Raw genomic sequence first — 57,671 nt, forward strand, 5'->3', positions numbered from 1 at the left:
TTATTCAGGCTAGCCTTTTCCACCTTCTTCAGGCTCTCCTGGAACTCCTGCAGTTTTAGCTCCTGGGCCAGCTCATTTTGTACCGTGGTCGCCAGCGAGCGTAACGTACGGATCCAGCCAACTACCGTTTTAACCGCTACGGGAAGCCGCTGTGGCCCCAGAACAATGAGGCCAATCACAAACACCAGCAGTAGTTCACTAAAACCAATATCGAACACGAGTTACACCTGCTCTTTGTCGTGGCGTTTTGTCTCGTCTTTTTTTGCATCATCCTGTTTATCGGCGATGGTTTTCGCCGTGAAATCTGCGTCTGGCGCCGACTTTTCGGGTTTATCATCATCACTCATGGCTTTTTTAAAGCCTTTGATAGATGCCCCTAAGTCAGACCCCAGCGAGCTCAGCTTCTTCGTCCCAAAAAGCAGAACTACGATGACGACAACAATTAATAACTGCCAAATACTGATACCACCCATACACGTTCCCCTATGACAGATGATGAATTGTGTGGACGCATTATACACGCCATCCTGCGAGCCGCCTCTTCGTCAGGCCGCCGACATGATTTTGCGCAAATAAGCCTGCGTCATGAAGAGGCGAACCGATCAGTGGGTTTTCCGCCAGCCAATAAGCCAGGTCACCACACCGCCGGCCATCAGCCAACCGGGCATCATTCCCCACTCAGGGCGATGGATAAAGAGCAGCGTACCACTAAGCAATAAAACCGCGCCTATACCAAACAGGTAACGGGATTGGCCCTGGCGCACATGACGCACATGCATATCCCGTACAATAGTATCGACGCTGGTCTGCAGCTGTTTGCTCTGCTGCAGGCTCTGATACACCAGCTCAGGTATTTCCGGCATTCTTTCGATCCAGAACGGCGCTTTGTCTTTAAACGCGCGCACCAGAGCCGGAATGCCGACCTGATCTTTGATCCACGACTCGAGGAAAGGCTTCGCCGTTTTCCACAAGTCTAACTGAGGATAGAGCTGCCGGCCTACCCCTTCTACGTAAAGTAATGTCTTCTGTAGTAAAACGAGCTGCGGCTGGACTTCCATATTGAAACGCCGCGCGGTATTGAACAGATTAAGCAGCACGTGGCCGAAGGAGATCTCCGCCAGCGGCTTCTCAAAGATCGGCTCGCAGACCGTGCGGATCGCGAACTCAAACTCTTCAACGTTGGTATCGGGCGGAACCCAACCGGAATCGACGTGCAGCTCGGCAACTTTACGATAATCGCGGTTGAAAAAGGCGATAAAGTTTTCCGCCAGATAGCGCTTATCTTCTTTGTTCAGTGAGCCGACAATACCGCAGTCGATGCCGATATACTGCGGATCTTCCGGATGCTCGTAGCTGACGAATATGTTGCCAGGATGCATATCGGCATGGAAGAAGCTGTCGCGGAACACCTGGGTGAAGAAGACCTGCACGCCCCGCTCCGCCAGCAGCTGCATATTGGTGCCCTGGGCCTCCAGCGCCTCCACATCGGACACCGGGATACCGTAAATGCGCTCCATTACCATCATGCTTTCGCTGCAGTAGTCGGGGTACACCTCAGGCACGTACAGCATCGGGCTGTCTTCGAAATTACGCCGCAGCTGAATAGCGTTGGCGGATTCCCGCAGCAGGTTCAGCTCATCCAGCAGCGTTTTTTCATATTCACGAACTACCTCCTGCGGGCGCAGACGGCGACCGTCAGGCAGCAGACGCGGTACCCAGCGCGCCAGGCGGTAGATGAGCTTCATGTCCGCTTTAATGATCGGCAAAATATCCGGGCGGATAACCTTGATCACCACCTCTTTGCCATTCTCCTTCAGACGCGCGGTATGCACCTGGGCGATGGACGCCGAGGCTAACGGCTCAACGGAGAAATCATCAAACCAGGTCTCGACCGGCAGCCCCCCCATCGCTTTCTCTATCTGCTGCTGCGCGAGCTTCCCTTCAAAGGGCGCCACGCGGTCCTGCAACAGCGCCAGCTGATCGGCAATATGCGGCGGAAAGAGATCCCGGCGGGTGGAAAGCATCTGGCCGAATTTTATCCACACCGGCCCCAACTCCTGGAGCGCCAGCCGAAGGCGGGCGCCAAGAGGCTGATCCTGATGGCGGTTTGGCATCCAGAACAGCATCCGCCGCCAGATACGCAGCGGCAGCGTGATCCGCATTTTGGGGATGAGCTCATCGAGCCCGTAGCTCAAAAAGGTGTGGATGATGAAATACAGGCGCCGTAATTCTCCTGGCGTCATTTGCCCTCCAGCGTTTCCAGCCGTTTTTCCAGTGCGGCCAGCGCGCGCTCAATAGCCGTTGTCTCTTCAGCAAACCAGGCCAGCTCCAGCGGCCCCGGCGCCAGGCGCCACTCTTCAGTGATCGCTTCCGCGACATAGCGCTGCTGGCGCTCTGCGCCCTTCAGCAGAAACTGAGCGCCGCCTCGCAGGACTTTACCGACGCCTTCGGCCACAATATCGCCGGTATAGGGCGCCAGCAGTTCAGCGGGATCAAACTCTGCCAGGTCGCACAGGGAGACCATATTCTGCACCACCTGCAGATCGCCCTGCACTTCCAGATCACCGCTGCGAATAAGCGCCGTGAGCTGCTGACGATTGCGCAGTTTTGGCAGCACGCTGAGCCGGGTAATCACGGTGCAATCGGCCTCTCCGTCCCAGGCGCTCAGGACGTCAACCTGGCGTTCGCTGAATACCAGCACCACGGGCGTGGCGAAATCCTGCAGCTGGACCCGCAATACCTTGCCCAGCAGGCGCTGACGAGCGGGTTTAAGCGCTTTGTCGCGCCAGAGGAAAGTATTCAGCGCCGTTTCAATGCCAGCGGTAACCAGGGGTGTGAAAGGCATAGCGTCCCTCCTGTCAGAACTTGTAACCGCGATGCAAAGCAACGATACCCGCCGTCAGGTTGTAGTAATCCACGTTTTCGAAGCCCGCATCCTGCATCATCCCTTTCAGGGTTTCCTGGTCCGGATGCATACGAATAGATTCCGCCAGGTAGCGATAGCTGTCGCCATCCTTTGCCACCAGCTCGCCCACCTTCGGCAGGATATGGAAGGAGTAAGCGTCGTAGGCTTTGCTCAGCGGTTCGATAATGGGTTTAGAAAACTCCAGCACCAGCAGACGTCCGCCCGGCTTCAGCACGCGGTACATCGAACGCAGCGCTTTCTCTTTGTCGGTCACGTTACGCAGACCGAAAGAAATGGTAATGCAGTCAAAGGTATTATCAGCAAAAGGCAGGGCTTCCGCGTTGGCCTGAACATACTCAACGTTGCCTACGATGCCGATATTGCGCAGCTTTTCGCGGCCCATTTTGAGCATAGAATCATTGATATCAGCAAGCATGACGCGGCCGGTTTCCCCTACCAGGCGGGAGAACTTGGCCGTCAAATCACCGGTACCACCAGCCAGATCCAGCACGGTCTGCCCGCGACGTACGCCGCTGCAGTCGATGGTGAAACGCTTCCACAAACGATGGATCCCAAACGACATCAGGTCGTTCATCACATCATATTTTGCGGCGACAGAATGGAATACATGCGCCACCATATCTGCTTTCTGCTCTTTAGCGACCGTCTGAAAGCCAAAATGCGTCGTTTCTTGTGAATCCTCAACCATCTCTATGCCTGCTTGCTTTTCAAGAAAATGTTCACTGAGTGTATCAGACTCAGCGCATTTCCCATACGTTTCAGCATGGCGGAGCCGCCTCCCGGCTACGCACCGTCTCGGCAGAGTCGGGTGAAAATGCGTCATTTTCCGGCAGGTTATCCTCATCTTCGAGACGATATTGCTCGTCCTGAGCCGTAGCTTGTTCGACTAAATCAGGATTAATCCCGCGCTTGACCTCCACGCCCAGGCCGCGAAAGGCCTCCGCCTGGGCCAGCAGATTACCACGCCCGGAAGCGAGCTTTTTCATCGCCTGGCGATAGCTCTCTTGCGCCTTATCCAGGCTCTGGCCAATGGCGGACATATCATCCACAAACAGGCGCATTTTGTCGTAAAGGCGCCCCGCCCGCTCGGCAATCTTTTGCGCGTTACGACTCTGGTGCTCATAGCGCCACAGATTGGCGATAGTGCGCAGGGCTACCAGCAGCGTCGTCGGGCTGACCAGCATAATATTATTTTGCAACGCCTCGCTGATGAGCTCAGGCTGGCGATCGATGGCCAGCAGGAACGCCGGCTCAACGGGAATAAACATCAGCACATAGTCGAGCGAGCGCAGGCCAGGCAGCTGTTGATAATCCTTGCGTCCCAGCAGGCGAATATGGTTACGCACCGAGGCAAGGTGTTCCTGCAGCGCGACTTCGCGGGTGTAGTCGTCTTCGGCGTTGAAATAGCGCTCATAGGCGACCAGGGTCATTTTGGCGTCGATCACCACGTCCTTACCCTGCGGCAGGCGCACGATAACGTCCGGCTGCATCCGCGAGCGGTTGTCGGTCTCAATACTGACCTGAGTCTGGTACTCATAGCCTTCGCGCAGGCCGGAGGCCTCCAGCACGCGGGTTAAGACCACTTCCCCCCAGTTGCCCTGAGTTTTGTTATCCCCCTTCAGCGCTTTGGTCAGGTTCAGCGCCTCCTGTGCCATCTGCGCGTTCAACTGCTGCAGATTGCGGATCTCATGCGCCAGGGTATGTCTTTCACGCGCCTCCTGGCCAAAGCTCTCCTGCACCTGGCGGCGGAACCCGTCCAGCTGTTCGCGTAGCGGCGTCAGCAGGCCATGCAGGCTCTGGCGGTTTTGCTCATCGACCCGCCGGTTGCTGTGTTCGAAAATACGGTTGGCGAGGTTTTCAAACTGCTCGCTAAGGCGCTGCTCGCTGTTCATCATCTGGCGGATCTTATCTTCCGCATGCAGCTGGGTGGATTCGAGCCGGGTGGTGACCTCACGGAGATCGGCCTCGAGCGAGGTATTGATATCCCGTAGGCTGCGCAGCTCGTTGTTCAGCAGCTCACACTCCTCACGCCAGTGGGCCTCCTGCGCCAGTTGCTGGCGGGCGGCGCTCAGCTCAATATCCAACTCTCGCCGTTCCTCGATGAGATCGGCCCGAATTTGATCGGCACGCGCTTTGGTCGCCAGCCAGCCGACCATTAACCCGGCTGCCAGTGCGATAACCGCGCTGATAATAATGGAGAGATCCACGACGCCCCCTGCGATAACCTGATGACACAAAATAGAATTGTGCTGTACAAACGTCCAGTTTAAAAGGAATTTCCTGCGAGAGGCGACGCAAAAAAGAAAGGCCGGAGGATCCGGCCTGACAGGGAAAGAGTTGAATTACAGCAGACGACGCGCCGCTTCCACGACGATTTTCACCGCGTGGCTTTCGGTTTGCTTCATGGTTTCGGCGTTAGGGATCTCTTGCTGGGTACGGTTCACGATAACCCCAGCCACCATCCCGGCGCGCAGGCCCTGGCTGGCGCACATGGTCAGCAGCGTGGCGGATTCCATTTCATAGTTCATCACGCCCATTGCCTGCCACTCTTCCATTGAGCCCTTGAAGCGGCTCACCACGCGGCCGGAGAAGGTGTCGTAACGCTCCTGGCCCGGGTAGAAGGTATCCGAGGAGGCAGTCACGCCGATATGGGTGGTGGCGCCGATTGATTTCGCCGCTTCCACCAGCGCGGTGGTACAGGCGAAGTCTGCGACGGCCGGGAACTCCATCGGCGCGAAGTGCAGGCTGGCACCGTCCAGACGGACAGAACCGGTCGTCACCAGTACATCGCCAACATTGATATGTGGCTGAATCGCGCCGGTGGTGCCGATACGCAGGAAGGTACGCACCCCCAGCTGCGCCAGCTCTTCCACGGCGATGGAAGTCGACGGGCCGCCGATGCCAGTAGAGCAGACGATCACTGGTTTGCCGTCCAGCTCCGCGCGCCAGGAGGTAAATTCGCGATGAGATGCCAGTTTAACCGGCTTATCCATCAGCGCGGCGATCTTTTCCACACGCTCCGGATCGCCAGGGACGATAGCCAGCGTAGCCCCTTGTAAATCGTTCTTGGTGAGGCCGAGATGAAAAACATCAGACTTGGACATAAAAAACTCCTCTGTGGGTCGAATTATCAGCAGAAGCAAAACGGTACTGTACAGAAGCCCCTGGCAACATTTTGTGATGATAGTCACCAAGACCAATAATGATTGCAGTTGTTTTTCAGTAAATAGTGATACACATCACATTAACAAGTTATATTCATCATCACAGAACAAAAGATAGCCGCTTTCAGGCACTGTGCTTTATTACCGCCCGAACTAAAGGTAAAGGGTCTATAGTTACTGATGCGCTAATAAATAAGGGTACGGAGAATACCATGACCACCACCAAGCAACCTGGATTCGCACCTGCAGCTTCACCACACGCCGCAACCGCCGTTCATACGCCGGAAGAGCATATTATCGCCGGAGAGACGTCGATTCCCTCTCAGGGTGAAAACATGCCGGCCTACCACGCCCGCCCGAAAAATGCCGACGGTCCGCTGCCGATCGTTATCGTGGTACAGGAAATTTTCGGCGTGCATGAACATATTCGCGATCTTTGTCGCCGCCTGGCACAGGAAGGCTATCTGGCTATCGCGCCTGAATTGTACTTCCGTCAGGGCGATCCGAATGAGTACCACGATATCCCGACCCTGTTCAAAGAGCTGGTCAGCAAGGTGCCGGACGCGCAGGTGCTGGCGGATCTCGACCACGTCGCCAGCTGGGCGGCGCGCCACGGCGGCGATGCCCATCGTCTGCTGATCACCGGCTTCTGCTGGGGCGGACGCATTACCTGGCTGTATGCCGCGCACAACCCGCAGCTTAAAGCGGCGGTGGCCTGGTACGGTAAGCTGGTGGGAGAAAAATCACTGAATTCGCCGAAGCACCCGGTAGATATCGCCGTCGATCTCAACGCCCCGGTGCTTGGTCTGTACGGCGCTAAAGACGCCAGCATTCCGCAGGACACCGTCGAGACTATGCGTCAGGCGCTGCGGGCAGCCAACGCCACGGCGGAAATCGTGGTCTATCCCGAAGCCGATCATGCCTTTAATGCCGACTATCGCGCCAGCTATCATGAAGAGTCAGCCAAAGATGGCTGGCAGCGGATGCTCGCCTGGTTTGCTCAGTATGGCGGTAAAAAAGGCTAATCGCCCTAAGCATGAAAAAAGGAGGCAAATGCCTCCTTTTTGATTTTTCGCGTAACGATTAGGCGGACTGGCGCAGATTTCGCGCCGCTTGCACCATATTCGCCAGCGCGGCGCGGGTTTCCGGCCAGCCGCGAGTTTTCAGGCCGCAGTCCGGGTTAACCCACAGTCGCTCCACCGGGATACGCTGCGCAGCTTTCTTCAGCAGCGCTTCGATCCACTCCACGCTCGGCACGTTTGGCGAGTGAATATCATATACTCCCGGCCCGATCTCATTGGGGTACTCGAACGCTTCGAACGACTCCAGCAGCTCCATATCGGACCGCGAGGTTTCAATGGTGATCACGTCAGCGTCCAGCGCGGCAATGGAGTCCATGATGTCATTGAACTCGCAATAGCACATGTGAGTATGGATCTGCGTGTCGTCTTTGGCGACCGCAGCATTAAGGCGGAAGGCTTCCACACCCCACTGCAGATAGGCATCCCAGTCGCTGCGCTTCAGCGGTAACCCTTCGCGCAGCGCCGGCTCATCAATCTGGATGATGCCGATCCCCGCCGCCTCCAGATCCGCCACTTCATCACGCAGGGCCAGCGCAATCTGTTTCGCGATGGTTTCACGGCTGACATCCTCCCGCGGGAAGGACCAGCACAGAATGGTCACCGGTCCAGTGAGCATCCCTTTCACCGGCTTGTCGGTCAGCGACTGCGCATACTTCGCCCAGTCGACGGTGATCGCCTGCGGACGGCTGACGTCGCCGATCACCACCGGCGGCTTCACGCAGCGGGAACCATAGCTCTGCACCCAGCCGTTTTGCGTGAAGATAAAACCGTCCAGATGTTCGCCGAAGTATTCCACCATGTCGTTCCGCTCGGCCTCCCCGTGCACCAGTACGTCTAAACCTAACCGCTCCTGCTCGACGATCGCCTGCTTAATATGTTCCGCAATCCCCGTCCGATAATGACTGGCGTCAAGGTTACCCTTTTTGAAGTCCAGGCGCAGGCCGCGGATCTCGGTCGTTTGCGGGAATGACCCGATGGTGGTGGTCGGCCATTTCGGCAGGTTAAAGCGCTGGCGCTGTGCCTGCGCGCGAACCTCATAGGGGCTGGCGCGCTGGCTGTCCTGAGCAGTGATCGCCGCCAGCCGTTTTTCCACCTCCGCGTTGTGCACGCGGGTCGAATGGCGACGGGCCTGGATTGGCGCGCTCCACTCGGTAATCGCCGCTGTATCGCCGCTGTTCAGCGCATCGCGCAGCAGCGCCAGCTCACCGCATTTCTGCAGCGCGAAGGCAAACCAGCTCTTCACTTCCGCATCAAGGCGCGTCTCCACGCTTAGATCGATCGGGCTATGCAGCAGAGAGCAGGATGACGCGACCCATAGCTCGCGCTTACCGACGAGGTCTTTAATTTGCGCATACTTTTCGGTGAGATCGGCGCGCCAGACGTTACGCCCATTGATCAAGCCCGCGGACAGCAGCCAGTCGGCCGGCAGGTGGTTGTGCAGTTCGGCAACATCATCTTTGCCGTGCACCAGATCGACGTGCAGCCCCTGGACCGGTAGCGCAGCAATGGTCGCGAGATTGTCGCTAACGCCTTCAAAATAGGTAGTCAGCAGCAGCTTCACCTGGCCCTGCAGGGCGTCATAAGCCGGTTGAAAGGCCTCCAGCCACGCTGGCGGCAGCTCCAGCACCAGCGCCGGTTCATCAATCTGCACCCAATCGATGCCGCGCTTCGCCAGTTCGGCCAGCACCTGCTGGTAAACCGGCAGGATGGTATTCAGCAGGGTCAGGCGGTCAAACGGTTCACCTTTCACTTTACCCAGCCACAGATAGGTTACCGGCCCCAGCAGCACGGGCTTGATCTTGTGGCCCAGCGCCAGCGCTTCGTCTACTTCATCCAGCAGTTGGGTCCAGCTCAGTTTGAACTGCTGGCCCTTCACGAACTCCGGCACCATATAGTGATAGTTGGTGTTGAACCATTTGGTCATTTCCGCAGCGGCGGCCGGTTCGCCAGTCGGCGCGCGGCCGCGGCCAATGCGGAACAGGGTATCGATGTCGATGGATCCGTCTTTGTTCTGATGACGAGCCGGCACGTTGCCAAGCAGCAGGCTGGTAGTCAGAACATGGTCGTACCAGGCGAAATCCCCCACCGGCAGCAGATCAACGCCCGCCTGTTTCTGCTGCTCCCAGTGACGGGCGCGCAGCTCACGGCCTACCGCCAGCAGTTCCTCGCGAGTGGCGTTGCCCGCCCAGTAGCTCTCTTGCGCTTTTTTCAGCTCGCGGCGCAGGCCAACGCGAGGAAAACCGAGGGTGTGGTTAATAATTGTCATTTATGTTCCTCTCTTATTTCATTGAATCTGAAGAAAAAATCTCAATAGTTCGGCTTGCAGGAAGGCGGCAACGATGCGCATCCCCAGGAGCTTACTGAAGGAAGTGACTGGGGTAAGCAAGGCAGCCAACGCATCTGCAAGTCGAAATATGACGAGTTTTAGACGTCCAGATGTTTACACATCCATAATTGACAGTTACTGTATATTCCTCAAGCGCAAATTGCTCATGGCGAAGTGAAGGACTTTCATGATCGAAATTAAACATCTGAAAACGCTGCAAGCGTTGCGGAACAGCGGTTCACTGGCGGGTGCGGCAGCGGCCCTGCACCAGACCCAGTCCGCCTTGTCTCACCAGTTCAGCGATCTGGAACAGCGCCTTGGCTTTCGTCTCTTTGTGCGTAAGAGCCAGCCGCTGCGTTTTACGCCTCAGGGGGAAATCCTCTTACAGCTGGCCAACCAGGTGCTGCCGCAGATCGCTCGCGCCCTGCAGGACTGTAACGAACCACAGCAGACCCGGCTGAGGCTGGCTATCGAATGTCACAGCTGTATTCAGTGGCTGACGCCGGCGCTGGAGAATTTCCGCGCCCGCTGGCCACATGTGGAGGTCGACTTCCATTCCGGCGTCACCTTCGACCCACAGCCTGCGCTGCAGCAGGGTGAACTGGATCTGGTGATGACCTCCGATATTCTGCCGCGCAGCGGCCTGCACTACTCGCCGATGTTTGATTTTGAGGTGCGTCTGGTGCTGGCGCCCGAGCATCCGTTAGCTATGAAGACGCTGGTTACCCCGGAGGATCTGGCCGCGGAAACGCTGTTGATTTATCCCGTGCAGCGCGGGCGCCTCGATATCTGGCGCCACTTCCTGCAGCCGGCCGGCATCAGCCCGCAGCTGAAAAGCGTCGATAACACGCTGTTGTTGATCCAGATGGTGGCTGCCCGGATGGGCATCGCCGCGCTGCCGCACTGGGTGGTGGAAAGCTTTGAACGCCAGGGCCTGGTGGTCACCAAAACCCTGGGTGAGGGATTATGGAGCCGGTTGTACGCGGCCGTTCGCGATGGCGAACAGCGTCAACCGGTCACCGAAGCGTTTATTCGCTCTGCGCGGAACCACGCCTGCGATCATCTGCCGTTTGTCCGGAGTGCGGAGCGACCCAGCGGCGATGGACCCACAGCGAGGCCAGGATCACCAACGCTCCGCTAATAAAGCTCGGCCAGTGCGGCTGCTCCTGCCAGATGGCAAGGTTAACCAGCAGCCCGGCGGGGACATGGACGTTATTCATGATCCCCAGCGTGCCGGCATCCACCTGGGTGGCGCCATAGTTCCACATAAAGTAACCCAGCCCGGAAGCCACCACGCCGAGCCACACCAGCACGCTCCACTGCAGCGTGGTGGTCGGCAGCTTCTGGGCGTTGCCGAGCATAAACCACGCCGCCACCGCCACGATAAAGGCCCCGACATAGAACCAGGCAAAGGCATTGTGCTGCGGCATCGGACGCACCTCCATCAGACGCTTATACCCCACCATACCGATGGCGAAGCAGAGGTTTGACAGCTGTACCAGTAACAGCCCGGTCCAGAAATGATCGCTGACTTTGTCATAGCGGATAATCGCCGCCCCCAGCACCGCCAGCGCGGCACTCAGCAGATAGCCCCAGCGCAGCTTACGTCCGCTGAGCAGGTCGTAGATCAGCGTGATATACAGGGGAGTAAACACGGTAAACAGCAGAAATTCCGAGACCGTCAGATAGAGATAGGCGCGGAAAGCCAGCAGGTACATGATGCCTAGCTGCATCGCGCCCACCAGCATATAGAGCACGATCGTGCGCGGAGACTGGCCGCGCGTGCGCAGGAAAGGCAGGAACACCAGCGCCGCCAGGCCCACGCGCATCAGCACCGAAAAATAGCTGTCGACGCTACCGGCCAGGTATTCGCCAATCAGGCTAAAAGAAAAGGCCCACAGGATAGTGGTGATAATTAACAGCGCCACAATGGTCGTCTCGTTGGATAAAGAACAGGCATTGTAGCGAAGAGTCAGGTTGACGACTGGACACTTATTCGCCAGTCGTCAATCTTTTTCAGTCGAGGTATAGCTTACGCAGGTAGTGCGGGACAGCATCGTCGGCGTTACTGCCGATCACTTCCAGTTCCGGATGCAGATCCTTCAGCCGCTGGTGGGCGTTGGCCATGATGCAGCCTTTGCCAGCCATCGACAGCATCTCAGCGTCGTTCATACCGTCGCCGAAGGCGATGCAATCGGAAAGAGTGTAGCCGAGCATCTTCGCCACCGCCTCCAGCGCATGCCCCTTCGATACCCCACCCGCCATGACTTCCAGGCAGGTTAAGGTGGAGAAGCTGACGTTCACCCGATCGCCCCAGCGGGCGTTCATCGCCTGCTCCAGCGGCAGCAGATGCTCATGATCCTCGCAGGTAAAGAATACTTTGCTGATCCCCTGCGGATCCAGTTCGCCCGGCTCATACAGCTTGTAGTTAAACACCGCCTCCTTGAAGAAGCGCATCTCTTCCGGACGATGGCGGTTCATATACCACTCGTCTTCCCGATAAACGTTAGTGACGATTTTCGGGTCGTTACGCACGATCTCAAACAGGTCGGCGGCAATATCGCGATCGAGGTTATGGGCAAAGATTTGCTGACCATCGCTATCGTGAACGCGGGCGCCGTTAGAGGTGATCATGTACGACCGGATGCCGAGATTATCGCGGATTTGCCCGACGTCGATGTAGTGACGGCCGGTGGCGAAGACGAAATTGATCCCACGGGCGGTAAGCAGCTTCAGCGTCTCTTTGGCATACGGGGTCAGGAAATGATCGGGGGAAAGCAGCGTGCCGTCTAAATCAGACGCAACAACCTGGTACATAAAAAAGTTAACCTCTAAGCAGGGCGACGAGCGTTATCGTCGGATTAAGTATGTCGATTGAAAAACTCGACGATGGCATTGAGCGCGACTGAGCGCATAGCGTCCTTTTCAAAAAGGATCTCATGATATGCCCCTTCAATGACGAGCGGCTTACCGCCCTCACAGGGATGGCCGGCAGCGGCCCGTAATTCGCAATAGCGGTCGTGCATCAGATTATCGACCACCCGCTCCTCCTCCGCCTGTAAAAGCAGCGTCGGGGCGGTATCTTTTTCCACATTCGCCAGCACTTCGTCGCCGGCCAGCATGCCCTCACGCACCCAGTGCCAGGTCGGACCGCCGACCTGCAGCCGCGGCTCATCGGCATAGAAGCGCAGGTTGCGACGATAGCGTTGCCGACTGTGCGTCAGCACGTTAACGGCAAAAGGCAGCGCCCGCCAGCGCCCGGTGCCGATGGCATACTCTTCGCGAATGCGCTGATGGCCCTCAGCCCAGTCGAGAATATGGCGCACCATCCAGTCCGGCAGCCGAATGATAATCCCGAACATCGGCGCGCAGAGCGCTATTGCATCGCAATGCGCCCGGTAACGTTGCAGAAAAAGCGTGGCAATCGCTCCGCCCATAGAATGAGCAAGGATAAACCGTTTTCGCCAGTATCCAGGAACCACCTGCTGCTGCCAGAGCGCGGCCAGGTCATCAACATAGTCGCTGAAGTTAACCACGTGTCCGCGGTGGGTATCTGAGAGCAGGCGGCCCGAGCGTCCCTGCCCGCGATGGTCAATGATCATCACGTCAAAGCCGCAGTGAAAGAGATCGTAGGCCACTTCAGCATACTTCACGTAGCTTTCAATGCGCCCGGGGCAAATCAACACCAGACGATCGTTATGTTGCGCGCAAAAGCGGACAAAGCGTACCGGTACATCGTCGACGCCTTTAAATTCAGCTTCTTCGCGCTGTCGCCAGAAATCCGTCAGCGGCCCCATGCTAAAGGCCGCAAACGCGTTTTCTCGTGTTTCCCAGTCCTTTTTCTGCCCAAACATCGGGTTTACACCCCTGTTAACCGCTGAAAATCGTTTTTTTACCGTGTATCACACAATGCTGACACAATAGCGTATTGTGGCATAAAAACAGACAATCAGGGAGTTTCTCATGACCATTGAGTGGTGGTTCGCCTACCTGCTGACATCAATTATTCTCAGCCTGTCGCCGGGTTCCGGAGCGATTAATACCATGACCACTTCCATTAACCACGGATACCGCGGCGCGGCGGCGTCGATTGCCGGTTTGCAGACTGGGCTGGCCATTCATATCGTGCTGGTTGGCGTTGGTCTCGGCACTCTCTTCTCCCGCTCGGTGCTGGCCTTTGAGGTGCTGAAGTGGGCCGGCGCCGCCTACCTGATCTGGCTGGGTATCCAGCAATGGCGGGCGGCAGGGGCGATCGACCTGAATACGCTGGCGAAGGCGCAGACGCGCGGCAAACTGTTTCAGCGCGCGGTGTTCGTAAATCTCACCAATCCCAAAAGCATTGTTTTTCTGGCCGCCCTGTTTCCGCAGTTTATCCTGCCGCACCAGCCGCAGGTGATGCAATATATCGTTCTGGGCGTCACCACCATCGTCGTCGATATCATTGTGATGATTGGCTATGCGACCCTGGCGCAGCGCATTTCCGCATGGATCAAAGGGCCAAAGCAGATGAAGGCGTTGAACAAAGTCTTTGGTTCACTGTTTATGCTGGTCGGGGCGCTGCTCGCCTCCGCCCGCCATGCCTGAATCATGGAATCTCGCTCGCAAAGAGAGGTTCGCCAGGTGAACGACGCTTTCTCTCTGCGCGAGCCGGCGCGCAAAGTGGGTAATTAATGTTTTTGCCCGCTGTCGGCGCTGAACCCGCCGTGCCAGGATGCCGCCAGATACGTGATTCATGGATGAACGGCAATGGCGGAAACGGCGACCCCTCATGATGCGGTATTTAAAACTTTTCTCTCACGGGTAGAGACGGCGCGCGATTTTATCGAGCTCCACCTGCCTCCGTCATTAACACAGATCTGCAAACTGGACACCCTGCGTCTGGAATCCGGCAGCTTTCTCGAAGACGATCTCAGGCCTTACTACAGCGATATCCTTTATTCGCTGGAAACCACCCGCGGTGCGGGCTATGTCCATGTTCTGATCGAGCACCAGAGCGCACCCGATAAGCTGATGGCCTTTCGCTTAATGCGCTATGCCATCGCCGCCATGCAGCGGCACCTGGAGAGCGGCCATAAAACGCTGCCTCTGGTTATCCCTATTCTCTTCTATCAGGGACGACGCAGCCCCTATCCCTGGTCGATGCGCTGGCTGGATAATTTTGCCGATCCTGAGACCGCCAGCCAGCTCTATAGCGGGGCGTTTCCGCTGGTCGATATCACGGTGATCCCCGACGACGACATCATGCAGCACCGCAGCATGGCAGCCCTGACGCTGGTGCAAAAGCACATCCGCCAGCGCGATATGGCGCAATTGCTGGATAAGTTGACCCACCTCTTAATGCTGGAGCAGATGAGCGGACAACAAATCACCGTATTGGTAAACTATATGGCTCAGGCAGGGGATGCCGAAGATACTCGGACACTCTTGTACGGGCTGGCACAGCGCGTGCCGCAGCATGGAGGATTACTGATGACGCTGGCGGAAACATGGCTTGCAGAAGGTATGGAGAAAGGCATCAGGGAAGGCGTACAGCAAGGCATAAAAGAAGGTAAACACCAGGCTCTGGTGCAGGTTGCCGAAGCGATGCGCAGTCGCGGTATTGATGACCAGGCGATTATGGAAATGACCGGTCTGTCTGAAGACGAGCTGCAGCGGCTTCGCCACTGATACTTTCCCACCCGGAAACAACCGGGTGGGGAAACAGCATGCCGGTTAACGCGAGATAATCAGGTGGATGCCGAAGCCCGCAAACAGCGTACCGGCGATACCGTCGATCCACTTCGCCATCCGCTGATAGCCGCGGCGCATCCCCGGCAGGGCGAACAGGCTGGCAACCACCATAAACCAGGCCAGCGTCTCAACGATAATCAGCAGGAAAATGCCCCAGCGCGCGCCGGCGCCGACGCTGTCACCCACGAACAGCGAAAACACCGAGCCGAAGTAGATAATCGCTTTCGGATTCGCCAGATTGGTCAGCAATCCCTTCACGAAGCTGCGTCCGCTGCGGGCCAGCTCCACCTGCGGCTCCGCCGAGGCCACCTTCTCTTTTTTCAGCGCGCCACGCAGCATCTGGTAGCCCATCCAGCATAGATACAGGCCCCCGCCGACCATTATAATGTTATGCAGCCACGCCATCCGGGCGAGGATCAGGTTCAGGCCGAGCAGCGCCACTCCCGCCCAGACCATGACGCCGCAGGTGATCCCCAGCACACCCATCATCGCCTCTCTGCGCGAGCGGCTGATGGCCGTTTGTGAGACAAAGAAAAAGTCCGGCCCCGGGCTCATCAGCGCAATGATATGCACCAGCGCCACGGTGAGGAAAAGCATCAGCATAGTTAACTCGCAGGAAAATAATGAAGAGAGAAACTATTCTGGCACTTTTTCAGCCAGCTGACTACTCATCGTCGCCATCAACATGCGCCCGAATCAGCGCCATAAACGGCTTTCCGAAACGCTCGAGCTTGCGTGTCCCCACGCCGTTGACGCTGAGCATTTCGCCGGCGGTCAGCGGCGATTGTTCGGCCATCTCGATAAGCGTCGCGTCGTTGAAGACCACATATGGCGGGATGTTCTCTTCGTCGGCGATCGCTTTACGTAATTTGCGCAGCTTGGCGAACAGTTTACGGTCGTAATTGCCGCCAAAGGATTTCTGCATCGCCTTTGGCTTCAGCGCCACGATACGCGGCACGGCGAGCTGCAGCGGCACTTCGCCACGCAGCACCGGTCGCGCGGCTTCGGTCAGCTGCAGCGCGGAGTGCTGGGCGATATTCTGCGTCACCAGCCCAAGGTGGATCAGCTGGCGGATCACGCTCACCCAGTGCTCGTGACTTTGCTCCCGGCCGATACCGTAAACCGGCAGCTTATCGTGGCCCATCTCTCGGATGCGCTGGTTGTTGGCCCCGCGCAGGACCTCCACCACGTAACCCATTCCGAAGCGTTGATTGACCCGGTAAATCGTTGAAAGCGCCTTGCGGGCGTCCATTAAGCCATCGTACTGCTTTGGCGGGTCAAGACAGATATCGCAGTTGCCGCACGGCTCCTGACGCCCTTCGCCAAAATAGTTCAGCAACACCAGACGGCGACAGGTCTGCGCTTCGGCAAACGCCCCCATCGCATTCAGCTTATGCCGTTCGATATCCTGTAGCGGCCCGGCGGGTTTTTCTTCCAGACAGCGGCGCAGCCACGCCATATCCGCCGGATCGTAAAACAGCATCGCTTCCGCTGGCAGGCCATCACGCCCGGCGCGGCCGGTCTCCTGATAGTAGGATTCAATATTGCGCGGAATATCAAAATGCACCACAAAGCGGACGTTCGGCTTGTTAATGCCCATCCCGAAGGCCACCGTCGCCACCACGATCTGCAGATCGTCGCGCTGGAATTTCTCCTGCACCTCGGCGCGCACGTCGTTTTCCAGACCGGCATGGTAAGCCGCCGCGCTAATACCGCGGCTTTGCAGCCTGGCGGCGGTGTCTTCCACTTTCGAACGGCTGTTGCAGTAGATAATGCCCGATTTGCCGCGCTGATCCTGAACGTAGCGCATCAGCTGATCGAGCGGCTTGAATTTCTCCATCAGCATATAGCGGATGTTTGGCCGGTCGAAGCTGCTGACCTGAATCAGCGGATCGTTAAGCCCCAGCAGGCGGACGATATCGCGGCGGGTGGTATCATCGGCGGTGGCGGTCAACGCCATAAACGGGATCTGCGGCATCCGCTGACGCAGCTGGCCCAGCGCGGCATATTCCGGACGGAAGTCATGGCCCCACTGCGAGATACAGTGCGCCTCGTCTACCGCCAGCATCGCCAGGTTCCAGTTCGCCAGATGCTCAAGAAAGTTATCCAGCATCAGCCGTTCCGGCGCGATATACAGCAGACGAACCTGCCCGCTGCGGCAGCCGGCCATCACCTCCTGCTGCTGCTCGCGGCTTTGCGTCGAGTTCAGACAAGCCGCCGCCACGCCGTTGGCCAGCAGCTGATCGACCTGGTCCTTCATCAGCGAGATCAGCGGTGAGACCACGACCGTCAGACCGCCCATGACCAGCGCCGGCACCTGATAGCACAGCGACTTGCCGCCACCGGTCGGCATGACCACCAGGCAGTCCCGGCCTTCGAGCGCCGTCTCGATAATCGTTTCCTGGCCAGGACGGAACTGCTGGTAGCCGAAGGTCTCTTGTAAAACCTGCTTAGCCAGCGATTCCTGATTTAATACTTCCGCCTGTGCCACGTTGACCCCATTTGCCTGAAAAGAAAACAGGCGCTATTTTCAGCGCCTGCGAGCCAGAGTGCAACGATTAAAACAGATCGTTGAGCATTAGCCCGACGCCGACGCGCGTTTGGTTAAAGTTATAGTCGATAAGCGACTCGCCATAGCCGCTGTAGATCTGCGTATAGGCGCGAACATGTTTGGTAATGGGATAGCTCACGCCAAGTTCCGCCCCGCCGTAGCCGGTGTTCCAGTTGTATTGCCCCTGCGCGCTGAGGATCGCCTCTCCCAGCTGGTAGCCCACCTTCAGCCGGTAATAGCCCATATAATTGGTGATATCCGGGTTATCATCGGTGTTGCCCACCACATACCAGGGCTTCACTTCCACCAGCCAGTTACCGTTTTGCGCCATCAGGCGGGCATAAAGCCGATTCCAGCTGCGCGAGGTGGGGTCGGAACGCCCATTCGAGTCGTGGTTATACCCCATCTCGATATCGCGCAGCGTCCAGCCGGCAAACTGGTAGTCGGTCGCAAAGCCCAAAAACAGCTGGGGTTCATAATTGGTTTCGCGAAACGGCGCCGACTCTTTGCTGTTAGAGAGCTGCCACCAGGATTTCTGGGTATAGGACGCGCCCAGCAGCGAATTATCGCCCAGGATACCGCGCCACAGCGGGAACGCCAGGCTTAGCTGAAACTTCACTTCATCTTTACGGGCATTTTCGGCCCAGTCATAGCTGCGGATCGCCTCTTTATTGAGGTCGCTGGTCCACGTATAGAGCAGATAGTTGCTCTCATAAGGGTAGAGCAGGAAAGGATTATCATGGTCCTGGAGCAGGTTGGCGATAATGCTGCCGCGCACTGCCGGTTTGTCGTGTACCGACGCGTCCTGCGCCATAACACCGGCCGGTAGCGCGCACAGCGCCACCAGGCAGGCCAAAGAGATACGCATGCTGGTCTCCTGAAAAATAGTTTTTATTTTTGTTTAACCTGAAGCCATTCTACCTGTTTATTAATCACCTGCCCCCTAATCCGCTCCGAAAGTGGAAATCAATATTTTAGAAGCATAAAATCAACATTTTATTAACGAATGGAACCGGTGTTATGTCTGAACTTACTGCCGAAGCAGCCCTGAAACTGGTAGGGGAGATTTTCGTCTATCACATGCCGTTTAACCGCGCCCTCGGTCTCGAACTGGAACGCTACGAAAAAGCGTTTGCCCAGCTTAGCTTTAATAATCAGCCGATGATGGTCGGCAACTGGGCGCAAAGCATTCTGCATGGCGGGGTGATCGCCTCCGCGCTGGACGTTGCCGCTGGCCTGGTCTGCGTCGGCAGTACCCTTACCCGCCATGACACCATCAACGAAGAAGAGTTGCGCCAACGGCTTTCCCGTATGGGAACCATCGACCTGCGCGTGGACTACCTGCGTCCGGGCCGCGGCGAACGTTTTACCGCCACCAGCACCCTGCTGCGCGCCGGCAATAAAGTGGCGGTTGCCCGCGTGGAACTGCATAACGAAGCTCAGGTCTATATTGCCAGCGCAACGGCCACCTATATGGTGGGTTGATTGGCCAAAATCGAGTAACATCACTCTCTTTGGCAATGGATTTTACCGATGGATGCGAAACAGACGCGGTTGGGGATCATTCTGGCCCTCGCCGCCTACTTTATCTGGGGTATCGCGCCAGCGTACTTCAAACTTATCTACTATGTTCCCGCCGATGAAATTCTGACCCATCGCGTGATCTGGTCTTTCTTCTTCATGGTGGCGCTCATCAGCGTCAGCCGCCAGTGGCCACAGGTGAAAAAGCTGCTGAAAACGCCGCGCAAGATCTTCCTGCTGGCGCTCTCGGCAGTGCTGGTCGGCGGTAACTGGCTGTTGTTCATCTGGGCGGTGAATAACCACCATATGCTGGAAGCCAGCCTCGGCTACTTTATCAACCCGCTGGTGAATATTTTGTTGGGGATGATTTTCCTCGGCGAACGCTTTCGTCGTCTGCAGTGGCTGGCGGTGATCCTCGCCTTTTGCGGCGTGCTGGTCCAGCTGTGGACCTTTGGTTCGCTGCCGATAATCGGTCTTGGGCTGGCTTTCAGTTTTGCCTTTTACGGCCTGGTGCGAAAGAAAATTGCTGTCGATGCGCAAACCGGCATGCTGGTGGAAACGCTGTGGCTGCTGCCGGTGGCGGCAATCTGGTTGTTCGGCATCACCGACAGCCCGACCAGCCATATGGGCGAGAACCCCTGGTCGCTCAATCTGCTGCTGATGGCCGCGGGCGTGGTGACCACCATCCCTTTGCTGTGCTTTACCGGGGCGGCAACGCGTCTGCGGCTCTCCACGCTGGGCTTTTTCCAGTACATCGGTCCAACGCTGATGTTCCTGCTGGCGGTGACATTCTACGGCGAAGTGCCGGGCAAGGATAAAATGGTGACCTTTGGCTTTATCTGGGTCGCGCTGGCGGTGTTTATCGTCGATGCGCTGTATACCCAACGCCGGTTGCGCAGAGGCTAAGCCTGCATCAGCCAGTAAAGAAGGGAGCCGACGCTCCCTTTTTTTACAGCCAGTTTTTACGCTTGAAGTAGAGATATGGCGCCAGGCCGGCCAGCATCATAAACACGATGGCTCCCGGATAACCAAAGCTCCAATGCAGCTCCGGCATAAATTCAAAGTTCATCCCGTAGCTGGAGGCCACCAGAGTTGGCGGCAGGAATACCACCGAGACCACCGAGAAGATCTTGATGATGCGGTTCTGCTCGATATTGATAAAACCCATCGCCGCCTGCATCAGGAAGTTCACCTTCTGGAACAGCGATTCGTTGTGCGGCAGCAGAGATTCGATATCGCGCAGGATCTCCCGCGCCTGCTCCAGCTGGCCCGCCGGCAGGCGCGCCTTGCGCACGAGGAAGTTCAGCGCGCGCTGGGTATCCATCAGACAGAGGCGCACCTTCCAGCCGATATCTTCCAGTTCCGCCAGCGTCGACAGCGCTTCGTCGTACTCGTCGCCCTGATGGCCTTCCATAATGACGCGGCTCAGCTTTTCCAGGTCGCTGTAGATGTTTTCAATTTCATCCGCCAGCTGCTCGATTTTGGTCTCGAACAGGTCGAGCAGCAGTTCGTAGGCGTTGCCGTCGACCAGCGTCTGGTTACGCACGCGCATACGGTAGAGGCGGAAAGCGGGTAGTTCGCGCTCGCGCAGTGTGAACAGGCGGCCTTCGCGGATGGTAAACGCCACGGTAGAGTTGCCGGCGTGATCGTCGGCATCTTCAAAAAAGAAGAACGAGTGGATGTGTAACCCGTCTTCATCTTCAAAGAAACGCGCGGAGGCTTCGATATCTTCCAGTTCCGGGCGCGTCGCCAGGTTTTGACCCAGTTCCGTCTGCACGCGGCTTCGCTCATCGTCGTCAGGCTCGACCAGATCGACCCACACCGAGCTGGCGAGGTGTTTGATCTCATCGGCTTCCAGGCGCGTTAAACGATTGTTTTCCAGTTGAAATGCGCTCAGCATGACCGGGACTCCCAATGCAAAAAAATTATCGGACAGTTCGGTGGGCACACAGAAACAAATTGGGTTTCAGACCATTAAGCCTGACTCAGCGCGACGGGAATGGGGCAGGTCGCTGACAACCGCTAAGGCTATCAGCATAAGAGGATAGCCTTAGGAGTTGTTCCTGAATGACAGGAAGTTGAGCCAGCATCTACTGGGTGTGTCCAAGGCGAATGTCCTCTTAGCGTAATCGTGCGCGCATGTTACGCCAGCGCAAAATCGGCGTCAACACGCAACGGAACGCGAAAGCGCAAATCAGGCGCCTTAACGTATAAAGGTAGCAGAATATTACAAAATAATGATATTTTTCTTAAAGTTACACTGCCTCCAGCCGGGCGTAAGCCGCCACCAGCCATTTGATTCCCTGGCCCTGAAAAGCCACCTGCAGTCGGCTGTGCTCGCCGCTGCCTTCGAGGTTGACAATAGTGCCTTCGCCAAACTTCGGATGCCGTACGCGCTGGCCTAACTTGTAGCCGGTATCGCTCTCGGCAATCGGCGCGCCCAGTCGCTGATGGTTTACCGGGCGGCTCACCGTGGCTCGCAGACGCACTTCTTCTACGCACTCCTGCGGCAGCTCGCCGATAAAGCGCGACGGACGGTGATAAACCTCTTTCCCGTACAGACGGCGGGTTTCCGCATAGGTCAGCGTCAGCTTCTGCATGGCGCGCGTTACGCCGACGTAGGCCAGGCGACGCTCCTCCTCCAGGCGGCCGCCTTCATCAAGGGCCATCTGGCTCGGGAACATCCCTTCTTCGACGCCGACGATGAACACCTGCGGGAACTCCAGCCCTTTCGCCGAGTGCAGGGTCATCAGCTGAACCGCGTCCTGCCAGGTGTCCGCCTGCCCCTCGCCCGCTTCCAGCGCGGCGTGGGAGAGAAACGCCTGCAGCGGCATCAGATCTTCATCTTCTTCGTTGTAGCTGAACTGGCGCGTCGCCGTCACCAGCTCCTCTAAGTTTTCAATACGGGTCTGGCCCTTCTCGCCTTTCTCCTGCTCGTACATCGCGCGCAGGCCGGAGTCTTTAATCACCCGATCGGTCTGAACGTGCAGCGGCATATCGGTGGTCTCCTGCGCCAGCGCGTCAATCAGCTCCATAAAGCGCTGCAGGGCGCTGGCGGCGCGACCGGCCAGCGCTTTTTCTTTCAATAGCTCGCGACTGGCCTGCCATAGCGTCAGCTGGCGATCGCGCGACGTCTGGCGCACCACGTCCAGCGTGCGGTCGCCAATGCCGCGGGTCGGCGTATTGACTACGCGCTCAAAGGCCGCGTCGTCGTTGCGGTTGGCGATAAGGCGCAGGTAAGAGAGCGCGTCTTTGATTTCCTGACGCTCGAAGAAGCGCATGCCGCCGTAGATACGGTACGGCATACTGGCCTGCAGGAGGGCCTCTTCCAGCACGCGCGACTGGGCGTTACTGCGATAGAGAATGGCGCATTGCTCCAGCGCACCGCCGTTCTCCTGCCAGGTTTTAATTCGGTTCACCACAAAGCGCGCTTCGTCGAGATCGTTGAAGGCGCAGTACAGCGAAATCGGCTCGCCGTCGGCGCCGTCGGTCCACAGCTTTTTGCCCAGCCGACCGTTGTTGTTTTCAATCAGGGCGTTGGCAGCGCTGAGAATATTGCTGGTCGAGCGATAGTTCTGCTCCAGGCGGATGGTTTCCGCGCCGGGGAAGTCGTTAAGGAAGCGCTGAATGTTCTCGACCTGCGCGCCGCGCCAGCCATAGATAGACTGATCGTCATCGCCGACGATCATCACCTTGCCGGTATCGCCCGCCAGCAGGCGGATCCAGGCGTACTGAATGTTGTTGGTATCCTGGAATTCATCGACGAGGATATTGGTGAAGCGCTCGCGGTAGTGCTGCAGGATATGCGGTTTGTTCAGCCACAGCTCGTGGGCGCGCAGCAGCAGCTCGGCGAAGTCCACCAGCCCGGCGCGGTCGCAGGCTTCCTGATAGGCCTGATAGACCTTCTGCCAGGTCTGCTCGACCGGGTTGCCGTAGCTCTGAATATGATGCGGGCGCAGTCCTTCATCTTTCTGGCTGTTGATGTACCACATCGCCTGGCGCGGCGGCCACTGTTTCTCATCGAGATTCATCGCCTTAATCAGACGCTTCAGCAGACGCAGCTGGTCTTCGCTGTCGAGGATTTGGAAGTCCTGCGGCAGGTTGGCATCCAGATGGTGCGCGCGCAGCAAACGGTGCGCCAGGCCGTGGAAGGTGCCCACCCACATGCCGCCCTGGGTGGTGCCCATCAGCTGGCCGATACGGTGGCGCATCTCCGCCGCCGCTTTGTTGGTAAAGGTCACCGCCATAATGGAATACGGGGAACAGTTCTCCACGCTCAGCAGCCAGGCGATACGGTGCACCAGAACGCGCGTCTTACCACTGCCCGCCCCTGCCAGAACCAGCATATTGGTGCGCGAGGCCGCTACGGCTTCACGTTGTTTGTCATTAAGGCTGTCGAGCAGGTAAGAAACGTCCATTGGCACCGCCGGAAGAGAAGGGGTTCCACGAACCCCTGTTAATATATACAGAGTGACTGGTGATTATATCAGCGAGGTCAGAGATGCCAACCGTGAAATTTCAATATGCGGCAGCAGGCGGCTGTCCGCGGTGTGCATCAGGTCCGCGCCTTGCGGTTTGATCCAGCAGGCCTGCATCCCACAGCGAATAGCGCCGGCCACGTCGGTGGTCAGATCATCGCCGACGTGCAGAATCTGCCCGAGCGGCACATTCAGACGCTCCGCCGCAAGGTGGTACATGTCGGCAAACGGCTTGGAGCGGCCATCCGGCCCGGCGCGCAGCACGAAGCGGAAATAGTCGCTCAGACCGAACAGTTCCGGGCGGGCGTTGCCATTGGTAATGGCCACCAGCGGCCACTTCTCCGCCAGCTTCGCCAGCGTATCGTGGGTCTCCTGCGGAACATCGACGCGGCTGCGCCAGTGAGCGAAGTGTTCCATCGCCGCATCGGCCCCCGCTTTCGCCGCTTCGGCGGAGAGCCCGGCATTACGCATACCTAACTCCAGCGCACGGTGGCGCCAGACGGTCACGTCATGATAAATCTCAGGTTCAGCAGCCAGCAGCGTCTGACGCAGCTGATTAAGCTCATGGGCGTCGAACTGGCTGAGCGAAGGATGGTAGCTGCGCACAAAGCCCAGCGACTCGTGCATCGTCCGGTCAATCACCGGGCGGTTATCGTAAAGGGTATCGTCCAGGTCAAACGTCAGCGCGGAAATCTGGCCCAGAGGTCGGTAAAAACGCATTATTTCCCCCGTTTAGCGCGCGGATGCGCGGCATCGTACACCGAGGCAAGGTGTTGAAAATCAAGATGGGTATAGATTTGGGTGGTGGAGAGGTTAGCATGCCCCAGCAGCTCCTGCACGCCGCGCAGATCGCCGCTCGACTCCAGCATATGGGTGGCAAAGGAGTGGCGCAGCTTGTGCGGGTGCACATGGCTGTTCAGCCCCTGCTTAATGCCCCACTCGGCGAATCGCTTCTGTACGTTGCGCGCCGAAATACGTTTGCCCAGCTTCGACAAAAACAGCGCGTCGTCATCGGTACCGAACAGGCCGCGCAAATCCAGCCAGTGCTCAATCCATGCCACCGCGTTGCGACCGATCGGCAAACGACGCTCCTTGCTGCCTTTGCCCATCACCCAGACCTCACCGCTTTCGAGATCGAGGTGTTTGATATCCAGGTTGACCAGTTCGGACAAACGCAATCCCGCGCCGTACATCACCTCCAGCATCGCCCGATCGCGCACCGCCAGCGGATCGTTGAGATCGATATCCAGCAGTCGATTGACGTCATCGACGTCAATATTTTTTGGCAGGTGGCGGGGAATTTTCGGCGCGGCAATCCCCTTCGCCGGATTGGCGCTGAGCTCGCCCTGGCCGACCAGCCAGTCGAAGAAACTGCGCAGCGCCGACAGGCGAAGCGCCAGGCTTGCCGGGCCTAACCCCGCGCGGCGACTACGCACCGCAAAGCTTCGCACCTGAGCGGCATCGCACTGCGACCAGCTTTTCAGGCCCGCCTCATCCGCCAGGGCGATCAGCGCGTCCAGCTGTCGCTGGTAATTCAGTAACGTGATCGGGCTGAGCTGGCGTTCAACGCCAAGATGGCGAAGAAAGCGGGCGACGGCGGAGAAGAGAGGAGAATCGGTCATGCGCGTTCAATCCAGCGCTCCAGCAGGCCGGGCAGCATCTGGGCAATCTCCTGCAACAGCTGCGTCCCCTGCCCTGGCTGATAATGCTGCGCATCGCGGCTGCTGAAGAGCATCACCCCCGGGGCATTATCGCCCCCCAGCAGCGATATCGCCACAGACCCAATGGCCTTCGCCTCCGGCAGCACCACCAGCAGCTCCGGGCCGTTCAGCGGTCCAAGATAGTGGCGCGCCTGGCCCAGACGTTGAATACGGATCGGCTCAAACGCCTGCCGGTTTAATGCCAGATGGGTAAACTTCGAGGGCGCGCCGAGGCGCCAGCAGTCAGGAAACAGGCGCACCGTGGCGCCCGCCAGCCCCAGCTCGCGTGCCCAGCGGTGAAGGCGGTTGAGCATATCGTCGAGGCTCTCCGCCGCCGCCAGCCGCGTTTGCAGCTGCAGCAGGCGCTGGAACAGGCTTTCATTAGCGACCGCCTGCTCCATCAGCAGCGACATATTCTCTTCCAGCACATGAATATGGTTACGCGCCCGCATCATGTGCCACTCCACCAGCGAAATCGTACCGCGTACCGGATGCGGGACGCGGAGATGTTCGACCTGGGCGGCATTACGAATAAAAAATTCAGGATGTTGCAACAGATAGTCCACCACTGCGCGATCGTTCAACGCGCTGGCAACCTCCTGCTGTTCTTCCCCGATTGGTTTCATAAATGAATAAATCCATCATAGACATGGGCCGCCGGGCCGGTCATAAACAGCGGCTGGCCCGGGCCTTTCCAGGCGATATCAAGACGACCGCCGGGTAATTCCACGCGTACCGTTTCCGCCAGCAGCCCCTGCTGGATCCCCACCGCCACCGCGGCGCAGGCGCCGCTGCCGCAGGCCTGGGTTTCCCCCGCGCCGCGTTCGTAGACGCGCAGACGGATATGAGACCGGCCGACCACCTGCATAAAGCCGATATTGGCGCGCTCCGGAAAACGCTCATGGCTTTCCATCACCGGGCCGAGAGTTTCCACCGCTGCCGTATCCACATCATCAACCTGGATGACGCAGTGCGGATTTCCCATGGACACCACGCCGCACAATACTGTCTGCTCGGCGGCACGCATGATATAGGTCTTTTCCGCTTTGTTGGCGCGGAACGGCACCTGGGACGGCTCGAAGTTGGGCTCGCCCATGTTCACCCGCACCAGATCGTCTTCCGTTACGCTTAATACCATACGCCCGTTGGCCGTACTCACGCGGATATCACGTTTATTGGTCAGGCCTTTCAGCCGGACGAAGCGGGCAAAACAGCGCGCGCCGTTGCCGCACTGCGACACTTCGCTGCCGTCGGCGTTAAAGATCCGGTAGTGGAAATCCAGATCCGGATCGTAGGGCGGTTCGACGACCAATAGCTGATCGAACCCGACGCCAAGGTGGCGATCCGCCAGGCGGCGAATCAGCTCCGGCGAGAAAAAAACATTCTGCGTTACCGCGTCAACGACCATAAAATCGTTGCCAAGGCCATGCATTTTAGAGAACTGCATCATCTACTCCAGTTGCGCGGAACAGAACGTTATCGTTAGTAATTGACCTGGCTCGGACCACCGGTATCGCCACGATCGTTACGATCCGGCGTTGCGCTCTGAATGCCAGGGTTAACCGGTTTGGTCGGCGGCGGCGCGGTTTTGTCCGCCGGTGGGAAATAGAGAGGCCCTTTCAGACCGCAGCCGGTCAGGCTGAAGATCGCAAACAAAACGGCAAGCGTAGGAAAAACGTTTTTCATTGATAGTTGCCCGTGATTCATTCTTTCTGCTTTCTATCATCGCAGGAGAAGACGTAAAAGCAAGCCTTTAGCATCCGACTGCGCGCGCTTTTGTTTCGCGCTATACTGCGACCCATCTTCAAAAATCAAAAAAGCAGAATCAAATTATGAACGACAGTGAATTCCATCGCCTGGCCGATAGCCTGTGGATGACCATCGAAGAACGTCTGGACGACTGGGACGGCGATAGCGACATCGACTGCGAAATCAACGGCGGCGTGCTGACCATCAGCTTTGAAAACGGCAGCAAAATCATTATTAACCGTCAGGAGCCGCTGCACCAGGTGTGGCTGGCCACCAAACAGGGCGGCTATCACTTCGATCTCAAAGGCGACGAGTGGATCTGCGATCGCAGCGGCGAAACCTTCTGGGATCTGCTGGAGCAGGCTGCGAGCCAGCAGGCCGGTGAGACGGTGAAATTCCGTTAATGACGTGTTTCCCGGATAGCGGCGCATCGCGCCTTATCCGGGCTACCCGACGACTTAGAACCGTAGCCCTGCTAAGCGCAGTGCCAGCAGGGAATATCTGCGGATAGCGGCTCACGCCTTATCCGGGCCAAATCTACGAGTAGCGCTGCTGCAGCACCGGCGAGGCGGTAACGTCCTGGCTGGTGGGTATCGCGGCGGCAATCGCCTGAGTGCGGAAAGGGATCACCTGGGTGCGCCCGTCTACCTCGACAATCTGATAGAACTGCGGCAGGTTGAAGTTGATAAAGCTGGAGCCGTAGGTGAAACGATCGTGCGATGACGAATAGAAGCGGCTGACGTCGCGCACCAGCTCCTCTTTACTGCCCTCGCAGTGATGATAGACCTCGGCGCGGTTGCTCTCATCAAGAATATAGATGTTAAAGCCGCTGTCGTTGTTATCCGCGTCTTCAAAGAAGAACTGAATAATCCCTTCGCTGGCGAAGCCATCCACCACCGCCGGCAGCTTAACGTGATTGGTTTCCACCTGCACCGACAGCCCGTGCAGCTTGTTGTGCGAGATAGCGCCGTAGAACTCAATGGCGTTTTCCAGCTTCTGCACCGAAACGTTAAGCCGCTCGAAGAACAGCCCCCACGTCTGGCCGGAGACGCGCAGCGCTTTGAAGCGCCCGGTATCCTGGCGGGTACTGGAGAGACGCAGTTCGATACATTCGGAGATCATCTGCTGCACGCGGGTGCGGATCAGGCCGCGCAGGTGCTGGCTATAGCAGAACACCTCCACGCTGTCCGGCGGCGCGGCGTCCTGGTGCATTTTGCCGAGGATCGTTTTCAGCGCCTCGATCATCGCCTGTTCGCCGTTAAAGTGCAGCGTACGCACTTCGTTCCACGAGTTGCGATACAGCAGGTCGACGCTGCCGATCAGGCATTTTTGCTCTTCGCCGAAGCTGAAAACATCCAGCTTACGGAAATCGAAGTGCACCACCTGGTTGCGGAAGGCCGCGGTTGGGTCATATTCGAGGTTGACGATAATCGCCAGGTGGCGGATTTCGCACGGGCTGTACAGCGCCTTTGGCGTCGGCGCCGGCAGGCGCAGCGGGAAGTGGTGCGACACGTCGGCCACCATCTCCTGCAGCTTCGCCAGATCGACGATGCCGTTGCCCTTAATAAACAGGCGGGTGCGTGAGGTCAGCAGGCCGTTAAACCAGGCCCAGGCCACCAGTTTATTAAGATAACGGTTATATTCCAGCGGCTGATGGCTGATGATCGATTCCATGTCCGGCGCGCGGTTGTACAGATACCAACCGGTACGGTTGGCACGGCCCGGCGGCACGTGGATAAAGGTCAGGTTCGGTTCCGACAGATCCGGCGAAATTTGCGGGTTTACCAGCGTCACTTTCCCCGGCAGCGCTTCAAAGGCCGCATACAGCTTACGGGTCAGCACGCCAATATCCTGCGGGCTGGCGGAGACGCTAAGGTTATTGCGCCGCGCGAAGCGGATCAGATTACGATAGCTCTGCATCATGGCGTCGAGCAGTTCGTTGTGCGCCTTGCGCACTTCATCGATTTTCCAGTTGGCGCGGTTGTCGAGCATCATCAGACGCTTTTCGTCCCAGCCCCAGGCATTCACCAACTGGCTGACGACTTCGCGACGCCAGCCGACGCAGGCGCGTTCGCGGCTGAGTTTTTCACAAACTTTCAGGTAGAAGCAGCGGCGCACCAGATCGAGGCGGGTTTCATCTTCTATGGCCTGCAGATAGGTGGTCACGCGCTCCAGCATCATGCAGTACGGGTCGAGGCCGAAGGAGACAATCTCCCCGTCGTGCAGACGCTGTTTGATATCTTTCGCTAACAGGCGGTTATTGGGGTATTCCCAGGAGTAGGCTTCCAGCAGCAGCGTTTTCAGCACCGCTTTATAGGGGGAGTCGATACTTTTATACAGCTGCCACAGGCTGGCGCCGAAGTACTCTTCCGCCGACAGCGAACTGAGGCCGCCGAGATCGAGCCATTCGTTAGGCGTCAGCACGCCCTGGGCATACAGCCCCATCACGTAATCATCGTAATGCTCTTCTTCATCGCACGGTACCATATTCCACAGAATACGCTTGCCGGCGAGGCGCACCGCGGTGCGGTAGAACTCATCAAGCAACAGGATATGCTGGGTCGAACCGCAGTCTTCGCCGCCGAGGCTACCGCTTTCGTTATGACGGAAACGGTTTTCGTCGATCAGGAAGAAGCTGACTTCCACGCCGAGCGAGGCAGCCCAGCTCTCAAGCAGGCTGCATTTTCGCTGCAGCAGCTGACGCTCTTCGCTATCCAGCCAGGCCTGGTGACATACCCAGATATCAAGATCGGAAGAGCAGCTCTGGCCGACGGAGGAAGTACTGCCCATCGAGTAGACGCCGGTGATCGGCAGCTCGCCTTTCGGCGGCTCCTGAGTCTGCATACCGCGATGCAGTTCCAGTTCCTCAAGATAGTGGCGTTGGGTTTCATCAGGCGTGTAGAGGCAAATGCCACGGGGAACGTTACCGTCAAGGTAACCCGGCATCAGCGGGTGATGATAATGTAATAACGTTGGCAGTAGACTGTAAACCTGCTGGAAAGCGGGTCCCATGGCAGCAAGCGCGCGATCCACGCGCAATTGGTTGATGGCATCCAGTCTCTGTTTCAGTGTCTCAATATAGAGGTACAAGACATATCGCCTGATGTTCAAAAACCCGAGGTACAATAGTACGGAGGATTTCAGTATTTCAACAAAAACCGTCACCATTCGTCGTCGGTGTGGTTGTGATGAGCAGCGGACTGACAAATGGTTTAAAACGTGATCAATTTAACACCTTGCTCATTGACCGTAAAGAAAGATGCGCTACATACAAGTGTAGCACCGTTTATTACCTGTAAATTCCTCACTACGCCTCCGGCAACCGCCACGCGCATGAAAGGTTAAAAAAGAGTGGGCCGGAGCCACCTCCCACATAAACCGTGAAAACTAACATCCGTAAGACAACAATGTTAGGATGGATAGTGGTCGATAATGACGGTAACAAGCATGTTAGACAAAGTTTTGAAAATTGCCACACGGCAAAGCCCGCTTGCGCTATGGCAGGCGCAGTATGTTAAAGCGCGCCTGGAACAAGCGCATCCCGGACTGAAGGTCGAGCTGGTGCCGATGGTCACGCGCGGGGATGTCATCCTTGATACTCCGCTGGCAAAGGTGGGGGGCAAAGGCTTATTTGTGAAAGAGTTAGAGCTCGCCATGCTCGAAGGGCGCGCCGATATCGCCGTCCATTCGATGAAAGATGTGCCGGTGGAATTCCCGGAGGGCCTGGGGCTGGTGACTATCTGCGAGCGCGACGATCCGCGCGACGCGTTTGTCTCCAATCGCTATGCCTCGATTGACGAACTGCCGGCCGGCAGCGTCGTTGGCACGTCAAGTTTACGCCGTCAGTGCCAGCTGGCCGCCACCCGTCCGGACCTGGCGATCCGCTCTCTGCGCGGTAACGTCGGTACCCGGCTGAGTAAGCTGGATAACGGCGAGTACGACGCCATCATCCTCGCCGCCGCCGGCCTGAAGCGCCTGCAGCTGGAAGCGCGTATTCGCCAGCCGCTGTCGCCTGAGCAATCTCTGCCGGCGGTCGGCCAGGGCGCGGTCGGCATCGAATGCCGTCTTGATGATGCATGGACCCGGGGGCTGTTAGCGCCTCTCAACCATACGGAAACGGCGGTGCGCGTGCGCGCCGAGCGGGCGATGAACACCCGCCTCGAAGGCGGCTGCCAGGTGCCGATCGGCAGCTATGCGGAACTGAAGGACGGGGAACTGTGGCTGCGGGCGCTGGTTGGCGCTCCGGATGGTTCACAGCTGGTGCGCGGCGAACGACGCGGGCCAGCGGAACAAGCGGAAGCCCTCGGCATCTCGCTGGCGGAAGAGCTTCTGGATAATGGCGCCCGCGAGATTCTCGCGGCGGTTTATGATGGAGAAGCCCCGCGATGAGCATCCTGGTCACTCGTCCACTACCGCAAGGAGAAGCGCTGGTCAGCCGTCTGCGGGCCATGGGACGCGTGGCCTGGAGCTTTCCGCTGATAGAATTTACGCCCGGCAGGGAGCTTCCCGCGCTGGGCGATGCGCTTGCCCGACTGGGACCCGACGATCTGCTATTTGCGCTATCCCAGCATGCGGTGGAATTCGCCCATGCCCGTCTGCAGCAGCAGGGCCTGCCCTGGCCCACTTCTCCGCGCTATTTTGCCATTGGCCGCACGACGGCGCTGGCCCTGCATACGGTCAGTGGGCAGCATATCCATTACCCGTTAGATCGGGAAATTAGCGAAGTCTTGCTACAATTACCTGAATTACAAAACATTGCCGGGAAAAATGCGCTGATCCTACGCGGCAATGGCGGGCGGGAACTCTTAGGCGCGACGCTGACCGAGCGCGGCGCCAGGGTCACATTTTGTGAATGTTATCAACGTAGTGCAAAACATTACGATGGCGCAGAAGAAGCGATGCGCTGGCAATCTCGCGGAGTCACCACGCTGGTGGTCACCAGCGGCGAGATGCTGCAGCAGCTATGGTCGTTAATACCGCAATGGTATCGCGAACAGTGGCTCCTGCACTGCCGCGTTGTCGTTGTCAGCGAACGTCTGGCCCTTCAGGCCCGGGAACTGGGCTGGCAGGAGATTCAGGTTGCCGATAGCGCCGACAACGATGCGCTGCTACGCGCATTACAATAACTCTCAACATTGGAAGCCATAATGACGGAACAACAAAATCAATCCGCCGTGGTTGAAGAGACCAGGGAGGCCGTGGAGACCACACCACAGCCAGAGAACACTGAGAAGAAGAAGGCAGGCAATAAAACCAGCCTGGCGCTCAGCGCGATCGCTATCGCCATTGCGATAGCCGCCGGCATCGGCCTGTATGGCCTGAACAAACAACAGGCCACGCGGCAAAACGCAACTACCTCTGAATTAGCAAGCCAGGTCGCGGCGCTGCAAAAAGCGCAGGAAAATCAAAAAAGTGAACTGGAAGGTGTTATCAAACAGCAGGCCGACCAGCTAAACGAAGCCAAACACCAGCAGGAGACGCTGGCCAAACAGTTGGATGAGCTGCAGCAAAAAGTGGCGGTGATTTCCGGTAGCGATGCCAAAACCTGGCTGCTGGCCCAGGCCGACTTCCTCGTCAAGCTGGCGGGACGTAAGCTGTGGAGCGATCAGGATGTCACCACCGCCGCCGCGCTGCTGAAAAGCGCTGACGCCAGCCTCGCCGACATGAACGACCCAAGCCTCATCGGCGCCCGCCGGGCGATCACCGACGACATCGCCACCCTCTCCGCGGTAAGCCAGGTGGACTATGACGGCATGATCCTCAAGGTTAATCAGCTGGCGAATCAAATCGATAACCTGCGGCTGGCCGATAATAACGATGACGATTCGCCGATGGACGCTGATAGCGATGAGCTTTCCAGCTCTATCAGCGAATGGCGCGTCAACCTGCAGAAAAGCTGGCAGAACTTTATGGACAGCTTTATCACCGTGCGCCGCCGCGATGAAACGGCGGTCCCGCTGCTGGCGCCGAATCAGGATATCTATCTGCGGGAAAATATTCGCTCTCGCCTGCTGGTCGCCGCGCAGGCAGTTCCGCGCCATCAGGAAGAGACCTGGAAACAGTCGCTGGATAACGTCTCGACCTGGGTACGCGCCTATTATGATACCGATGACGCCACCACCAAAGCCTTCCTCGACGAGGTGGATAAGCTCAGTCAGCAAAGCATTACCATGACGGTGCCGGAAACGCTGCAGAGCCAGGCGTTGCTGGAAAAACTGATGCAGACCCGAGTGCGCAACCTGATGGCGCAGCCTGCCGTTACCGCGGGCGGCGCGCCTTCGCCCGCACCTGCTGCGCCGGCCGCCCCCGCTGCGCCGCAAGGAGAGTAACGCATGCTGAAAATTCTTTTACTCTTCGCACTGTTGATCGCCGGGATCGTGCTTGGCCCGATGATCGCCGGGCATCAGGGCTACGTCCTGATCCAGACCGATAATTACAATATCGAGACCAGCGTGACCGGGCTGGTGATCATCCTGATCCTCGCCATGGTGGTGCTGTTCGCCATTGAATGGCTGCTGCGCCGCATTTTCCGCACCGGGGCGCATACGCGCGGCTGGTTTGTCGGCCGTAAACGCCGTCGCGCGCGTAAGCAAACCGAGCAGGCGCTGCTTAAGCTGGCGGAAGGTGATTACCAGCAGGTTGAGAAGCTGATGGCGAAAAATGCCGATCACGCCGAACAGCCGGTGGTGAACTATCTGCTGGCGGCGGAAGCGGCCCAGCAGCGCGGCGATGAAGCGCGGGCCAACCAGCATCTGGAGCGCGCCACCGAGCTGGCGGGCGATGACCTGATCCCGGTGGAAATCACTCGCGTTCGCCTGCAGCTGGCTCGTAATGAAAATCACGCTGCGCGCCATGGCATCGATAAGCTGCTGGAAATTACCCCGCGTCATCCGGAAGTGCTGCGCCTCGCCGAACAGGCATACACCCGCACCGGCGCCTGGCAGTCGCTGCTGGACATCATTCCGTCGATGGCGAAAGCTAACGTCGGCGATGAAGCGCACCGTGCGGCGCTGGAACAGCTGGCCTGGGTTGGCCTGATGGATAAAGCGCTGGCCGATGGCGGCAGCGAAGGAGTACGCGAATGGTGGCGCAACCAGAGCCGTAAAACGCGGGCGCTGGTGCCGCTGCAGGTAGCGATGGCCGAGCGCCTCATCGAGAGCGACGATCACGATACCGCGCAGCAAATTATCATTGATGGTCTGAAGAAACAGTATGATGACCGTCTGGTGATGCCGATCCCGCGTCTGAAGACCAATAACCCGGAACAGCTGGAGAAAGTGCTGCGCCAGCAGATCAAAGCCGTTGGCGACCGTCCGCTGCTGTGGAGCACCCTGGGCCAGTCGCTGATGCGGCACGGCGAATGGCAGGAGGCCAGCATCGCCTTCCGCGCCGCGCTTAAGCAGCGTCCGGATGCCTTTGATTACGCCTGGCTGGCGGATGCCCTGGACCGCCTGCATCAGCCGGAAGAAGCCGCCGCTATGCGCCGCGATGGACTGCTGCTGACGCTGCAGAATAATCCTCAGCCATAACCTGGCATGGCTATCGCCTCCTGCGGGGCGATAGCCCTTCTCCCCCGCCTTCGCATTGACGGATCCCTGAAAGAAAAAAACGCCTGCGCTGAAATCAGGGCAGGCGTTAAAACAGGTCTGTTTGACAACAAATTGGGTGCTTCACTCAACGTAATGTCCATGGTGTTTGATGAGGCATAAATGCGACATCTGTCAGTGGACGATAAGCACCGTAAGAACGGCTCTGCATCATTCCGGAGTTTATGAGGCACGAAGGCGAACATAAGAGATGGAATGAGCATCTACCCGGTTATTATCGCACAGGATCCGGGGAAATTGCATCTACCACAGTGATGAATTGAGAGTTTTCCTGACGCGTATTCTTAAGCAAAGAGAAGATTTTTTATCAGCAAGATCAGAGAAATAAGAGATGGCGGACGGCAGCAGAAAACAAAAAACCCCGCCGAAGCGGGGTTCAAAATTGGTCGGCGAGAGAGGATTCGAACCTCCGACCCACTGGTCCCAAACCAGTTGCGCTACCAAGCTGCGCTACTCGCCGAAATACTGCTTTTTGAATTTTTAGTTCAATTCGTTAAAGTCGTGGTGCGAGGGGGGGGACTTGAACCCCCACGTCCGTAAGAACACTAACACCTGAAGCTAGCGCGTCTACCAATTCCGCCACCTTCGCAAATTCACAACTCTATCAAATAATGGGGTGGCTAATGGGATTCGAACCCACGACAACTGGAATCACAATCCAGGGCTCTACCAACTGAGCTATAGCCACCACTGCAAACCTTTTACGCGGTATTAAAACCACCGCAGCTCCAGCACCGGGTTAATGGTGCGCCCGACAGGATTCGAACCTGAGACCTCTGCCTCCGGAGGGCAGCGCTCTATCCAGCTGAGCTACGGGCGCTTAGCGCCGTTGCGGGGTCGGATAATACGGACTTCCTACCCCGCTGTCTAGTGCCTTTTTAAAGAAAATTATCGTTTGCTCATGCTTTGTTCGTTTTGACGGTTATTCAGCCGTATTATTGACTTGCCCCTGTCTTCCGAGGCCAAACACCTTATAAATCAGGGTGACGGCGGCCAGAAAAATAATGCCGACGAAGAGCGACATGCGGGTTTCATCATTCAGTCCCATCCCGACCAGCACGCAGATCAGGAAGGCCATCGTGAAATAGTTGGCCCACGGAAACAGCAGCGAACGGAACGGATGGCTGGCAATCGCCGCCTGATGCACGCGACGGAAACGCAGCTGACTAATCAGGATCACAAACCAGGGCACCATCCCCGGCAGGACGCTGGCGCTATAGACATAGACGAACACCCGCTGCGGATTAGGAATAATGTAATTCAGGCAGGAGCCCACCAGCAGGATCAGAATCGACAGCGCCACACCGACGGACGGAACGCCGTTGCGCGATACCTTACCGATCGCCGCCGGCAGCTGACGGTTCTTCGCCAGGGCGTACAGCATACGTCCGCAGCTGTACATTCCGCTGTTGCAGCCGGAAAGCGCTGCCGTCAGCACCACGAAGTTGATAATTCCCGCCGCCGCGGTAATACCGATCTTGGCAAACGTCAGTACGAACGGGCTGCCGTTGGAGCCGATTTGATCCCACGGGAAGATAGTGACGATAACAAAAATCGCGCCGACGTAGAAAATCAGGATCCGCCACAGCACTTTGCCCACCGCGCTGCGCAGCGTCACCTGCGGGTTTTTCGCTTCACCTGCGGTAATGCCGATGAGCTCCACCCCCTGATAGGACGCGACCACGATACACAGCGCCGTCAGGAAGCCCTTCCAGCCGCCAGCAAAGAAACCACCATGTTCGGTGAGATTACCAAAACCGATGGAGTGGCCGCCGTTGCCAAAGCCGAAGAAAATGACGCCCAGACCCACGACGATCATCACGATAATGGTGGTCACTTTTATCATGGCGAACCAGAACTCGATTTCACCGTATAGCCGGACCGCCGCAAGGTTCGCCAGCGCCACCAGCCCCACGGCAATTAACGCCGGGATCCACTGCGCCATCTCCGGAAACCAGAACTGCACATAGACCCCGATGGCGGTAATCTCCGAGATCCCCACCGCCATCCACATAAACCAGTAGGACCACGCGGTCAGATAGCCGAAGAAGGGGCTCATATAGCGATGCGCATACACCGCGAAGGAGCCAGTGACAGGCTCAAGGAACAGCATTTCGCCCATTGAGCGCATAATGAAAAAGACGAACAGGCCAGCGATAATGTACGCCAGCAGCACGGAAGGCCCAGCCCATTTCAAGGTACTGGCCGCCCCCATAAACAACCCCACGCCAATCGTCCCGCCAAGGGCGATCAGTTCAATATGCCGGGCCTCCAGTCCACGCTGGAGCTCCGCTTTTTTCTCAGTCATATATCCTCTTGTGTTTGCCGTATTCCGGGTACTCCCGGTTATTGTTATTAACTGAAACCATAGCCTTGCCGACGCGCAGGTCTCCCCGGCGCGTATGAAGCCTGCGAATGGTTAATTAATTTTGCGGAAATGGCAAATAAAGTATCAGGCGAGTGAAGAGATTACACAGAATATGTATGCAAACTCGCCTGGTTGCAGTGGAATATCAGAGCTTACCGGAATAATGCCAACGTAAATAGCGCAGTAGGCGGAACTGTCTCTTGATGCGGCTCGGCTGCAAAAGCAGGCGATAGAACCACTCCAGCCCCAGATCCTGCCAGAACTTCGGCGCCCGATGGACGTGCCCGGTAAAAACATCGTAAGTGCCGCCGACGCCCATATACAGCGCGTGCGGATACAGGCGCCGGCAGTCGCGCATGAAGATCTCCTGGCGCGGCGACCCCATCGCGACGGTGACGATTTTCGCCCCGCTGTCGCGAATGCGTTCGAACAATGCCTGGCGTTGCTCAGGGGTGAAATAACCGTCCTGGCTGCCGACGATGTTCACCTGCCAGCGCTGACGCAGCCTGGATTCTGTCTGCGCCAGGACCTCAGGTTTACCACCAACCAAAAACACCGGTGTCCCTTCAGCGCCAGCGCGCTGCATTAACGCTTCCCAGAGATCGGCCCCGGCGACGCGGGATACCTGGGCCTGCGGGTATTTTTTGCGCAGCGAACGCACCACGCTGATGCCATCGGCATATTTAAACTCCGCCGCCTCAATCAGCGCCCGTACCTCCGGGTTATCCTCTACGGCCAGCATTTTCTCAGCATTAATGGCTACCAGCGTCCCCTCGCGGAGAACGCCGTCGGCAAACAAATAATCCAGAGCGTGCGGCATATCGCGCCAGCCTATGAGCTGCAGCCCTCTTAACAGGTACAACGGCGCGGAAATGGTCCCAGTCATGTCCATCCTTCTCAGACTTGCGGTTGCGAAAGCGGTTTTACGCGCTTATGAATCAGTCCCACGCTATCCAGGAACCAGTACAGCAGTTTCGCCGCCAGCAAGCAGATACCAAAGATCACGAGGAAAAACACCACGCGGGAGCCGAACGAATCCAGCCCCTCGCGCGCCAGCACTATCATGTTGAAGATAGCGCCGAAACAGAAACTGTGCAGGATAGCCGCTTTATAGCGATTGTTCTCCCGGTTGCCCAGCTCATACAGCCAGTCGAACCATTTAATAATCAACCCTACCGCCACGGCGCCCAGCGGTACGAACCAGACGCCGCCCATCACCACCAGCGAGCCAATCAGCGTCGGCGAGATCGCCAGCCCCGAATGGTTGTTTAATACTTCCCAGGTAAAGTAGTTGGCGGTATTGAGCACCATCGTCGGGCGACCGTGCCACATCCAGCTGGGGATAAAGACGTAGAAGTCGCGGATCATCGGCGCCAGACCCTGGAAATCGATCTTGTCGTAGTTCTGCAGCAGCAGCGCCAGGTTCTCCCACGGTGAGAAGGTGTCGCGCGTGAGATACAGAAAGGTATAAAACGCTTCGTCGCCGCTGACGTTCATCCCGTAGCGCTTCAGCGCCAGCCAGAACATGCCGACAATACCCAGCACACCCGCCGCCGCCAGCATCCACAGGCTGATCCAGCCGCGAATAATACCGATGAACAGAAAGATGGCGAAGGCGATGATAATATTGGCGCGGGTCCCGCCGACGATGGCGTAGGTCAGCAAACCAAAGGCCACCGTGCTGACGAGGAAGAAGATCCACGCCTTATAATCCTGGCGCAGAAAATAGACCACCAGCATCGCCGGAATAAAGAAGTAAAAGAAGCGCTTCAACGCCACGCCGGACACTTCAGCAGAGAAAATCTGGCTGTAGGAGTTGAGCTTAAACAGCAGGAAACCGTTGTGGGCGAAGAAGATGCCGACGCACAGCAGCGCCAGCCCCATCAAAATGCCCCACGCCAGATGGGTTTCCACCCGGTTCATGGTAAACAGCGGGCGATGCGCAACCTCACGCGATGCCGAACGCAGCCGCGTTTTATAGGTCACGTAGTAGACTGCGTAGAAGCACACCGCGATCAGCAGCGTCTGCAGCAAAATCTCCGGCGGCGCCACGCTGACGTCAAAGCGGAACACCAGAATACTGGTCAGCGGGAAGCCGAAGAAAAAGGTCAGCAGAAACAGCAACGAGAAAAAAACGTTGAAGTTAAAGCGTACCCGACGGAACTCAAACCAGGTGGCGGTGGCGATGAACAGCGTCGACAGCAGCCAGACCACCAGCAGCCCGCTAAATTGCATTAACGTCATGCCTGCCCCTCCGCCGCTAACCGTAGCGCCCGCTGCCAGCCCGTCAGATAGTTCGGCCGGAAGAAGGCGATAGCGGATTTATCCACGCTCGCCAGCTGACGCTGCGCTTCGCGCACCACGCTGACGTCCAGCGCGTCGCTGGTGAACAGCACCGGCACATGCTGCTCGGCCATATCCTGCCAGAACGGGTTTTCCCGATTGAGCACGCAGGGGATGCCCGCCTGAATCAGCAGACACAGGGTGCCGATCCCCTGCTGGCGGGCAAACAGAAAATAGCCCAGATCGCAGCGGCGCAGCAGCGCCAGATAATCATGAAACTCCAGCTTCTCGCTGAGGATCTGCAGATGCTCACCGCTAAACAGCGCCGCCCCCGCCTCGCGAACCTCATTGATATAGGCGTCGTTTTTCGCTGGATAGCCCATCGGCACGATGACGTTTACCGTATCGCCAAACTGCTGATGGATTGCCTTCAGCGCGGCAATATGTTCATTGCTGCGATCCCCGGAGTTGCCCACCAGAATAGTCAGGGTATCACCGCGCGGAGCGTTATCGGCCAGGGTATTCAGCGCCGGATCCATACGGGTCGGGAAGTAGAGCAGCTCGCCCGGGACGCGTGGATGGCGGTTAGCGAACCAGCTGAGATCGCCGCGGGTGGCGAAAACGCGCCCTACCCGCCCCTGCGCCATACGGCGCAGCGGATAGAACAGGCGAAACTTCAGGCTGGCAGAATTTTCATACAGATCCGCCCCCCAGATATGCCAGTTAAACTGCGACGGGCGGATGCCACCGCTCAACAACGCCAGCCACAGCCCGGTATTAAACTGGCCGTGGAAGAAAAAGCGCTGCTGGCGGTTGGCTTTCGCGGTAGCAATCACTGCCTGCGCCAGCGCCTTTTTCCCCGGATAACAGGTGACATCCAGCGCCGGATACCCATCACGCACGCTGGCCTCATCACCGACGATCATAAATCTCCTGGCCTGCGGGTCGGCGGCCAGTTCGTCGTTAAAGAACCGCAGTACGGTCTGGTTATGATGCGGGATATCCGATCCCAGTACATGTATCAGTGCTGTCATGCCCGTTTACGCCAGAGTAAAAACACGCCACTACAAAGGGCGAAATAAACAATATAAGTGGCCATATATGCCTGCGCCGCGCCAACCGCGCCGTGCGCCGGTATAAGCCAGTGTGAGAATGCGGTCAGCAGTGCGAACTGGCTGATTTCCGTCAGAATATAAAAACGCAGCGACGCTTTGGCGATCACCAGATAGCCATAGACGTAGGCGCCTACTTTTAAAACGTCGCCCACCAGCTGCCAGGCGAACAGGTCACGCATCGCGGTAAAGCGATCGGAAAACAGCAGCCAGATGGCAAAATCGCGCAGCAGCCAGACCGTCAGGCTCGCCGCCGCTACTGCCGGCAGGACGAATTTCAGCGACTTGACTATCTCGCGGGTGATATCCGTTTTGGCGCTCAGCCGCGACAGCGTCGGCAGCAGATAGACGCTAAACGAGGCGGTAATAAACTGCAGGTAGGCATCGGAGATGCTGCTCACCCCCTGCCAGATCCCGACCGCCTCCCAGCCGTAATGCGCCGCCAGCAGATTACGCATCATCACATAGGCTACCGGCAGGGTCACCGAGGTTATCAGCGCCATCAGGGTAAATTTCGATAGCTGTCCCGCCAGACCGTTATCCCAGCGCGGACGCAGGGCGCTCAGCGGGATATTACCCCGCCGCCAGAGCATAATACCCGCCGGGACCACCACCAGCGCTGGAACTAACGCCAGCCCCAGCAGCGCGCCCTGATAGCCGCCCAACACGTAGCAAGCATAGTAAGCCGCCACGCCGATCAGGCTCCCGGCAATCAGCGAGAAGGCGTTACCCGCCGCATCGCGAAAGCCTTTCATCAGCGCCAGCAGGAAATTCGCCCAGGCGATCCCCATCTGCACCAGCGCCACCAGGCGTACCAGCCCCTGATAGTGCGTATGGCCGAACAGCCCCTGGCTTATCGGCGCCGCCGCCAGTAAAAATACCAGCGCCAGCAGGGTGGAAAAGCCAAGCACCATCGCCGACGAGGTGCCCACCACCTGCTTCAGGCGCGGGGGATCGTCGTGATGCTGCGCCACCAGCTTCGTGACGCCATTAAATATCCCGGCCCCGGCCAGCACGCCGAGTACGGTGACCAGTTGCCGGAAGTTACCGGCCTGGCCAACGCCCGCCGGCCCAAACGAGACGGCCAGCAGCTTGACGACCAGCAGACCGGCGCCGATTTTGACCAGCGTCGATGCCGCCGTCCACAGTGAGGCTTTTGCTAACGACATATCAGGAGAAGTAGCTCAGCAGCGAGTTAATCACCGTCCGCTGGTTCACCACAGACAGATTGTAAAACAGCGGCAGGCGTACCAGACGCTCGCTCTCCTGAGTGGTGTAGCGGTCTTCACCGCGGAATTCGCCGAACTGTTCGCCTGCCGGGCAGCTGTGCAGGGGAATGTAATGGAATACCGCGAGGATCTCCGCCTCTTTCAGCCAGGCGATCAGTCTGCTGCGATCCTCGATATCGCGCAGCTTAATGTAGAACATGTGCGCGTTTTGCCCGCAGTCGGCCGGAACCGTCGGCAGTTCGATACGCCCGGCGCGCGCCAGCGGCAGCAGCGCATCATAGTAGTTCTGCCACAGGGCCAGGCGCTGCTGGTTGATGCGCTCCGCCGCTTCCAGCTGCGCCCACAGATAGGCGGCCTGCAGGTCGGACATCAGATAGCTGGAGCCAATGTCCCGCCAGGTATATTTATCCACCAGGCCGCGAAAGAACTGGCTGCGGTTGGTGCCTTTTTCGCGAATAATCTCCGCGCGTTCCACCAGCGTGCGATCGTTGATCAGCGTCGCCCCGCCCTCACCGCCGGCGGTGTAGTTTTTGGTTTCATGGAAGCTGAAGCAGCCGATATGGCCGATGGTGCCCAGCGCGCGCCCCTTGTAGGTGGACATCACCCCCTGTGCGGCGTCTTCCACCACAAACAGGTTGTATTTGTCGGCGATGGCCATGATGGTGTCCATCTCGCAGGCTACGCCGGCATAATGCACCGGGACAATCGCCCGGGTTTTATCGGTGATGGCGGCTTCGATGAGCGTTTCGTCGATATTCATCGTATCGCGACGGATATCAACGAAGACGATTTTCGCCCCGCGCAGCACAAAGGCGTTGGCGGTGGAGACAAAGGTATAGCTGGGCATAATCACTTCGTCGCCCAGCTGGATATCCAGCAGCAGCGCGGCCATCTCCAGCGAAGCCGTGCAGGAAGGGGTCAGTAGCGCTTTTGCCGTGCCAAATCGCTGCTCCATCCACTGCTGGCAGCGGCGCGTAAAGCCGCCGTCGCCGCACAGCTTGCCGCTGTTCATCGCAGACTGCATGTAATCAAGCTCGGTTCCAACCACCGGCGGCGCGTTAAATGGGATCATGGGGGTCACCTGTATAGCCAGTAGGCGGTGCTTTCCACGTTAGCACCGCTGAGAATATAACGTTTAAGCGCGGCGGTGTTGCCCATCTGGGTCGCCACCCGCAGTGTAGAAAGTCCGCGCGAGGCGGCCCAGTACCGCGCCGCCTGCATCAACTGCGCCCCGGCGCCGCGTCCGGCCAGCAGGCCGATACGCGCTTCGGTCGCAGTGATCTGCCGCAGGGAGACAAAGGCGCGAATATCGCCCTCAGGATGGCGGTAAATCAGGCACTGATGATCGAAGGTGCCGCGCACCGCATTTTCAATCCACTGGGCATAGAAGCGGCCGCTGGCGTCGGCAGCGTACCAGGGCGCGCGAAAGCGGCTCATGGCAAATGCCTGCGCCGCCTGCTCGCGCAGCGGCGCAATATCCGCTTCCACGGCGACGTCTGCGCCTGCATCTGCAGGGCTGCCCACCGGCAGCGCCAGATCGACCTCACCTTCCACCAGCTGAAAACCCAGCCGCTGCAGCGCGTCCAGCCGGACGGTGTCGCTGGCGGCGATCTTCGCCTGCACTCGCGACCACCCCGCCAGCGCCTCAGGCGTCAGCCGCGGCGCGTGCTCGTCAAAGCGCACGATCGCGCTGTTCACGGCAAAGAAGCGGTTCTCCCACTCCAGGGGGTCAATACTGGCGCGGACGGGCACGGAGCAGATCCAGCAGATATTGGCCGTAGCCGGTTTTTTCCAGCCGCTTCGCCGCACGTTTGACGCCGTCGTCGTCCAGCCAGCCGTTACGCCAGCCGATCTCTTCCAGACAGGCGATTTTAAAGCCCTGGCGCTTCTCGACGGTCTGCACGAACATGCTGGCCTCGATCAGGCTATCGTGGGTGCCGGTGTCCAGCCAGGCAAAGCCGCGTCCAAGCAGTTCGACGGTCAATGCGCCATCCTCCAGATACATCTGGTTGATGGAGGTGATTTCCAGCTCGCCGCGCTCGGATGGTTTGACCCGTTTGGCATACTCCGTCACCTTGCCATCGTAGAAATAGAGACCGGTGACCGCCCAGTTCGACTTCGGCTGCTTCGGCTTCTCTTCCAGCGATAGCGCACGGAAGTTATCATCAAACTCCACCACGCCAAAGCGCTCAGGATCCATCACCTGATAGCCAAAAATCGTCGCCCCTTCCGTGCGGGCAGCGACGCTGCGCAGCTTCGGGCTAAAGCTCTGGCCGAAGAAGATATTGTCGCCTAACACCAGACACGCCGGTTCGCCGTTAAGAAAGGCTTCGCCGATGATAAACGCCTGGGCTAAACCATCCGGCGTCGGCTGTACGGCATAGTGCAGCGCAATGCCAAACTCTGAGCCATCGCCGAGCAGGCGCTGGAAATCACGTAGGTCGTCCGGCGTGGTGATAATCAGGATCTCACGGATCCCGGCCAGCATTAATACCGACAGCGGGTAGTAGATCATCGGCTTATCGTAGATCGGCAACAGCTGCTTCGATACGCCGCGGGTGATGGGATGTAGCCGCGTTCCGGAACCGCCCGCCAGAATAATACCTTTCATCATTCCCCCCAGAGATGATTAGCTTTGCAGCCCAAGACGCTCGCCCTGATAGCTTCCGTCCTGAACCTGACGCCACCAGGCCTCGTTCGCCAGATACCACGCCACGGTCTTATGCATACCGGAGGTGAAAGTCTCTGCCGGCGTCCAGCCCAGCTCGCGGGCAATCTTCGAGGCATCAATGGCATAGCGCAGATCGTGGCCCGGACGATCGGCAACGAAGGCGATCAGATCGCGATAGTGCGCCACGCCCTGCGGCTTATCCGGCGCCAGCTCTTCCAGCAGCTGACAAATGGTTTCCACCACCTCGATATTTTTACGTTCGTTATGACCGCCGATATTGTAAGTTTCGCCCGGTTCGCCGCGGGTCGCCACCAGATACAGCGCTCTGGCGTGATCTTCCACGTACAGCCAGTCGCGGATCTGTTGTCCATTGCCATACACCGGCAGCGGCTTGCCCGCCAGCGCGTTAAGGATCGTCAGCGGGATCAGCTTCTCGGGAAAGTGATACGGGCCGTAGTTATTTGAGCAGTTGGTGATAAGCGTCGGCAGACCATAGGTTCGCAGCCAGGCGCGCACCAGGTGGTCGCTGCTGGCTTTCGAAGCCGAATAGGGGCTGCTTGGCGCATAGGGCGTGGTCTCGGTAAAGAAATCATCGCTGCCGTGCAGATCGCCATACACTTCATCGGTGGAGATGTGATGGAAGCGAAACGCCGATTTTTGCGCCGTAGCCAGGGTATTCCACCAGCTACGGGCCGCCTCCAGCAGCGTATAGGTGCCCACGATATTGGTCTCGATAAACGCCGCCGGGCCGTCAATCGAACGATCGACATGGCTTTCCGCCGCCAGGTGCATCACCGTATCCGGTTGATGCTGACGAAAAATGCGATCCAGCTCGGCGCGGTCGCAGATATCCACCTGTTCAAAGGCGAAACGCGCATCCTGCGCCACCGGCGCCAGCGACATTAAATTGCCGGCGTAGGTCAGTTTATCCACCACCACCACGCGATCGGCGGTGTGCTGGATAATCTCCCGCACTACCGCCGAACCAATGAAGCCCGCGCCGCCGGTGACCAGAATGGTTCTCACCGCCACACTCCTTTGGTGTCGACGATAAACGCCTGGGTGACGCTATCGCCGCTAACGGCTTTAAATTGGTTATGATCGACCAACATCACCAGCACATCGGCGCTGGCCAGCGCCGCCTCAAGGGTCGCCAGCGTACACAGTCCATCGAGTTTCTTCGGCAGTGCGTGAATGTTGGGCTCAACCACCTGGGTCGTGCCGCTGTGCCAGCGGGCAATCTGCGCGGCAATTTCCATCGCCGGACTTTCGCGCAGGTCGTCAATATTCGGTTTAAAAGCGAGGCCAAAACAGGCGATCGTCAGTTCGCTGGCCCGCTTGTTGGTGGCATTCAGGCAGTCCGCCACCTGCGCTTTCACCTGTTCGATAACCCATTCCGGCTTGTGGTCGTTGACCTCGCGAGCGGTGCGGATCAGACGCGCCTGCTGCGGGTTTTGCGCCACGATAAACCATGGGTCGACGGCGATACAGTGGCCGCCAACACCCGGGCCCGGCTGCAGGATATTGACGCGCGGATGGCGGTTCGCCAGGCGGATCAGCTCCCAGACGTTAATCCCCTGGTCAGCGCAAATCAGCGACAGCTCGTTGGCAAAAGCGATGTTGACGTCGCGGAAGCTGTTTTCCGTCAGCTTGCACATCTCGGCGGTGCGCGAGTTGGTCACCACGCATTCGCCTTCAAGGAAGATTTTATACAGCTCGCTGGCGCGAGCGGAGCAGACCGGCGACATGCCGCCGATAACGCGGTCGTTTTTAATCAGCTCGACCATCACCTGACCGGGCAATACCCGCTCCGGGCAGTAGGCGATATTCACGTCCGCCGCTTCACCCACCTGCTGGGGGAAGCTAAGATCCGGGCGCATCTCCGCCAGCCACTCGGCCATCTGTTCGGTCGACCCGACCGGCGAAGTGGACTCGAGGATCACCAGCGAGCCTTTCTTTAACGTCGGCGCAATAGATTTGGCGGCCGACTCGACAAACACCATATCCGGCTCGTGGCGATCTTTAAACGGCGTCGGCACGGCAATCAGGTAAGCATCCGCCTCCACCGGGGTGGTGGTGGCGCTTAAATACCCCTGCTCGACCGCGGTCTTCACCACGCTCGCCAGATCCGGCTCCACGATATGAATCTCTCCACGGTTAATGGTCTCCACGGCATGTTGATTAACATCAACGCCGACCACCCGCTTCTGCCGGGAGGCGAACGCGGCAGCGGTTGGCAGCCCGATATAGCCAAGGCCAATCACTGAAATGGTAGAAAAACTCATAGCGTTACCTGATTATTTTTAAGTGCAGACAAAATGCGACGACATGCTTCGCCATCGCCATAGGGATTATGCGCGCGGCTCATCGCCTGGTATGCAGCATCATCCTCCAGCAGTCGCGTCACTTCCGCGACGATGCGCTGGCTGTCGGTGCCCACCAGACACACGGTGCCGGCGGCCACCGCTTCCGGACGTTCGGTCATATCGCGCATGACCAGCACCGGCTTACCCAGCGAGGGGGCCTCTTCCTGAATGCCGCCGGAATCGGTCAGGATCAGCCAGGCGCGATCCATCAGCCAGACGAACGGCAGGTAATCCTGCGGTTCAATCAACATCACATTGTCAATATGGCCAAGAATACGATTCACCGGCTCGCTGACATTAGGATTCAGGTGAACCGGATAGACAATCTGCACCTCAGGGTGGGTATGGGCTATCTCGGCCAGCGCCTGGCAGATCTGTTCAAAACCGAGCCCAAAGCTTTCCCGCCGGTGGCCGGTAACCAGAATCATCTTTTTACCGTGGCTGATGAAAGGATAGCGCTGCAGCAGGGTCTCCCGTAGCGCTTCATCGCCCAGCACCCGATCCCGCACCCAGAACAGGGCGTCAATGACCGTATTCCCGGTAACCGTGATCCGACTGTCGGCAATATTTTCCCGCAGCAGGTTCTGCCGCGAGGTTTCCGTGGGGGCGAAATGGTATGTCGCCAGATGGCCGGTCAACGTACGGTTGCCTTCTTCCGGCCACGGCGAACTTAAATCACCGGTGCGCAGGCCGGCCTCTACGTGACCCACCGGTATCCGCTGGTAAAACGCCGCCAGGCTCGCCGCCATGGTGGTGGTGGTATCGCCATGCACCAGCACCACGTCGGGTTTAAACGACTCCAGCACCGGCTTCAGCCCTTCAAGGATGCGACAGGTGATCTCGGTCAGCCCCTGCCCCGGCTTCATGATGTTGAGATCGTAGTCCGGGACAATAGAGAAAAGTTTCAACACCTGATCGAGCATCTCCCGATGCTGCGCGGTCACGCATACTTTCGCCTCAAAATGAGGATCCTTTGCCAGCGCATGGACCAGAGGCGCCATCTTGATGGCTTCCGGCCTCGTGCCAAATACAGTTAGTACTTTCACATCGATTCTCTTCGATTAGGCGATGAAGGTCATCTGCCCTTCACCACAGGCCGCAATCACAGGACACGACGACGCGATAACGCCACGCCTGCGCCGATGAGCGCACCCACAATCCCCCACATCACCATCAGAAATACACGGCGCGGGCTATCGCGTTTTACAGGTTCTTCCGGCGTCCGCAAATACCGGTAAGTCTGAAAACGCGGATCTAACGTTGGACCGACGTTCAACGTGCTCAGCATGGCGCGGTTCTGGTCGTAATCGAGGTCATATTCCGGCCCGACGGCCTGCAGGTTTTCCAGCCTGGCCTGCAGCATCGGCCTGCCCAATAAAAATAGCTCTGAATCCGGCAACTGATCGGCAGGAACATCCGTTTCGCTACGTGAAATATTGTGCTGCTGAGCCACCTTCAGCGCCTGCTCCACGCTGTGCGTCCGGCGGTTGAAGATGGCCTCGGCCACCTCTTCCTGGCGCTTCACCTGCGCCTTCATCTGCACCGTCCGCGCCGCCCAGGCGCCTTTAAGTTCGTCGTTAAGATGGCCTGCCGCCCGCTGGCTGGCGAAGGCCACATACTGACGCAACAGATTATTGGCATCCTGCCCGGTCTCGGCGGTCAGTTTGACGCTGTCGTTAATGCTCTTGGCCGCATCGCCTGGCATAAACTGGATATTGTTAATCAGGTCATCCAGCATCGCCGCATCAGCGCGGGCATTACCCGACTGACGCTGCTTGTAGTAGTCCGTTTGCAGCCAGAAATCGCGCCGGGTATCCCATGAGGCCAGCTGCATGATGAACTCTTTATACGCTTCATCCATGGCGGAAGGCTGGTCGACCGAGGCGAGGTCGGCTTTAATGTCCAGATTGCGTAGGAACTGCTGTTGGGAATAGTATCCCCCCAACATATTGACAGTAGGCCGATCGGTGATCGCCGTGGCGCTCCACTCCTGGCGAGCAAAGAAGGTGTACACCAGCACGATGGCGGCGAAGAGTACGGCGCCGCCGACTATCCAGCCTTTTCCTGCCCATAAAGCGCGAAACAGCCCGCGAATATCCAGCTCGTTCTCAACGTTCACTGCTTGTGCTCCCGGTAATGGTTGAGTCATCACATCCCCAGCTCTACTTGGTTAGTTTCGGATTATTGCCGCTGTGTCGCCGAATTCTGCGTCTGATGCGCTTAACCAGGCGCGCCACTTTCCAGGCGCGCTTAATACAGTAGCCATAAAGAAAGAAGGCTACCAAAAAGAGAATTAACATCACCCATTCCGGCACAATGCGGGTGTATTCCGCCACGACGCCAACCAGCGCCAGCAGGGCGGCGGCCAGGGTAATCAGGACAAACGCCTGGCGGGAAGTAAACCCGGCGCGCATGATCAAATGATGAATATGCTGACGGTCCGGTGAGAAAGGACTCATGCCTTTGCGCAGGCGGCGATACATAATCGCCACCATGTCCATCAGCGGGATAGCGATAATCCACAGCGCGGTCACCGGGCTAATGGGATGCGTTTTACCTTGCGTGGTTTCCAGCAGGATCCAGATGATGGTGAAGCCAATCATCGTGCTGCCGGCGTCACCCATAAAGACTTTATAGCGGCGGCCGAGGGCGCCAAGATTGAGAAGAATATAGGGTAGAATGGCGGCGATCATCGCGAAACACCACATCGCCAGGCTGTACTGACCATCAAACCAAAGAATAATCCCGGTCGCCGCAAAAGAGACCGATGACAGTCCGCCGAGCAGGCCGTCGATACCATCGACCATGTTGAACGCATTGATAGCGGCCCAGACGGCAAACAGCGTCAGGAAGAAGCCGAAGGGCCCCAGCACCAGTTCCCACGAGCCAAAAATAAAGCCCAAACTACTCAGATGCAGATTCCCTGCCATCATCATAATCACGGCGATCGCGGCCTGAATGACCGCGCGAATTTTCACGCTGATGTCGAAGCGATCGTCAAGCGCGCCAACCAGCACCAATACCCCCGCGCAGGCCAGATACAGCGAGGCGTGAGGAATATAATAATCGGCGATGGCGAAAGTGAAACAGATACCTGCATAAACTGAGATACCACCGACCAACGGAATCAACCCCTGATGCCGTTTGCGATAGTTGGGTTTATCCACTAACCCGATCTTTTTTGCCACTTTCCGCGCGACAAAAATAAAGAGGGTCGTGAATAAGAAAATACTGATTAATTCAGTAATAGCAGTGAGTAAATTCACAACGCATGTGCTCTCAGCATAGTTAATCCGGGAAGTATAGCGATGATGCCCCAACTCCAGAAGGGGAAAAGCAGAACATTACAAATTTATTGTATAGATTTTAGTCTGTTAAAGCTGTCTCCGCCTGCTATCCGGCGCCATTATACGACAACTTTCGTCCCGCTTTCTCTGTCTCTGGATCATACAAACCCAAAAATGAAAACGCCACGCAAAGGCGTGGCGTTTTTGGCTTTTTTTACCTTACGAGCGCTTCATCATATCGAAGAAGTCATCATTCGTCTTGGTCATTGCCAGCTTATTGATGAGGAATTCCATCGCATCAATCTCACCCATCGGATGGATAATTTTGCGCAGGATCCACATTTTCTGCAGCTCTTCCTGAGTGGTAAGCAGCTCTTCTTTACGGGTACCGGAACGGTTGTAGTCGATAGCCGGGAAGACGCGTTTTTCAGCAATCTTACGAGAGAGGTGCAGTTCCATGTTACCGGTGCCTTTAAACTCTTCGTAGATAACTTCGTCCATTTTGGAACCGGTGTCGATCAGCGCCGTGGCGATGATGGTCAGGCTACCGCCCTCCTCGACGTTACGTGCCGCACCAAAGAAACGCTTCGGACGGTGCAGGGCGTTGGCGTCCACACCACCGGTCAACACTTTACCGGAAGCCGGAACCACGGTGTTGTAGGCACGCGCCAGACGGGTAATGGAGTCGAGCAGGATGATAACGTCTTTCTTGTGTTCAACCAGACGTTTCGCTTTCTCAATAACCATCTCGGCAACCTGCACGTGACGGGATGCCGGCTCGTCAAAGGTGGAAGCAACCACTTCACCTTTCACCAGACGCTGCATCTCGGTCACTTCTTCCGGACGTTCGTCGATCAGCAGTACCATCAGGACACAGTCCGGGTGGTTGTATGCGATGCTTTGCGCGATGTTCTGCAGCAGCATGGTTTTACCGGCTTTCGGCGGCGCGACGATCAGACCACGCTGGCCGCGGCCAATCGGGGAGGCCAGATCCAGTACGCGAGCGGTTAAGTCTTCGGTAGAACCGTTACCACGCTCCATACGCAGGCGAGAGTTCGCGTGCAGCGGCGTTAAGTTCTCGAACAGGATCTTGTTACGCGCGTTTTCCGGCTTGTCGTAGTTAACTTCGTTAACTTTCAGCAGCGCAAAGTAACGTTCACCCTCTTTCGGAGGACGAATCTTACCGGAAATGGTGTCACCAGTGCGGAGGTTGAAACGGCGGATTTGGCTGGGGGATACGTAGATGTCGTCAGGGCCGGCGAGGTAGGAGCTGTCTGCGGAGCGGAGGAATCCAAATCCATCCTGCAGTATCTCCAGTACGCCGTCGCCAAAGATATCTTCGCCACTCTTCGAATGCTGCTTGAGGATGGCAAAAATAATATCCTGCTTACGCATACGAGCCAGGTTTTCCAGCCCCATATTTTCGCCGAGAGTAATCAGCTCAGAAACCGGCGTATTCTTTAATTCGGTAAGATTCATAGTGGTGTGGGTTCTTAAACTCGGGGTAAATCTCGAACTTAATGTTGTGAATGGTATGGCAGGAACTTCCATGCCTGTTAACGGCCTTCATCTCGTGTCTGTACGTTGCCTGGTCACAGGAAAGAACGCAGAACTGAAACGACTAGACGGAATGAGTGAAAAGCCCGGAATTATTAGCTTCACGCGCATTTATGCGGGATGCTTCGGGTAAAACAAGATTCAAACAAGGTATGTTTAAAACGAAGTCTGTGGATTAACTTAGCACGACTCCAGCCGGGCGTCCAGAGTTCCGCAAAAAATAGGAATCTGGACGCCGGAACAGCAATTCGCTTACGCCAGGTTAGCGTCGAGGAACTCTTTCAGCTGACCCTTGGACAGTGCGCCAACTTTAGTGGCCGCCACTTCGCCGTTTTTAAACAGCAGCAGGGTTGGGATACCGCGAATGCCGTATTTCGGCGCAGTGCCCGGGTTCTGGTCAATGTTCAGCTTAGCTACGGTCAGTTTGCCCTGATACTCTTCAGCGATCTCATCCAGAATCGGGGCGATCATTTTGCACGGACCACACCACTCTGCCCAGAAATCGACGAGGGTCAGCCCGTCAGCCTTGAGTACGTCCGTGTCAAAACTGTCGTCAGTCAGGTGAATAATTTTATCGCTCATATTTAACTCCACAGGAATAAGCCTGGTGTGTTGGTGTCGTAGCCATCAACGACGCGCTGCGGCTACGTTATGCACGCTATTCTTCAGGATACCTCAATTCTCTGGCCTGCCAACTGGCGCAATCCATCATGGACTCGCCTGTTGACGCCAGGGTGCCCGAACGCGAACTGCATGCTGCAGATTTATCGCTCCCGACTCGCTTAGTAGTCTAAGCTATCCTGGATTCGTTCAGTTACCGTAGACGTACCTTGAATAATTTCGTACACCGCCAACGAAAGGTTGACGTTATTTCACCGGATACGCTTTCTTAATGCAATAGTTAGCTGATATTCTACCACACTATGAGCAAAACACATTTAACAGAACAGAAGTTTTCCGACTTCGCCCTGCACCCGGCAGTCATTGAAGCCCTTGAAAAGAAAGGGTTTCATAATTGCACACCCATTCAGGCCCTCGCCCTTCCGCTGACGCTGGAAGGCCGCGATGTCGCCGGGCAGGCGCAAACCGGTACCGGTAAAACGATGGCGTTCCTGACGTCAACGTTTCATTATCTTCTCTCTCACCCGGCTATCGCCGATCGCCAGGTTAACCAACCGCGCGCGCTGATTATGGCGCCGACGCGTGAACTGGCGGTACAGATCCACGCCGACGCTGAGCCACTGGCGCAGGCCACCGGTCTGAAGCTGGGTCTGGCTTACGGCGGCGACGGCTACGATAAGCAGCTGAAAGTGCTGGAAAGCGGCGTCGATATTCTGATCGGTACCACTGGTCGTCTGATCGATTACGCGAAGCAGAACCACATTAACCTCGGCGCCATTCAGGTTGTCGTGCTGGACGAAGCCGATCGCATGTACGATCTCGGCTTTATTAAAGATATCCGCTGGCTGTTCCGCCGCATGCCGCCGGCCACTCAGCGCCTGAACATGCTGTTCTCCGCGACCCTTTCTTATCGCGTCCGCGAACTGGCGTTCGAACAAATGAATAACGCCGAGTACGTTGAAGTCGAGCCGGAACAGAAAACGGGCCACCGTATTAAAGAAGAGCTCTTCTACCCGTCCAACGAAGAAAAAATGCGCCTGCTGCAGACGCTGCTGGAAGAAGAGTGGCCCGATCGCGCCATCGTCTTCGCCAATACCAAGCATCGTTGCGAAGATATCTGGGGGCATCTCGCCGCCGACGGCCATCGCGTAGGTCTGCTGACCGGCGACGTGGCGCAGAAAAAGCGTCTGCGTATTCTCGAAGAATTTACCCGTGGCGACCTCGATATTCTGGTCGCGACCGATGTTGCCGCCCGTGGCTTACATATTCCGGCCGTGACTCACGTCTTTAACTACGATCTGCCGGACGACTGCGAAGATTACGTTCACCGCATCGGCCGTACCGGTCGCGCTGGCGCCAGCGGTCACTCCATTAGCCTCGCCTGCGAAGAGTATGCGCTGAATCTGCCGGCGATCGAAACCTATATTGGTCACTCAATTCCGGTCAGTAAGTACAACCCGGACGCGCTGATGACCGACCTGCCTAAGCCGCTGCGTCTGACCCGTGCGCGCCCAGGCAACGGCCCGCGCCGTAACGGTCCACCGCGCAATCGTCGTCGTTCAGGTTAAGAGATCTATGCCATACGCTCAGTCATTCAGAATCTGCCAGGGCGACCTTCCACTGGCAACCCGCTCAGTGATGTGGATCGGGCCTAAGCGCCCCGCCGACCAGGGAGCCTTCTGAACGATGAAGAGTATGAGCTCCACCTCGCTATATGCCGCCATTGATTTGGGCTCCAATAGTTTCCATATGTTGGTGGTGCGCGAGGTGGCGGGCAGCATCCAGACGCTGAGCCGCATTAAGCGTAAGGTTCGACTGGCCGCCGGCCTGAATAGCGACAACACCCTCTCCGCAGAAGCGATGGAACGGGGCTGGCAGTGCTTACGCCTGTTTGCCGAGCGCCTGCAGGATATTCCGCCGACGCAAATCCGCGTCGTGGCCACCGCCACGCTGCGTCTTGCCGTCAATGCGGGGGAGTTTCTGGCGAAAGCGCAGGAGATCCTCGGCACTCCAGTGCAAGTGATCAGCGGCGAAGAAGAAGCGCGCCTGATTTACCAGGGTGTCGCCCATACCACCGGCGGCGCCGATCAGCGCCTGGTGGTCGATATCGGCGGCGCCAGCACCGAGCTGGTGACCGGGACCGGCGCACAAACAACCTCGCTGTTTAGCCTGTCGATGGGCTGTGTCACCTGGCTTGAACGCTATTTTGCCGACCGTAGTCTGACGAAAGAGAATTTCGATCTCGCCGAAGCGGCTGCGCGCGAGGTGCTACTGCCCGTCGCCGATGTGCTGCGCTATCACGGATGGAAAGTGTGCGTTGGCGCCTCCGGCACCGTTCAGGCTCTGCAGGAAATTATGATGGCGCAGGGGATGGATGAACGAATCACCCTCGCCAAACTCCAGCAGCTTAAACAGCGCGCTATCCAGTGCGGACGTCTGGAAGAGCTGGAGATCGAAGGCTTAACCCTTGAGCGGGCGCTGGTGTTTCCTAGCGGGCTGGCGATCCTGATCGCTATCTTCAGCGAACTGAATATTCAGTGTATGACCCTCGCGGGCGGCGCGTTACGCGAAGGCCTGGTGTACGGCATGCTGCATCTCTCCGTTGAGCAGGACATCCGCAGCCGCACGCTGCGTAATATTCAGCGTCGTTTTATGATCGACACCGAACAGGCCCAGCGCGTCGGCGGCCTTGCCAGTCATCTGCTCAGTCAGTTGGATGGCAGCTGGGAGCTGGATCCGCTAAGCCGTGATTTACTCCTTAGCGCCTGTGCGCTGCATGAGATTGGGCTGAGCGTGGATTTTAAGCGCGCGCCGCAGCACGCCGCCTATCTGGTCAATAACCTCGACCTGCCGGGCTTTACCCCGGCGCAGAAGAAGCTGATTGCCACGCTGCTCCTTAACCAGACTAACGCTATCGACCTCTCTTCGCTTCATCAACAGAATGCCGTCCCACCGCGGGTGGCTGAGCATCTGTGTCGTCTGCTGCGACTGGCAATCCTGTTTGCCAGCCGGCGGCGCGACGATCTGTTGCCCGCCATTCAGCTGACCGCTCAAGACGAACAACTGACGCTGATATTGCCGGGAAACTGGCTGGATGAACATCCGCTGGGTCGGGAGATGGTCGATCAGGAGTGTCAGTGGCAAAGCTACGTCCACTGGATACTTCGGGTCGCCAGCGGCGATACGCTGAAATAATATCCAGCCAGGAGGGCGGATGCGGGAAGAACTGGATTTCAAATCGCTACGCTTTTTCTCTGCGCTCTACCGCTTGGGCAATGTTTCCCCAGCAGCGGACGCGCTCGATATCAGCCAGCCCACCGGCAGCCTTTTGCTGAAAAAACTACGAGATCATTTTGCTGACCCGCTGTTTGTCCGGGTCGGGCAGCGGATGATCCCGACGCCGCGAGCGGACGCGATCGCCCCCACCATCTCGACTCTTCTCCAGCTTGCCGATAACGATTTAGCGGTCAAACCTGAATTTCTTCCCCAGCAGAGCCAGCGTAATTTTACGATCGGTATGACCGATATCAGCCAAATGACGCTGCTGCCTTTATTGCAAATTGCGCTCCAGCAGCAGGCGGCGGACGGGATCACCTTTACGGTGCAGAATCTGGATGAGCAGACCCTCAACGCCCTCGAATCCGGGAAATGCGATCTCGCGATCGGCTATCTGACGCAGCTTCCGGAAAGCGTCTACCAGCAACATCTCTTCGATCAATCATATGTCTGCCTGGCTGCGGAAAACCATCCTCGCATTCGCGCACAGCTCCGCGCCGAAGACTGGCGCCAGGAAAAGCATCTGGCGATCCGCGTGGAGGGAACTGCCCATGGCGATATGGATAAGCTGCTTGATGAGCACCACATGCCCCGGCGCATTGCGCTAACGTTACCAAGCTTTTTAGGTACCGGTGAGCTGGTGGCCGAAAGCGATATGATTGCCGTCGTCCCGGAACAGGTGGCGCGGCATATCACCCGGCGCTATCCCTGCCGCAGCTGGCCGCTGCCTTTTCCCCTCGCCAAAATCGCCATCCGTCAGGTCTGGCATCAGCGGCTGCACCGCGATCCCGGACATATCTGGCTACGCTCGCTGATCGCTACGCTTGCCGATCCCGCACAGCAGAGTACTTCTATTAAAATCTAAGTAACAAATTACGCCCGTGTATTGGTTTTATTAATAACCCCTATTACGTTTGGTTTATTGCTGGTAATACGTCAAAGCTTTTATTCTCCTCGCATCAAGCCACACTGACTCATATCGCAAGGAAAATATCATGCGCGGAAAAATTGCTTTAGAAGAACACGTATCCACTCCTGAAAATAACCGTCTGTGGGATTCATCTGGTGAAGCAGGTCGTAACGGCACAGAATATATGAAAGATGTTGAACGCCGCCTGCTGGATCGCAGCATTCAGCTGGAAGAAATGGCGCAGCGTCATATTGATCATGTAATTCTTTCTCTGACTTCACCTGGCGCCCAGTCTATTTTAGATAAAGCCAAAGCCGTCTCTTTTGCCCGCGATACCAACGATTTTATCGTTGAGAATTATGTTAAGCCAAATCCGGACAAATTCAGCGCCTTCGCCACCCTGGCATTGCAGAACCCGGAAGCCGCGGCGGAAGAGCTGGAGCGCGCCGTGAAAAAGTTAGGCATGAAAGGTGCGCTGATCAACGGCTACACCAACGTTAAAGATAGCGAGCATGGCCTGTATCTTGATGACGAATCCATGCTGGTATTCTGGGATAAGGTCAACGAGCTGAACGTGCCTGTCTATCTGCATCCTCGTGAACCGCTGGAAGGCCCGGCGCGTGGCATCTATACCGGTTACGAAAGCCTGATCGGCTCTGCCTGGGGCTTCGCTCAGGAAACGGCAGTGCATGCTATTCGTCTGATGATGAGCGGTCTGTTCGATCGTTATCCTAACCTCAATCTGGTGCTGGGTCACCTCGGCGAAGGGCTGGTACATATGCTGCCGCGCACTCAACATCGTCTCTATCGTCAGCGTTTCGGCTGCGGTCTGGGTAAAGCGGAAAAACCGTTAATGCACTACCTGCAGAATAACTTCATCGTTACCACCAGCGGCCATTTCAATACCCATTCACTGAATAATGCTATTGAAGTCATGGGCGCCGATCGCGTGATGTTCTCTGTCGATTATCCGTATGAAGATATTCATCAGGCCTGCGACTGGTTTGATCCTTTAGAACTTGAAGCAGGCCTGAAAGAGAAAATCGCCTGGGGTAATGCCAGCCGCGTATTTAACATTAAATAATTAATTTAAATATTTCAGGGCCTGTATATTCAGGCCCTGATTTTTATTAGGGAAAATAAATTATGGCTATAGG

53 protein-coding genes and 4 tRNA genes (2 of these 57 only partly in view) are annotated in these 57,671 nt (G+C 57.4%); 16 read left to right on the forward strand and 41 right to left on the reverse strand.

Features of this window, described 5'->3' with window-relative positions:
- The 7 genes from tatB to udp all read right to left on the reverse strand — a co-directional run.
- Positions 1–218 carry the 5' end (the start) of a Sec-independent protein translocase protein TatB gene (tatB, locus tag IB144_RS25025; RefSeq protein WP_040089689.1) on the reverse strand. Its footprint begins 319 nt before the window's first position, so 218 of the gene's 537 nt are visible here — the first part of the coding sequence; its start codon is at positions 216–218; its stop codon lies beyond the left edge, outside the window.
- A gap of 3 nt (positions 219–221) precedes the next feature.
- The gene (tatA, locus tag IB144_RS25030) at positions 222–473 is read right to left on the reverse strand and encodes a Sec-independent protein translocase subunit TatA (RefSeq protein ID WP_002883425.1); all 252 of its coding nucleotides are present in this window, start codon (positions 471–473) and stop codon (positions 222–224) included.
- A 129-nt stretch (positions 474–602) separates the two neighbouring features.
- Positions 603–2,243, reverse strand: coding sequence for a ubiquinone biosynthesis regulatory protein kinase UbiB (ubiB, locus tag IB144_RS25035; RefSeq protein ID WP_004177924.1), 1,641 nt, complete (start codon positions 2,241–2,243; stop codon positions 603–605).
- A complete protein-coding gene (locus tag IB144_RS25040) occupies positions 2,240–2,845 on the reverse strand; it encodes an SCP2 domain-containing protein (RefSeq protein ID WP_002883422.1) in 606 nt (201 codons plus the stop codon). The genes ubiB and IB144_RS25040 overlap by 4 nt, the downstream gene beginning before the upstream one ends.
- Before the next feature lie 13 nt (positions 2,846–2,858).
- Positions 2,859–3,614 carry a bifunctional demethylmenaquinone methyltransferase/2-methoxy-6-polyprenyl-1,4-benzoquinol methylase UbiE gene (gene ubiE / locus IB144_RS25045; RefSeq protein WP_002883421.1) on the reverse strand — a complete coding sequence of 252 codons (756 nt, stop codon included), beginning with the start codon at positions 3,612–3,614 and terminating at the stop codon, positions 2,859–2,861.
- 70 nt (positions 3,615–3,684) lie between these two features.
- A complete protein-coding gene (rmuC, locus tag IB144_RS25050; RefSeq protein ID WP_004895061.1) occupies positions 3,685–5,133 on the reverse strand; it encodes a DNA recombination protein RmuC in 1,449 nt (482 codons plus the stop codon).
- Positions 5,134–5,268: 135 nt separating this feature from the next.
- Positions 5,269–6,030: a uridine phosphorylase gene (gene udp, locus IB144_RS25055; RefSeq protein ID WP_004181652.1), complete on the reverse strand. Its 762-nt coding sequence runs from the start codon at positions 6,028–6,030 to the stop codon at positions 5,269–5,271.
- 272 nt (positions 6,031–6,302) lie between these two features.
- On the opposite strand from udp, the gene IB144_RS25060 reads away from it, so the two are divergent.
- Positions 6,303–7,115, forward strand: coding sequence for a dienelactone hydrolase family protein (locus tag IB144_RS25060; protein WP_002883417.1), 813 nt, complete (start codon positions 6,303–6,305; stop codon positions 7,113–7,115).
- 58 nt (positions 7,116–7,173) lie between these two features.
- Here the strand turns inward: IB144_RS25060 and metE are convergent, their stop codons facing one another.
- A complete protein-coding gene (gene metE, locus IB144_RS25065) occupies positions 7,174–9,438 on the reverse strand; it encodes a 5-methyltetrahydropteroyltriglutamate--homocysteine S-methyltransferase (protein ID WP_020324048.1) in 2,265 nt (754 codons plus the stop codon).
- 247 nt (positions 9,439–9,685) lie between these two features.
- Here metE and metR point away from each other — a divergent pair, with 247 nt between their 5' ends.
- Positions 9,686–10,639, forward strand: coding sequence for an HTH-type transcriptional regulator MetR (metR, locus tag IB144_RS25070; protein ID WP_002883415.1), 954 nt, complete (start codon positions 9,686–9,688; stop codon positions 10,637–10,639).
- On the opposite strand, the gene IB144_RS25075 is transcribed toward metR, so the two are convergent.
- The 3 genes from IB144_RS25075 to pldB form a co-directional block, all read right to left on the reverse strand.
- Positions 10,527–11,426, reverse strand: a complete 900-nt coding sequence (locus tag IB144_RS25075; protein WP_002883414.1) for a carboxylate/amino acid/amine transporter — start codon at positions 11,424–11,426, stop codon at positions 10,527–10,529. The genes metR and IB144_RS25075 overlap by 113 nt on opposite strands.
- 88 nt (positions 11,427–11,514) lie before the next feature.
- Positions 11,515–12,315, reverse strand: coding sequence for a sugar/pyridoxal phosphate phosphatase YigL (gene yigL / locus IB144_RS25080; RefSeq protein ID WP_004146466.1), 801 nt, complete (start codon positions 12,313–12,315; stop codon positions 11,515–11,517).
- A 44-nt stretch (positions 12,316–12,359) separates the two neighbouring features.
- Entirely contained in the window at positions 12,360–13,352 is a 993-nt protein-coding gene (gene pldB, locus IB144_RS25085) for a lysophospholipase L2 (RefSeq protein ID WP_016947174.1), read from the reverse strand.
- Between the two features lie 109 nt (positions 13,353–13,461).
- Between pldB and rhtB the strand changes: the two genes are divergently transcribed.
- The gene (gene rhtB, locus IB144_RS25090; protein ID WP_004181651.1) at positions 13,462–14,082 is read left to right on the forward strand and encodes a homoserine/homoserine lactone efflux protein; all 621 of its coding nucleotides are present in this window, start codon (positions 13,462–13,464) and stop codon (positions 14,080–14,082) included.
- Between the two features lie 162 nt (positions 14,083–14,244).
- Positions 14,245–15,165, forward strand: a complete 921-nt coding sequence (locus tag IB144_RS25095) for an Rpn family recombination-promoting nuclease/putative transposase (RefSeq protein WP_004901884.1) — start codon at positions 14,245–14,247, stop codon at positions 15,163–15,165.
- A gap of 45 nt (positions 15,166–15,210) precedes the next feature.
- On the opposite strand, the gene rhtC is transcribed toward IB144_RS25095, so the two are convergent.
- The 3 genes from rhtC to pldA form a co-directional block, all read right to left on the reverse strand.
- Positions 15,211–15,831 carry a threonine export protein RhtC gene (gene rhtC / locus IB144_RS25100; RefSeq protein ID WP_004152056.1) on the reverse strand — a complete coding sequence of 207 codons (621 nt, stop codon included), beginning with the start codon at positions 15,829–15,831 and terminating at the stop codon, positions 15,211–15,213.
- 61 nt (positions 15,832–15,892) lie between these two features.
- Complete coding sequence (recQ, locus tag IB144_RS25105) at positions 15,893–17,719, reverse strand: ATP-dependent DNA helicase RecQ (RefSeq protein WP_004152055.1); 1,827 nt, start codon at positions 17,717–17,719, stop codon at positions 15,893–15,895.
- A 67-nt stretch (positions 17,720–17,786) separates the two neighbouring features.
- Positions 17,787–18,647 (reverse strand): phospholipase A, encoded by an 861-nt coding sequence (pldA, locus tag IB144_RS25110; protein WP_020324058.1) that lies wholly within the window; start codon positions 18,645–18,647, stop codon positions 17,787–17,789.
- 152 nt (positions 18,648–18,799) lie between these two features.
- Between pldA and yigI the strand changes: the two genes are divergently transcribed.
- Together yigI and rarD are read left to right on the forward strand one after the other, a co-directional pair.
- Positions 18,800–19,264, forward strand: coding sequence for an acyl-CoA thioesterase YigI (gene yigI, locus IB144_RS25115; RefSeq protein WP_002883404.1), 465 nt, complete (start codon positions 18,800–18,802; stop codon positions 19,262–19,264).
- Positions 19,265–19,312: 48 nt separating this feature from the next.
- Entirely contained in the window at positions 19,313–20,206 is an 894-nt protein-coding gene (gene rarD / locus IB144_RS25120; RefSeq protein ID WP_002883402.1) for an EamA family transporter RarD, read from the forward strand.
- A gap of 43 nt (positions 20,207–20,249) precedes the next feature.
- On the opposite strand, the gene corA is transcribed toward rarD, so the two are convergent.
- The 7 genes from corA to IB144_RS25155 form a co-directional block, all read right to left on the reverse strand.
- Positions 20,250–21,200: a magnesium/cobalt transporter CorA gene (corA, locus tag IB144_RS25125; RefSeq protein WP_002883400.1), complete on the reverse strand. Its 951-nt coding sequence runs from the start codon at positions 21,198–21,200 to the stop codon at positions 20,250–20,252.
- 355 nt (positions 21,201–21,555) lie between these two features.
- Positions 21,556–23,718, reverse strand: a complete 2,163-nt coding sequence (uvrD, locus tag IB144_RS25130) for a DNA helicase II (RefSeq protein ID WP_002883398.1) — start codon at positions 23,716–23,718, stop codon at positions 21,556–21,558.
- Between the two features lie 63 nt (positions 23,719–23,781).
- Positions 23,782–24,498, reverse strand: a complete 717-nt coding sequence (gene yigB / locus IB144_RS25135) for a 5-amino-6-(5-phospho-D-ribitylamino)uracil phosphatase YigB (RefSeq protein WP_004895082.1) — start codon at positions 24,496–24,498, stop codon at positions 23,782–23,784.
- On the reverse strand, positions 24,498–25,400 hold the full coding sequence (gene xerC / locus IB144_RS25140; RefSeq protein WP_002883396.1) for a tyrosine recombinase XerC: 903 nt from the start codon (positions 25,398–25,400) through the stop codon (positions 24,498–24,500). Before xerC ends, yigB begins: the two co-directional genes overlap by 1 nt.
- Positions 25,397–26,104 (reverse strand): DUF484 domain-containing protein, encoded by a 708-nt coding sequence (locus tag IB144_RS25145; RefSeq protein ID WP_002883395.1) that lies wholly within the window; start codon positions 26,102–26,104, stop codon positions 25,397–25,399. The genes xerC and IB144_RS25145 overlap by 4 nt, the downstream gene beginning before the upstream one ends.
- Positions 26,101–26,925 carry a diaminopimelate epimerase gene (gene dapF, locus IB144_RS25150; RefSeq protein WP_002883394.1) on the reverse strand — a complete coding sequence of 275 codons (825 nt, stop codon included), beginning with the start codon at positions 26,923–26,925 and terminating at the stop codon, positions 26,101–26,103. Before dapF ends, IB144_RS25145 begins: the two co-directional genes overlap by 4 nt.
- A 35-nt stretch (positions 26,926–26,960) precedes the next feature.
- The gene (locus tag IB144_RS25155) at positions 26,961–27,164 is read right to left on the reverse strand and encodes a lipoprotein (RefSeq protein WP_002883392.1); all 204 of its coding nucleotides are present in this window, start codon (positions 27,162–27,164) and stop codon (positions 26,961–26,963) included.
- Positions 27,165–27,310: 146 nt separating this feature from the next.
- On the opposite strand from IB144_RS25155, the gene cyaY reads away from it, so the two are divergent.
- Positions 27,311–27,631: an iron donor protein CyaY gene (gene cyaY / locus IB144_RS25160; protein WP_002883389.1), complete on the forward strand. Its 321-nt coding sequence runs from the start codon at positions 27,311–27,313 to the stop codon at positions 27,629–27,631.
- Between the two features lie 133 nt (positions 27,632–27,764).
- Here cyaY and cyaA read toward each other — a convergent pair whose 3' ends face one another.
- Positions 27,765–30,317, reverse strand: coding sequence for a class I adenylate cyclase (gene cyaA, locus IB144_RS25165; protein WP_002883383.1), 2,553 nt, complete (start codon positions 30,315–30,317; stop codon positions 27,765–27,767).
- Positions 30,318–30,674: 357 nt separating this feature from the next.
- On the opposite strand from cyaA, the gene hemC reads away from it, so the two are divergent.
- From hemC to hemY, 4 genes are read left to right on the forward strand one after another with little or no spacing between them, the layout of a single operon-like run.
- Complete coding sequence (gene hemC / locus IB144_RS25170) at positions 30,675–31,616, forward strand: hydroxymethylbilane synthase (RefSeq protein ID WP_002883381.1); 942 nt, start codon at positions 30,675–30,677, stop codon at positions 31,614–31,616.
- A complete protein-coding gene (gene hemD, locus IB144_RS25175; protein WP_002883380.1) occupies positions 31,613–32,353 on the forward strand; it encodes a uroporphyrinogen-III synthase in 741 nt (246 codons plus the stop codon). The genes hemC and hemD overlap by 4 nt, the downstream gene beginning before the upstream one ends.
- A gap of 21 nt (positions 32,354–32,374) precedes the next feature.
- On the forward strand, positions 32,375–33,556 hold the full coding sequence (hemX, locus tag IB144_RS25180) for a uroporphyrinogen-III C-methyltransferase (protein ID WP_004150429.1): 1,182 nt from the start codon (positions 32,375–32,377) through the stop codon (positions 33,554–33,556).
- A 3-nt stretch (positions 33,557–33,559) separates the two neighbouring features.
- Positions 33,560–34,756: a protoheme IX biogenesis protein HemY gene (gene hemY, locus IB144_RS25185; protein ID WP_023158819.1), complete on the forward strand. Its 1,197-nt coding sequence runs from the start codon at positions 33,560–33,562 to the stop codon at positions 34,754–34,756.
- Positions 34,757–35,217: 461 nt separating this feature from the next.
- On the opposite strand, the gene IB144_RS25190 is transcribed toward hemY, so the two are convergent.
- The 19 genes from IB144_RS25190 to trxA all read right to left on the reverse strand — a co-directional run bounded on the left by IB144_RS25190 (position 35,218) and on the right by trxA (position 52,289).
- Positions 35,218–35,294 (reverse strand) — tRNA-Pro (locus IB144_RS25190).
- 42 nt (positions 35,295–35,336) lie between these two features.
- A tRNA-Leu gene (locus IB144_RS25195) sits at positions 35,337–35,423 on the reverse strand.
- A gap of 23 nt (positions 35,424–35,446) precedes the next feature.
- Positions 35,447–35,522, reverse strand: a tRNA-His gene (locus tag IB144_RS25200).
- A gap of 55 nt (positions 35,523–35,577) precedes the next feature.
- Positions 35,578–35,654, reverse strand: a tRNA-Arg gene (locus IB144_RS25205).
- A 102-nt stretch (positions 35,655–35,756) separates the two neighbouring features.
- The gene (locus IB144_RS25210) at positions 35,757–37,142 is read right to left on the reverse strand and encodes an amino acid permease (protein ID WP_002883322.1); all 1,386 of its coding nucleotides are present in this window, start codon (positions 37,140–37,142) and stop codon (positions 35,757–35,759) included.
- Between the two features lie 205 nt (positions 37,143–37,347).
- Positions 37,348–38,088, reverse strand: a complete 741-nt coding sequence (wecG, locus tag IB144_RS25215; RefSeq protein ID WP_004186366.1) for a lipopolysaccharide N-acetylmannosaminouronosyltransferase — start codon at positions 38,086–38,088, stop codon at positions 37,348–37,350.
- A gap of 11 nt (positions 38,089–38,099) precedes the next feature.
- Positions 38,100–39,446 (reverse strand): ECA oligosaccharide polymerase, encoded by a 1,347-nt coding sequence (gene wzyE / locus IB144_RS25220; protein ID WP_004895103.1) that lies wholly within the window; start codon positions 39,444–39,446, stop codon positions 38,100–38,102.
- Entirely contained in the window at positions 39,443–40,519 is a 1,077-nt protein-coding gene (locus tag IB144_RS25225) for a TDP-N-acetylfucosamine:lipid II N-acetylfucosaminyltransferase (protein WP_023284452.1), read from the reverse strand. The genes wzyE and IB144_RS25225 overlap by 4 nt, the downstream gene beginning before the upstream one ends.
- Positions 40,516–41,766, reverse strand: a complete 1,251-nt coding sequence (gene wzxE / locus IB144_RS25230; protein WP_002883312.1) for a lipid III flippase WzxE — start codon at positions 41,764–41,766, stop codon at positions 40,516–40,518. The genes IB144_RS25225 and wzxE overlap by 4 nt, the downstream gene beginning before the upstream one ends.
- A gap of 1 nt (position 41,767) precedes the next feature.
- A complete protein-coding gene (rffA, locus tag IB144_RS25235) occupies positions 41,768–42,898 on the reverse strand; it encodes a dTDP-4-amino-4,6-dideoxygalactose transaminase (protein WP_040215593.1) in 1,131 nt (376 codons plus the stop codon).
- A gap of 5 nt (positions 42,899–42,903) precedes the next feature.
- Positions 42,904–43,578, reverse strand: a complete 675-nt coding sequence (gene rffC / locus IB144_RS25240; protein WP_004146507.1) for a dTDP-4-amino-4,6-dideoxy-D-galactose acyltransferase — start codon at positions 43,576–43,578, stop codon at positions 42,904–42,906.
- Positions 43,556–44,437: a glucose-1-phosphate thymidylyltransferase RfbA gene (rfbA, locus tag IB144_RS25245; RefSeq protein ID WP_002883307.1), complete on the reverse strand. Its 882-nt coding sequence runs from the start codon at positions 44,435–44,437 to the stop codon at positions 43,556–43,558. The genes rffC and rfbA overlap by 23 nt, the downstream gene beginning before the upstream one ends.
- Before the next feature lie 18 nt (positions 44,438–44,455).
- Positions 44,456–45,523 carry a dTDP-glucose 4,6-dehydratase gene (rffG, locus tag IB144_RS25250; protein ID WP_019704851.1) on the reverse strand — a complete coding sequence of 356 codons (1,068 nt, stop codon included), beginning with the start codon at positions 45,521–45,523 and terminating at the stop codon, positions 44,456–44,458.
- Positions 45,520–46,782: a UDP-N-acetyl-D-mannosamine dehydrogenase gene (gene wecC, locus IB144_RS25255; protein ID WP_004186361.1), complete on the reverse strand. Its 1,263-nt coding sequence runs from the start codon at positions 46,780–46,782 to the stop codon at positions 45,520–45,522. The genes rffG and wecC overlap by 4 nt, the downstream gene beginning before the upstream one ends.
- Positions 46,779–47,909, reverse strand: coding sequence for a UDP-N-acetylglucosamine 2-epimerase (non-hydrolyzing) (gene wecB, locus IB144_RS25260; RefSeq protein ID WP_002883297.1), 1,131 nt, complete (start codon positions 47,907–47,909; stop codon positions 46,779–46,781). Before wecB ends, wecC begins: the two co-directional genes overlap by 4 nt.
- A 56-nt stretch (positions 47,910–47,965) precedes the next feature.
- Positions 47,966–49,012 (reverse strand): ECA polysaccharide chain length modulation protein, encoded by a 1,047-nt coding sequence (wzzE, locus tag IB144_RS25265; protein WP_002883296.1) that lies wholly within the window; start codon positions 49,010–49,012, stop codon positions 47,966–47,968.
- Between the two features lie 13 nt (positions 49,013–49,025).
- Positions 49,026–50,129, reverse strand: a complete 1,104-nt coding sequence (gene wecA / locus IB144_RS25270; protein ID WP_002883295.1) for a UDP-N-acetylglucosamine--undecaprenyl-phosphate N-acetylglucosaminephosphotransferase — start codon at positions 50,127–50,129, stop codon at positions 49,026–49,028.
- 240 nt (positions 50,130–50,369) lie between these two features.
- Positions 50,370–51,629, reverse strand: coding sequence for a transcription termination factor Rho (gene rho / locus IB144_RS25275; protein WP_002883293.1), 1,260 nt, complete (start codon positions 51,627–51,629; stop codon positions 50,370–50,372).
- Positions 51,630–51,959: 330 nt separating this feature from the next.
- Complete coding sequence (gene trxA / locus IB144_RS25280; protein ID WP_002883224.1) at positions 51,960–52,289, reverse strand: thioredoxin TrxA; 330 nt, start codon at positions 52,287–52,289, stop codon at positions 51,960–51,962.
- Positions 52,290–52,630: 341 nt separating this feature from the next.
- On the opposite strand from trxA, the gene rhlB reads away from it, so the two are divergent.
- The 5 genes from rhlB to IB144_RS25305 form a co-directional block, all read left to right on the forward strand.
- The gene (gene rhlB / locus IB144_RS25285) at positions 52,631–53,896 is read left to right on the forward strand and encodes an ATP-dependent RNA helicase RhlB (protein WP_002883222.1); all 1,266 of its coding nucleotides are present in this window, start codon (positions 52,631–52,633) and stop codon (positions 53,894–53,896) included.
- A gap of 118 nt (positions 53,897–54,014) precedes the next feature.
- Positions 54,015–55,523, forward strand: a complete 1,509-nt coding sequence (gene gppA / locus IB144_RS25290) for a guanosine-5'-triphosphate,3'-diphosphate diphosphatase (protein WP_004150419.1) — start codon at positions 54,015–54,017, stop codon at positions 55,521–55,523.
- Positions 55,524–55,542: 19 nt separating this feature from the next.
- Complete coding sequence (locus tag IB144_RS25295; protein WP_002883211.1) at positions 55,543–56,469, forward strand: LysR family transcriptional regulator; 927 nt, start codon at positions 55,543–55,545, stop codon at positions 56,467–56,469.
- Positions 56,470–56,599: 130 nt separating this feature from the next.
- Positions 56,600–57,598 carry an amidohydrolase family protein gene (locus IB144_RS25300; RefSeq protein WP_004181642.1) on the forward strand — a complete coding sequence of 333 codons (999 nt, stop codon included), beginning with the start codon at positions 56,600–56,602 and terminating at the stop codon, positions 57,596–57,598.
- A gap of 62 nt (positions 57,599–57,660) precedes the next feature.
- Positions 57,661–57,671: the 5' portion of a DUF554 domain-containing protein gene (locus IB144_RS25305; RefSeq protein WP_002883185.1), read on the forward strand. The gene runs 712 nt beyond the window's last position; 11 of the gene's 723 nt are visible here — the first part of the coding sequence; the start codon lies at positions 57,661–57,663; its stop codon lies off the right edge, out of view.

The organism is Klebsiella sp. K4 (assembly GCF_014596785.2).
In the GTDB taxonomy this organism is placed as follows: domain Bacteria; phylum Pseudomonadota; class Gammaproteobacteria; order Enterobacterales; family Enterobacteriaceae; genus Klebsiella; species Klebsiella pneumoniae.

Coding starts and splice junctions, on each gene's coding strand:
- wzxE (WP_002883312.1), bottom strand. CDS start 41,766: ATGTCGTTAGCAAAAGCCTCACTGTGGACGGCGGCATCGACGCTGGTC.
- rhtC (WP_004152056.1), bottom strand. CDS start 15,831: ATGCTGATGCTTTTCCTCACCGTGGCGCTGGTGCATATCATTGCGCTG.
- rarD (WP_002883402.1), top strand. CDS start 19,313: ATGGATGCGAAACAGACGCGGTTGGGGATCATTCTGGCCCTCGCCGCC.
- rffA (WP_040215593.1), bottom strand. CDS start 42,898: ATGATCCCATTTAACGCGCCGCCGGTGGTTGGAACCGAGCTTGATTAC.
- rho (WP_002883293.1), bottom strand. CDS start 51,629: ATGAATCTTACCGAATTAAAGAATACGCCGGTTTCTGAGCTGATTACT.
- IB144_RS25040 (WP_002883422.1), bottom strand. CDS start 2,845: ATGCCTTTCACACCCCTGGTTACCGCTGGCATTGAAACGGCGCTGAAT.
- uvrD (WP_002883398.1), bottom strand. CDS start 23,718: ATGGACGTTTCTTACCTGCTCGACAGCCTTAATGACAAACAACGTGAA.
- rhtB (WP_004181651.1), top strand. CDS start 13,462: ATGACCATTGAGTGGTGGTTCGCCTACCTGCTGACATCAATTATTCTC.
- rhlB (WP_002883222.1), top strand. CDS start 52,631: ATGAGCAAAACACATTTAACAGAACAGAAGTTTTCCGACTTCGCCCTG.
- ubiE (WP_002883421.1), bottom strand. CDS start 3,614: ATGGTTGAGGATTCACAAGAAACGACGCATTTTGGCTTTCAGACGGTC.
- corA (WP_002883400.1), bottom strand. CDS start 21,200: ATGCTGAGCGCATTTCAACTGGAAAACAATCGTTTAACGCGCCTGGAA.
- dapF (WP_002883394.1), bottom strand. CDS start 26,925: ATGCAGTTCTCTAAAATGCATGGCCTTGGCAACGATTTTATGGTCGTT.
- wecC (WP_004186361.1), bottom strand. CDS start 46,782: ATGAGTTTTTCTACCATTTCAGTGATTGGCCTTGGCTATATCGGGCTG.
- IB144_RS25095 (WP_004901884.1), top strand. CDS start 14,245: ATGGCGGAAACGGCGACCCCTCATGATGCGGTATTTAAAACTTTTCTC.
- IB144_RS25155 (WP_002883392.1), bottom strand. CDS start 27,164: ATGAAAAACGTTTTTCCTACGCTTGCCGTTTTGTTTGCGATCTTCAGC.
- trxA (WP_002883224.1), bottom strand. CDS start 52,289: ATGAGCGATAAAATTATTCACCTGACTGACGACAGTTTTGACACGGAC.
- rfbA (WP_002883307.1), bottom strand. CDS start 44,437: ATGAAAGGTATTATTCTGGCGGGCGGTTCCGGAACGCGGCTACATCCC.
- hemX (WP_004150429.1), top strand. CDS start 32,375: ATGACGGAACAACAAAATCAATCCGCCGTGGTTGAAGAGACCAGGGAG.
- hemY (WP_023158819.1), top strand. CDS start 33,560: ATGCTGAAAATTCTTTTACTCTTCGCACTGTTGATCGCCGGGATCGTG.
- IB144_RS25300 (WP_004181642.1), top strand. CDS start 56,600: ATGCGCGGAAAAATTGCTTTAGAAGAACACGTATCCACTCCTGAAAAT.
- tatA (WP_002883425.1), bottom strand. CDS start 473: ATGGGTGGTATCAGTATTTGGCAGTTATTAATTGTTGTCGTCATCGTA.
- hemC (WP_002883381.1), top strand. CDS start 30,675: ATGTTAGACAAAGTTTTGAAAATTGCCACACGGCAAAGCCCGCTTGCG.
- wzzE (WP_002883296.1), bottom strand. CDS start 49,012: ATGACTCAACCATTACCGGGAGCACAAGCAGTGAACGTTGAGAACGAG.
- IB144_RS25210 (WP_002883322.1), bottom strand. CDS start 37,142: ATGACTGAGAAAAAAGCGGAGCTCCAGCGTGGACTGGAGGCCCGGCAT.
- udp (WP_004181652.1), bottom strand. CDS start 6,030: ATGTCCAAGTCTGATGTTTTTCATCTCGGCCTCACCAAGAACGATTTA.
- yigL (WP_004146466.1), bottom strand. CDS start 12,315: ATGTACCAGGTTGTTGCGTCTGATTTAGACGGCACGCTGCTTTCCCCC.
- yigI (WP_002883404.1), top strand. CDS start 18,800: ATGTCTGAACTTACTGCCGAAGCAGCCCTGAAACTGGTAGGGGAGATT.
- metE (WP_020324048.1), bottom strand. CDS start 9,438: ATGACAATTATTAACCACACCCTCGGTTTTCCTCGCGTTGGCCTGCGC.
- IB144_RS25295 (WP_002883211.1), top strand. CDS start 55,543: ATGCGGGAAGAACTGGATTTCAAATCGCTACGCTTTTTCTCTGCGCTC.
- xerC (WP_002883396.1), bottom strand. CDS start 25,400: ATGACCGATTCTCCTCTCTTCTCCGCCGTCGCCCGCTTTCTTCGCCAT.
- IB144_RS25225 (WP_023284452.1), bottom strand. CDS start 40,519: ATGACAGCACTGATACATGTACTGGGATCGGATATCCCGCATCATAAC.
- pldB (WP_016947174.1), bottom strand. CDS start 13,352: ATGTTTGGGCAGAAAAAGGACTGGGAAACACGAGAAAACGCGTTTGCG.
- cyaY (WP_002883389.1), top strand. CDS start 27,311: ATGAACGACAGTGAATTCCATCGCCTGGCCGATAGCCTGTGGATGACC.
- IB144_RS25145 (WP_002883395.1), bottom strand. CDS start 26,104: ATGAAACCAATCGGGGAAGAACAGCAGGAGGTTGCCAGCGCGTTGAAC.
- wzyE (WP_004895103.1), bottom strand. CDS start 39,446: ATGACGTTAATGCAATTTAGCGGGCTGCTGGTGGTCTGGCTGCTGTCG.
- gppA (WP_004150419.1), top strand. CDS start 54,015: ATGAAGAGTATGAGCTCCACCTCGCTATATGCCGCCATTGATTTGGGC.
- wecG (WP_004186366.1), bottom strand. CDS start 38,088: ATGACTGGGACCATTTCCGCGCCGTTGTACCTGTTAAGAGGGCTGCAG.
- yigB (WP_004895082.1), bottom strand. CDS start 24,498: ATGCGTTTTTACCGACCTCTGGGCCAGATTTCCGCGCTGACGTTTGAC.
- pldA (WP_020324058.1), bottom strand. CDS start 18,647: ATGCGTATCTCTTTGGCCTGCCTGGTGGCGCTGTGCGCGCTACCGGCC.
- ubiB (WP_004177924.1), bottom strand. CDS start 2,243: ATGACGCCAGGAGAATTACGGCGCCTGTATTTCATCATCCACACCTTT.
- metR (WP_002883415.1), top strand. CDS start 9,686: ATGATCGAAATTAAACATCTGAAAACGCTGCAAGCGTTGCGGAACAGC.
- IB144_RS25060 (WP_002883417.1), top strand. CDS start 6,303: ATGACCACCACCAAGCAACCTGGATTCGCACCTGCAGCTTCACCACAC.
- hemD (WP_002883380.1), top strand. CDS start 31,613: ATGAGCATCCTGGTCACTCGTCCACTACCGCAAGGAGAAGCGCTGGTC.